General features: G+C 50.7%; 54 protein-coding genes, 4 tRNA genes, 1 pseudogene and 1 other annotated feature. Of the genes and pseudogenes, 53 read left to right on the top strand and 6 right to left on the bottom strand.

All coding sequences use genetic code 11. The annotated features are described in order from the left end of the window. Positions 1-1452, bottom strand: coding sequence for an ISLre2 family transposase (locus HPY81_05315; GenBank protein ID NPV26872.1), 1452 nt, complete (start codon positions 1450-1452; stop codon positions 1-3). Positions 1453-1637: 185 nt separating this feature from the next. Here HPY81_05315 and HPY81_05310 point away from each other — a divergent pair, with 185 nt between their 5' ends. The 47 genes and pseudogenes from HPY81_05310 to HPY81_05080 all read left to right on the top strand — a co-directional run bounded on the left by HPY81_05310 (position 1638) and on the right by HPY81_05080 (position 47884). Further along, a complete protein-coding gene (locus HPY81_05310) occupies positions 1638-1967 on the top strand; it encodes a phage holin family protein (protein ID NPV26871.1) in 330 nt (109 codons plus the stop codon). 130 nt (positions 1968-2097) lie between these two features. Beyond that, a complete protein-coding gene (locus tag HPY81_05305) occupies positions 2098-3255 on the top strand; it encodes a stage II sporulation protein P (protein ID NPV26870.1) in 1158 nt (385 codons plus the stop codon). A 66-nt stretch (positions 3256-3321) separates the two neighbouring features. Next, entirely contained in the window at positions 3322-3645 is a 324-nt protein-coding gene (locus HPY81_05300) for a hypothetical protein (GenBank protein NPV26869.1), read from the top strand. A gap of 179 nt (positions 3646-3824) precedes the next feature. Next, entirely contained in the window at positions 3825-5384 is a 1560-nt protein-coding gene (gene murJ, locus HPY81_05295) for a murein biosynthesis integral membrane protein MurJ (GenBank protein NPV26868.1), read from the top strand. 38 nt (positions 5385-5422) lie between these two features. Beyond that, positions 5423-7267, top strand: coding sequence for an elongation factor 4 (lepA, locus tag HPY81_05290; protein ID NPV26867.1), 1845 nt, complete (start codon positions 5423-5425; stop codon positions 7265-7267). A gap of 14 nt (positions 7268-7281) precedes the next feature. Next, positions 7282-8421 carry a radical SAM family heme chaperone HemW gene (hemW, locus tag HPY81_05285; GenBank protein ID NPV26866.1) on the top strand — a complete coding sequence of 380 codons (1140 nt, stop codon included), beginning with the start codon at positions 7282-7284 and terminating at the stop codon, positions 8419-8421. 136 nt (positions 8422-8557) lie between these two features. Then, complete coding sequence (hrcA, locus tag HPY81_05280) at positions 8558-9589, top strand: heat-inducible transcription repressor HrcA (protein NPV26865.1); 1032 nt, start codon at positions 8558-8560, stop codon at positions 9587-9589. A gap of 25 nt (positions 9590-9614) precedes the next feature. Beyond that, the gene (locus HPY81_05275; protein ID NPV26864.1) at positions 9615-11189 is read left to right on the top strand and encodes a chaperonin; all 1575 of its coding nucleotides are present in this window, start codon (positions 9615-9617) and stop codon (positions 11187-11189) included. 42 nt (positions 11190-11231) lie between these two features. Next, positions 11232-11822, top strand: coding sequence for a nucleotide exchange factor GrpE (grpE, locus tag HPY81_05270; protein ID NPV26863.1), 591 nt, complete (start codon positions 11232-11234; stop codon positions 11820-11822). Positions 11823-11845: 23 nt separating this feature from the next. Continuing rightward, positions 11846-13672 (top strand): molecular chaperone DnaK, encoded by a 1827-nt coding sequence (dnaK, locus tag HPY81_05265; protein ID NPV26862.1) that lies wholly within the window; start codon positions 11846-11848, stop codon positions 13670-13672. 100 nt (positions 13673-13772) lie between these two features. Next, the gene (dnaJ, locus tag HPY81_05260) at positions 13773-14921 is read left to right on the top strand and encodes a molecular chaperone DnaJ (GenBank protein ID NPV26861.1); all 1149 of its coding nucleotides are present in this window, start codon (positions 13773-13775) and stop codon (positions 14919-14921) included. Between the two features lie 69 nt (positions 14922-14990). After that, on the top strand, positions 14991-15923 hold the full coding sequence (prmA, locus tag HPY81_05255) for a 50S ribosomal protein L11 methyltransferase (protein NPV26860.1): 933 nt from the start codon (positions 14991-14993) through the stop codon (positions 15921-15923). A gap of 3 nt (positions 15924-15926) precedes the next feature. Beyond that, positions 15927-16682, top strand: a complete 756-nt coding sequence (locus HPY81_05250) for a 16S rRNA (uracil(1498)-N(3))-methyltransferase (protein ID NPV26859.1) — start codon at positions 15927-15929, stop codon at positions 16680-16682. Then, a complete protein-coding gene (mtaB, locus tag HPY81_05245) occupies positions 16679-18004 on the top strand; it encodes a tRNA (N(6)-L-threonylcarbamoyladenosine(37)-C(2))-methylthiotransferase MtaB (protein ID NPV26858.1) in 1326 nt (441 codons plus the stop codon). Before HPY81_05250 ends, mtaB begins: the two co-directional genes overlap by 4 nt. A 73-nt stretch (positions 18005-18077) precedes the next feature. Beyond that, positions 18078-18422 carry a histidine triad nucleotide-binding protein gene (locus HPY81_05240; GenBank protein ID NPV26857.1) on the top strand — a complete coding sequence of 115 codons (345 nt, stop codon included), beginning with the start codon at positions 18078-18080 and terminating at the stop codon, positions 18420-18422. A gap of 123 nt (positions 18423-18545) precedes the next feature. Continuing rightward, a complete protein-coding gene (locus tag HPY81_05235) occupies positions 18546-18722 on the top strand; it encodes a 30S ribosomal protein S21 (protein ID NPV26856.1) in 177 nt (58 codons plus the stop codon). Between the two features lie 16 nt (positions 18723-18738). After that, positions 18739-19191, top strand: coding sequence for a GatB/YqeY domain-containing protein (locus HPY81_05230; GenBank protein ID NPV26855.1), 453 nt, complete (start codon positions 18739-18741; stop codon positions 19189-19191). Between the two features lie 107 nt (positions 19192-19298). Next, on the top strand, positions 19299-20681 hold the full coding sequence (locus HPY81_05225) for a nodulation protein NfeD (GenBank protein NPV26854.1): 1383 nt from the start codon (positions 19299-19301) through the stop codon (positions 20679-20681). A gap of 33 nt (positions 20682-20714) precedes the next feature. After that, positions 20715-21707 (top strand): flotillin-like protein FloA, encoded by a 993-nt coding sequence (floA, locus tag HPY81_05220; protein ID NPV26853.1) that lies wholly within the window; start codon positions 20715-20717, stop codon positions 21705-21707. Positions 21708-21818: 111 nt separating this feature from the next. Next, positions 21819-22166 (top strand): hypothetical protein, encoded by a 348-nt coding sequence (locus HPY81_05215; protein NPV26852.1) that lies wholly within the window; start codon positions 21819-21821, stop codon positions 22164-22166. A gap of 194 nt (positions 22167-22360) precedes the next feature. Next, the gene (gene yqfC, locus HPY81_05210; GenBank protein NPV26851.1) at positions 22361-22645 is read left to right on the top strand and encodes a sporulation protein YqfC; all 285 of its coding nucleotides are present in this window, start codon (positions 22361-22363) and stop codon (positions 22643-22645) included. Positions 22646-22657: 12 nt separating this feature from the next. Then, on the top strand, positions 22658-23947 hold the full coding sequence (gene yqfD, locus HPY81_05205) for a sporulation protein YqfD (GenBank protein NPV26850.1): 1290 nt from the start codon (positions 22658-22660) through the stop codon (positions 23945-23947). Between the two features lie 77 nt (positions 23948-24024). Next, positions 24025-24999 carry a PhoH family protein gene (locus HPY81_05200; protein NPV26849.1) on the top strand — a complete coding sequence of 325 codons (975 nt, stop codon included), beginning with the start codon at positions 24025-24027 and terminating at the stop codon, positions 24997-24999. Between the two features lie 17 nt (positions 25000-25016). Next, positions 25017-27209, top strand: a pseudogene (locus HPY81_05195) (HDIG domain-containing protein). Further along, complete coding sequence (ybeY, locus tag HPY81_05190) at positions 27187-27669, top strand: rRNA maturation RNase YbeY (GenBank protein ID NPV26848.1); 483 nt, start codon at positions 27187-27189, stop codon at positions 27667-27669. Before HPY81_05195 ends, ybeY begins: the two are co-directional and overlap by 23 nt. A 38-nt stretch (positions 27670-27707) precedes the next feature. Beyond that, on the top strand, positions 27708-28073 hold the full coding sequence (locus HPY81_05185; protein ID NPV26847.1) for a diacylglycerol kinase family protein: 366 nt from the start codon (positions 27708-27710) through the stop codon (positions 28071-28073). An 11-nt stretch (positions 28074-28084) separates the two neighbouring features. Beyond that, positions 28085-28492 (top strand): cytidine deaminase, encoded by a 408-nt coding sequence (locus HPY81_05180; protein NPV26846.1) that lies wholly within the window; start codon positions 28085-28087, stop codon positions 28490-28492. Continuing rightward, positions 28489-29379: a GTPase Era gene (era, locus tag HPY81_05175; GenBank protein NPV26845.1), complete on the top strand. Its 891-nt coding sequence runs from the start codon at positions 28489-28491 to the stop codon at positions 29377-29379. The genes HPY81_05180 and era overlap by 4 nt, the downstream gene beginning before the upstream one ends. Before the next feature lie 13 nt (positions 29380-29392). Further along, positions 29393-30091, top strand: coding sequence for a deoxyribose-phosphate aldolase (gene deoC / locus HPY81_05170; GenBank protein NPV26844.1), 699 nt, complete (start codon positions 29393-29395; stop codon positions 30089-30091). Beyond that, entirely contained in the window at positions 30066-30827 is a 762-nt protein-coding gene (gene recO, locus HPY81_05165) for a DNA repair protein RecO (GenBank protein ID NPV26843.1), read from the top strand. The genes deoC and recO overlap by 26 nt, the downstream gene beginning before the upstream one ends. Positions 30828-30941: 114 nt before the next feature. Beyond that, positions 30942-31364: a DUF4342 domain-containing protein gene (locus HPY81_05160; protein ID NPV26842.1), complete on the top strand. Its 423-nt coding sequence runs from the start codon at positions 30942-30944 to the stop codon at positions 31362-31364. A gap of 35 nt (positions 31365-31399) precedes the next feature. Continuing rightward, positions 31400-31625: a binding site (T-box leader), on the top strand. Positions 31626-31691: 66 nt separating this feature from the next. Further along, positions 31692-32573 (top strand): glycine--tRNA ligase subunit alpha, encoded by an 882-nt coding sequence (gene glyQ / locus HPY81_05155; protein NPV26841.1) that lies wholly within the window; start codon positions 31692-31694, stop codon positions 32571-32573. 47 nt (positions 32574-32620) lie between these two features. Next, entirely contained in the window at positions 32621-34699 is a 2079-nt protein-coding gene (locus HPY81_05150) for a glycine--tRNA ligase subunit beta (protein ID NPV26840.1), read from the top strand. A 152-nt stretch (positions 34700-34851) separates the two neighbouring features. Next, entirely contained in the window at positions 34852-35490 is a 639-nt protein-coding gene (locus HPY81_05145) for a helix-turn-helix transcriptional regulator (GenBank protein NPV26839.1), read from the top strand. A 10-nt stretch (positions 35491-35500) separates the two neighbouring features. Then, positions 35501-36325, top strand: a complete 825-nt coding sequence (locus tag HPY81_05140) for a kinase/pyrophosphorylase (protein ID NPV26838.1) — start codon at positions 35501-35503, stop codon at positions 36323-36325. A gap of 37 nt (positions 36326-36362) precedes the next feature. After that, on the top strand, positions 36363-38966 hold the full coding sequence (locus HPY81_05135) for a pyruvate, phosphate dikinase (protein ID NPV26837.1): 2604 nt from the start codon (positions 36363-36365) through the stop codon (positions 38964-38966). Positions 38967-39144: 178 nt separating this feature from the next. Continuing rightward, entirely contained in the window at positions 39145-40152 is a 1008-nt protein-coding gene (locus tag HPY81_05130; GenBank protein NPV26836.1) for a deoxyguanosinetriphosphate triphosphohydrolase, read from the top strand. Between the two features lie 215 nt (positions 40153-40367). Next, positions 40368-42242 carry a DNA primase gene (locus HPY81_05125; GenBank protein NPV26835.1) on the top strand — a complete coding sequence of 625 codons (1875 nt, stop codon included), beginning with the start codon at positions 40368-40370 and terminating at the stop codon, positions 42240-42242. A gap of 44 nt (positions 42243-42286) precedes the next feature. Then, positions 42287-43381, top strand: a complete 1095-nt coding sequence (gene rpoD / locus HPY81_05120) for an RNA polymerase sigma factor RpoD (protein ID NPV26834.1) — start codon at positions 42287-42289, stop codon at positions 43379-43381. 142 nt (positions 43382-43523) lie between these two features. After that, a tRNA-Asn gene (locus tag HPY81_05115) sits at positions 43524-43598 on the top strand. Positions 43599-43628: 30 nt separating this feature from the next. Next, positions 43629-43703: transfer RNA gene (locus tag HPY81_05110), tRNA-Ile, on the top strand. Positions 43704-43723: 20 nt separating this feature from the next. Further along, a tRNA-Glu gene (locus HPY81_05105) sits at positions 43724-43798 on the top strand. Position 43799: 1 nt separating this feature from the next. Further along, positions 43800-43875 (top strand) — tRNA-Val (locus tag HPY81_05100). 109 nt (positions 43876-43984) lie between these two features. Then, positions 43985-44734, top strand: a complete 750-nt coding sequence (locus tag HPY81_05095) for an SAM-dependent methyltransferase (protein NPV26833.1) — start codon at positions 43985-43987, stop codon at positions 44732-44734. Then, complete coding sequence (locus tag HPY81_05090) at positions 44670-45788, top strand: Nif3-like dinuclear metal center hexameric protein (GenBank protein NPV26832.1); 1119 nt, start codon at positions 44670-44672, stop codon at positions 45786-45788. Before HPY81_05095 ends, HPY81_05090 begins: the two co-directional genes overlap by 65 nt. A gap of 97 nt (positions 45789-45885) precedes the next feature. Beyond that, complete coding sequence (locus HPY81_05085) at positions 45886-46374, top strand: NAD(P)H-dependent oxidoreductase subunit E (GenBank protein ID NPV26831.1); 489 nt, start codon at positions 45886-45888, stop codon at positions 46372-46374. A 169-nt stretch (positions 46375-46543) separates the two neighbouring features. Continuing rightward, positions 46544-47884, top strand: coding sequence for an MATE family efflux transporter (locus tag HPY81_05080; GenBank protein NPV26830.1), 1341 nt, complete (start codon positions 46544-46546; stop codon positions 47882-47884). 78 nt (positions 47885-47962) lie between these two features. Here HPY81_05080 and HPY81_05075 read toward each other — a convergent pair whose 3' ends face one another. Further along, a complete protein-coding gene (locus tag HPY81_05075) occupies positions 47963-48085 on the bottom strand; it encodes a rubredoxin (protein NPV26829.1) in 123 nt (40 codons plus the stop codon). A 103-nt stretch (positions 48086-48188) separates the two neighbouring features. On the opposite strand from HPY81_05075, the gene HPY81_05070 reads away from it, so the two are divergent. From HPY81_05070 to HPY81_05055, 4 genes are all read left to right on the top strand, one after another. After that, the gene (locus tag HPY81_05070) at positions 48189-49067 is read left to right on the top strand and encodes a deoxyribonuclease IV (protein NPV26828.1); all 879 of its coding nucleotides are present in this window, start codon (positions 48189-48191) and stop codon (positions 49065-49067) included. Positions 49068-49148: 81 nt separating this feature from the next. Continuing rightward, on the top strand, positions 49149-50081 hold the full coding sequence (locus HPY81_05065; GenBank protein ID NPV26827.1) for a metal-dependent hydrolase: 933 nt from the start codon (positions 49149-49151) through the stop codon (positions 50079-50081). 125 nt (positions 50082-50206) lie between these two features. Beyond that, positions 50207-51922: a hypothetical protein gene (locus HPY81_05060; protein ID NPV26826.1), complete on the top strand. Its 1716-nt coding sequence runs from the start codon at positions 50207-50209 to the stop codon at positions 51920-51922. Next, a complete protein-coding gene (locus HPY81_05055; GenBank protein ID NPV26825.1) occupies positions 51919-52137 on the top strand; it encodes a hypothetical protein in 219 nt (72 codons plus the stop codon). The genes HPY81_05060 and HPY81_05055 overlap by 4 nt, the downstream gene beginning before the upstream one ends. Before the next feature lie 68 nt (positions 52138-52205). On the opposite strand, the gene HPY81_05050 is transcribed toward HPY81_05055, so the two are convergent. From HPY81_05050 to HPY81_05035, 4 genes are read right to left on the bottom strand one after another with little or no spacing between them, the layout of a single operon-like run. Then, positions 52206-52733, bottom strand: coding sequence for a 2-oxoacid:ferredoxin oxidoreductase subunit gamma (locus tag HPY81_05050; protein NPV26824.1), 528 nt, complete (start codon positions 52731-52733; stop codon positions 52206-52208). Beyond that, the gene (locus tag HPY81_05045; GenBank protein NPV26823.1) at positions 52726-53553 is read right to left on the bottom strand and encodes a 2-oxoacid:ferredoxin oxidoreductase subunit beta; all 828 of its coding nucleotides are present in this window, start codon (positions 53551-53553) and stop codon (positions 52726-52728) included. Before HPY81_05045 ends, HPY81_05050 begins: the two co-directional genes overlap by 8 nt. Next, positions 53537-54691 (bottom strand): 2-oxoacid:acceptor oxidoreductase subunit alpha, encoded by a 1155-nt coding sequence (locus tag HPY81_05040; GenBank protein NPV26822.1) that lies wholly within the window; start codon positions 54689-54691, stop codon positions 53537-53539. Before HPY81_05040 ends, HPY81_05045 begins: the two co-directional genes overlap by 17 nt. Further along, positions 54688-54897: a 4Fe-4S binding protein gene (locus HPY81_05035; GenBank protein NPV26821.1), complete on the bottom strand. Its 210-nt coding sequence runs from the start codon at positions 54895-54897 to the stop codon at positions 54688-54690. The genes HPY81_05040 and HPY81_05035 overlap by 4 nt, the downstream gene beginning before the upstream one ends. 841 nt (positions 54898-55738) lie before the next feature. Between HPY81_05035 and HPY81_05030 the strand changes: the two genes are divergently transcribed. Both HPY81_05030 and HPY81_05025 read left to right on the top strand, forming a co-directional pair. Beyond that, positions 55739-57235 (top strand): acetyl-CoA hydrolase/transferase family protein, encoded by a 1497-nt coding sequence (locus HPY81_05030; GenBank protein ID NPV26820.1) that lies wholly within the window; start codon positions 55739-55741, stop codon positions 57233-57235. A gap of 165 nt (positions 57236-57400) precedes the next feature. Beyond that, the coding region (locus HPY81_05025) for a methylmalonyl-CoA mutase (protein NPV26819.1) at positions 57401-57671 on the top strand (271 nt) is incomplete at its 3' end.

The raw sequence follows: 57671 nt of genomic DNA, 5'->3' as shown, positions 1-57671 counted from the left end.
TTAGGCAACAATTGGTAACTTCTTTGTAAGTACACGTAGCACGTACTTGACCCATGGCTCATCTGCTGCTGGGCCATACAGCGCCGGTAAGCTGGCTCGCAGCCAAGCGGCCGGATCTTGACCGGGTAGCCGGCCTTCGGCACGGATGGGCTTGTCCCCAGCAACACGGCGGATCAGTTCGGGTTGTGCCTGCCAGACCTGTCGTGCCACTTCTGACAACTCGCCGTTAGCCCGTGCTGCCAGCAGGCGTGCGAGATGGTCAGCCCCTGTATTACTCCAACGGGCCCCGTGCCGCTTCATCCGACGGGCAACATGGTGGAACACCTGGCCTTCTATCGTGCCAAGACGCTCTGCTACTTTCTTCTGGCAGATCCCTTCCCAGTTCCCTTGCAAGTATCGACGCAGTTTTGTTATTCGCTGGCGTTTAGCTCCTTTGCTCGCTCGCTCAGCGGCCACCAGAGCTTTTTCTACCTCTGCCCAGTTCTCCTCCACAAGAGCAGCACTTACTGCCTTGTACGCCGCCTCATCATGGCCCAAACCCTCCAATAATGCCCGCCGCAAGTGGTAGGGGTCCAACTGGTACGTTGCCCCTGGGAAATACTCACAACCCAGCTTCACCCATGGTGCGCCGTCACCACCTACGCAGCAGTTCTCTACGGCAGAAAGGTCCCACTGCTGCCCAAATTGGGTTACTGCTTGCTCCCAGAATACCCGTGCTTCCGCTACTCCGGTGACTACCCGGCGTCCCTGCAAACTCTGCCTATGCGGCCCCATACTCACCTTCCGTTCATACCCTACGCCAATTTTTATCGCTAATTTCCTTCGTCCCTTACAATTGTTGCGGGCCGCCACCCATACCTCATCTGCTTCTACCCGCAGGCTCTGGCTCTTCCGTCGCGTTTTTGGCACTTCTCCCCGGTCAAAAACCGCCGAGCGTTCTTGCTCTACCTGCTCCGCAAGCCTTTTCCCAGCCTCTTGTGCCTCTTGCCACAGGCTCATCGCTTGTATATCTACTGCACCCAGCGTTACCTGTTTTAACCAGGCAGCTGCCCGGTGGTACGGCATCTCCGCCGCCGCTGTCACCGCTAACTCTGTCGTCCACGGCGACAAGCGTTGCCGTGGCGCCACGCCCAATGCTTCATCCAACAGATACCTGCCTTCTCCTGTCTCTTGATCCCGATAATACCTCCGCTCCAGCGCCACTTCTCCAAATGGCGTCACTATAACCCGGGGTTTTGTATGTACGAGCTTCAGCTGCTTCCTGTTCCTATCTCGCATTAGTTGTTCGTCCAGATAATTGCAAGCTGTCACTAACAACTTCAACGTTATCTTTTGCACCAACCGGTAGATACCTTTCTCTAGTTCTGCAAAATCCTGGTAAGTGGTTATTAATCGATACATTTCTCGTATGACTAGCAGGATAATCTCCACAATGTCGCGAATCATCCACATGAGACCTCACCCTCCTTGGCTATTGTGTTAGGGGTGGTTGCCTGAGGAGACAACCGGTGAGGTCTCTTTTCTATTTCCGCCTCACTTTCTCCTACTGAAATTTTACACGCTCCCCAGGTGTTTTTGCATAGTCTTTCCGCGTTAGGACCAAACTATGATTAATGTTGAGAAAGGGGGTGACGGACATGGTGGGTACGGTCGTCCGTTTTGTGGTGTCAGCTTTAGTCCTAATGTTAGTGGGATGGTTCCTCCCGGGAATCAGGGTCGCGGGATTCTTAGGCGCCTTGATCGCGGCGGTAGTTATTGCCGTTCTGGGTTATGTAGTTGAGCAACTGCTGGGTAAAAATGTCTCCCCGCGGAGCCGAGGCCTGGTTGGTTTTGTGACTGCAGCAGCGGTAATTTACCTAGCGCAGTTTCTTATTCCGAACTTGCTGTCGGTGAGTATTCTGGGCGCTTTGCTGTCTGCGTTTGTCATTGGCTTGATTGACGCTTTTGTTCCAACCGAAATTCGCTAATATGAAGTAATGAATTTATAATCAAGTTCCAACCTCGGTTGGAACTTTTGTTATGTTTCTACATTTCATTTGCATAATTTCCTTGTAATTGGAATATAGATTGGATAGTTATATTCAGGGGGCGACAGCGGTGTGGAAGGTTTGGTTCATCTCACTTCGTCCTTGGTCACGACGGGGTGGGCCTTTTCTAAAAAACTTGGTTTTGTTTCACGTATTCTTGCTCGCGCTGCTGGTTGGCTTAAACTTGGACAAGTTAAGCCTCGAAGATTTTGATCAGACTGTACCGGCTCTGGCCGGCACCTTACAGCCAGATCCTGAACCTGCCTGGTGGCGCCGGGCTTTTTTAGCTGTGAACCTGCCTGGTCACGTTTGGGAAGCAGTGTTAAACAACGGCCTGACCGTGCTAACGGTAGCATCGGAACAGAAGCAGGCTTGGGAAGTCAGTGAACCGGAAGGGTTACTTGGTTCGGCCGTATTCACCTTTACAAATATCAATGTCTTTGACCCCAAGACATACCTGACTGCCCAACTCAGTACTTTGAGTTCGACAGATGAGGAAATTGGTAGGGGGATGGATGTTCCCAGCGGTCCGGCAACCTTACCCAAAGATAACACCCCTCCCGCAACTTTACCACTGGAAAACATCCATGGGGGAACAGCTAAAGGTAACCCCCTGGTTGGCATCTATAACACGCATAATGCGGAAACGTATATCCCCACAGACGGCAAGTCCAAGCTGGAAGGAAAAAACGGGGGTGTGGCTCTCGTCGCTCAGGAACTAGCCAATACCCTGGAGAAAGCATACGGTGTGCCGACAGTTTATACTGATCGCATCCATGACTATCCTGATTTTACGAAGTCTTATGTAAATTCGGCTCAGACAATGAAGTACCTGCTTAAAACTTACCCATCGCTCGAAATTCTGATTGATGTCCACCGGGATGCTATGCCCTCGAATGATAATTCAGAAGCGGTGGAGATTGAGGGGGCAAAGGCGGCGCGGATTTTGTTCATTGTAGGCACCGATGCCCGCTCACCCCACCCAAACTGGCGGCAAAACGACCAGTTCGCTGAAGAACTAGCCAAAAAAACAGAGGAACTTTATCCGGGTCTGCTGAAAGGTGTTCGCCGCAAAGAAGGAACGTATAACCAGACGCTCCATCCCAGAGCGATTCTTGTGGAAATCGGCAATGACCGGAATTCGCTTGAAGAGGCGCTGATTTCCGCTCGCTGTCTAGCCCAGGTTATAAAAGAAGTGCTGAGTGACTTGCCAGCGAAATCGCCTTAAGAATAGGGACGGTAAAAATCGGGTATCCTAATAAGTAGCCCGATTTTTCCTTAAGGAGAAAAAGATATGTTTCAGAGAAGGAGAGAAGTAACACTAGCTACGGCCATAATCCTTGTCTTAGCGGTTATTGGATTAAATACAGCGGCTGGCGGTATTTATAGTCTAACTCTCAACCAGGGGAAAGTTTTTAGCCTGGATTGGTCAAAAGCGAATATTAACATTAGAGCCCTGGGGGCAGATTATGCCTTAGCCAGTCAGTACAGTTTAAGTGACTGGGGTCGAAGATTAAAAGCCTCTTTCTGGCAAGAGAAGGAGGCCGTATTATGTATGTTAAGACAAGTTTACCAGAAGATTTGGCCATTCATTGACCAGCTTGAGGAACGTCTTTGAGATAATTTGACAATATCCCTGTGCCGCCTTGACGACGAAGGAGGCTAACTATGCTTTTTTCGACTCCCTTTGGGGATGTCGATTTATTGTTTCTATGTGTCCAAAATCACCTTTTGCCATACAGTTAAAAATGTTATATTAGGGAGAGAAAACCAGGCCAGGTTGAGAGGAGTAAACGCATGTCGACTGGCAGAAGAGTAGCCAAGGCTGCTGGGTTAATGATGGTGGCCACGGTTCTGTCGAGGATTCTCGGTTACGTGAGGGACGTTGTTATCTATACCAAGTTTGGGCAGGACAGCGTAACTGATGCCTATAATGCCGCATTTTCCATTCCGGATTTTCTTTACATGCTGCTGGTTGGTGGAGCCTTGAGTTCGGCCTTCATCCCTGTATTCTCCAGCTACTTGGCAACTAATCAGGAAGAAGAAGGCTGGCGGGTCGCCAGCATTGTCTTTAATGTTGTCATGCTGCTCATGCTGATCGGTATCATTATAGGTTTGATCTTTACTCCAGCCTTGATGTACCTATTGGTACCTCACCTGCCGCCAGCGGCGCTGACTCTGTCAATCTATCTCACCCGGATCATGTTTTTTCAGGCTTTTTTTATGGGCCTGGGGGGGATCGCCATGGGGCTGCTCAATGCCTTTAACCATTTTACGGCTCCCGCCCTGGGTGGTGTCTTCTACAATCTGGTGATCATTGGGGTCGGTTTGCTTTTAACCCCGCAGTTAGGAATTGCTGCCTTTTCCCTGGGGGTTGTTCTGGGGGCGGTTGTTAATTTCGCGCTGCAACTTCCCCCGCTGCTGAAACTGGGTCTGCGTTATCATTTTAGCTTTGATCTCCATCACCCTGGTGTACAGAAAATGTTTATTCTGATGATACCAGTGTTGATCGGTCTATCAGTAACGCAAGTCAATCTGTTTGTCAACCAGAACCTGGCATCGGCCCTGCCTGAAGGAATGATTTCGGCTTTGCGCACGGCGCAGCGACTGATGCAACTGCCAATCGGGATCTTTGCCATCGCGGTGGCGGTTGCTGTTTTTCCGACCCTAACCGCTCAAGCGGCGCGGCAGGAAATCGCTGAATTCAGGCGGACCTTTTCTCTTGGAGTTAGAACGGTCATTTTTGTGACTTTCCCAGCGGCAGTCGGCTTGATTGTGTTGCGCGTGCCCATTGTTCAACTGCTTTTTGAACAGGGTAATTTCGACCGGTGGGATACCCTGGCCACGGCTGAGGCTTTGCTATATTACTCGCTGGGGATTTTTGCTTACTCGGCGATTCAGGTGTTAAACCGGGTGTTCTATGCCCTGCAGGATACTAGAACCCCAGTAACGGTTGGGGTACTGACGATTGTCCTGAACACCGTTTTAAGCGTGATTCTGGTCAGGTACATGGCTCACGGTGGATTGGCTTTGGCCTATTCTATCGCTGGTGTGTTCAATATGGTGCTTCTACTGGCTCTACTGCGGCCGAAAATCGGCCACATTGGTGGACGGTTGATGCTGCTCTCTTTTGGCCAGACTTTGCTGGCGTCAGCCGCCATGGCGATATTTACTCTGGGAACGGTCCAATACGTCTCCAACGTGGTCGCGTTTAATCCCAAGATCAACCAGCTCCTGATCGTGAGCACTGGGGTTACTGTTGGTGCGGTAGTCTTTGGGGTGGTCGCCCTACTGCTGAGAATGGAAGAGGCAGAAATGGTTTTGAATCTGGTTAAGGGTCGCTTCCGTCGCTCATAGAAAGGGTTGTTTCCCTCAGGGGGTATTGGTATAATAAAATGATCAAGCAGGACGTTAAGGAGGAAGTGGCAAACGTGGGGGTTAGACAACAAGACAGGATCCGCAATTTTTGTATCATTGCCCATATTGATCACGGAAAATCTACTCTGGCCGACCGGATTTTAGAATATACAGGCGCTCTTTCGGAACGTGAAATGGTCGAGCAGGTGCTTGACCAGATGGATATTGAGCGGGAACGCGGCATCACCATCAAACTGCAGGCGGTTCGGCTGCAGTATCGAGCCCAGAACGGCGAGACTTATATCTTGAATCTGATCGATACGCCGGGACACGTTGATTTTACCTACGAGGTTTCTCGAAGTTTGGCTGCCTGTGAGGGGGCTATTCTCGTCGTTGACGCTTCGCAGGGAATTGAGGCACAGACCCTGGCCAATGTCTATCTGGCCCTGGAGAACGACCTGGAGATTATTCCAGTAATTAACAAGATTGACTTGCCCAGCGCAGAACCAGGACGGGTCAAAAAAGAGATCGAAGAAGTAATTGGCCTGGATGCCAGTGAGGCCATTCTAGTCTCGGCGAAAGCTGGGATTGGGATCGAAGAGGTGTTGGAGGCAGTCGTCAAGCGGATCCCTCCGCCAAAAGGGGAGGAAAATCTGCCGTTACGCGCCCTGATTTTTGACTCTCACTTTGATTCTTACAAAGGAGCGATTTCCTACATCCGGGTAGTGGAGGGTGCCATTACTAAAGGAATGAAGATCAAGATGATGTCTACCAACCGTGTGTTTGAGGTGACCGAGGTAGGGGTATTTACCCCAGCTTTAAAGGTTGTCGATCGCCTGATCGCTGGCGAAGTGGGATATGTAGCGGCCAGTATCAAAAACGTCAAGGACACCAGGGTTGGTGACACGATTACGGATGCTGAGAAACCAGCCGGCGAGCCGTTGCCGGGTTATCGGCAGGTGACTTCAATGGTGTTTTGCGGCCTGTATCCAGTGGAGACCAATGATTACGCTGACCTGAGGGACGCGCTGGAAAAACTAAAGCTGAACGATGCCTCGCTGCGTTACGAACCCGAAACTTCAGCGGCTTTGGGATTTGGCTTCCGTTGTGGTTTCCTTGGCCTCTTACACATGGAGATTGTTCAAGAGCGCCTGGAGCGAGAGTATGGGCTGCAGCTTATCACCACCGCGCCCAGCGTGGTCTACCAGATCGTCAAAACATCGGGAGAGGTTTTAATGGTTGACAACCCGGCCGCTTGGCCGCAAGCGGGGGAAATTCAGGCTGTAAAAGAACCTTACGTCAAGGCGACGATCATGGTCCCGAGTGAATATGTCGGGGCAATCATGGAGCTTAGCCAGGAAAAGAGGGGGACTTTCCTGGATATGCAGTATGTTTCGGTCAATCGGGTAATATTGACCTATGAATTGCCCTTAAGTGAGATTATTTACGATTTTTTTGATCAATTAAAGTCGCGGACCAAGGGGTATGCTTCACTGGATTACGAGTTGACGGATTACAAGGAATCCGACCTGGTCAAGCTGGATATTTTGTTAAATGGCGAGCTTGTTGACGCTTTGTCTTTTATTGTTCACCGGGAACGGGCCTATTACCGGGGCCGGGCCCTGGTAGAAAAACTGCGGGGGTTAATCCCCCGGCAGTTATTTGAGGTGCCGATTCAGGCGGCGATTGGTAATAAGGTTATTGCCCGAGAGACTGTCAAGGCCAAGCGCAAAGATGTGCTGGCCAAGTGCTATGGTGGGGACATCACCCGCAAGCGAAAGCTGCTCGAAAAACAAAAAGAGGGTAAGAAGCGCATGAAGCAGGTAGGGAGCGTGGAAGTGCCTCAGGAGGCCTTTATGGCCGTGCTCAGGATTGACAAATAGGGAGATAGACAGGAATGTCCATTGCGCTTTATATTCACATTCCTTTTTGTTTAAGAAAATGCCAGTATTGCGACTTTTACTCAATTCCCGTGGAGAGCCAGGATATTGATGGTTTTATACAGGCTCTTCGGCGGGAACTAGGGCTTTATGCCGCTCAATTACCCGAGGAAAAACGTCGGCTTCAGTCAGTGTACCTTGGCGGAGGGACGCCGACCTGTCTGAGTACACGAAACCTGGCCTGCCTCTTGGATGACTGCCGCCAACGGTTTGATTGGCTGCCAGAAGCGGAGGTTACCATCGAAGCTAACCCGGGTACGCTTGATCAAGCTAAGCTCGAATATCTGCTTGCGGCCGGGGTTAACCGTTTGTCGCTGGGAGTTCAGACCTTTGACGACCGGTTGCTGCGCAACATTGGACGGATTCACTCGGCGGAGCAAGCTATTGAGGCCTATGAAATGGCCAGTCAGGCCGGTTTCGCCAATATTAATCTTGACTTGATGTACGGTCTACCTGGACAAACCCTAGCGGATTGGGAAAGTACTGTTAAACTGGCTCTGGAAATGGCGCCGGCCCATTTATCGGCTTACAGCTTAAAAATTGAGCCGGGTACTCCCTTTGGTGAACGATATGCGCGCGGCGAATTGTGCCTGCCCGATGAAGATGAGGAAGCAGCTATGTACAAAATCATCATCGACCAGGCGGTGAATCATGGTTATGTTCATTACGAAATCTCGAATTTTGCTCGACCAGGTCGAGAAGCCAGGCATAACCTGACCTACTGGTTGAACCAGGAGTATCTGGGAGTCGGCCCAGCAGCCCATTCCTATGTAGGCGGGGTGCGCTGGGCAAATCTTGCCGATCTTGACGCTTATCGGGCAACTCTGGCCAGCGGATTATTGCCTATCGCGGAAAGAGAAACAATCACTCCAGAACTGGAACGTGCCGAGACCATGTTTCTCGGCCTGCGTTTGCTCCGCGGGGTCAGCCGGTCCGAGTGGTGGCAGCGCTTTGGGCTGACGCTGGAAGAGGCTTATCCGACAGTTATTCCCCGCCTGCTTGCGCAGGGGCTTCTCTCTGATCATGGGGACCGTTTAGCCCTCACCCGGCGCGGGTTATTTATCGCGAACGATGTGTTCGCTGCCTTTTTACCTTAGTTAATCTTTCCAGAAAGCCATATCGCCAGCGCAAAGTATGTCATGCCTTGACAAACTCCCTGTTCAGGTGGTAATTTTTTAGGTAGGAAATATTAGCACTCGAGAACTTGGAGTGCTAACAAAAGGGTGGTTAGGGATGAGAATTGATGAAAGGAAGCAAAAGGTCCTGGCCGCCATCATCAAGGATTATGTGGCGACTGCTGAACCCGTAGGTTCTCGGACCATTGCCCGCAAATATAACCTGGGCGTTAGCCCGGCAACAATCCGCAATGAAATGGCTGATCTGGAAGAGATGGGCTTAATCGAACAGCCGCATACTTCAGCGGGACGGATTCCGTCGCACCGTGGTTACCGTTATTACGTGGATTGTCTCATGGAAAGACAGCAGTTGACCGAAGAGGAAGAGAATTATATCCGCCAGGCTTACATGCGGAAGATGCGTGAGATCGACTCGGTGATCCAGGAAACCAGCCGTCTCTTGTCAGAACTGACCAATTATACTTCCATGGTTCTGTCACCTCAAGCCAGTCAAAGTGAGTTTAAGCACATTGAATTGATTCCGTTCCAGCCGTTAAAGGCTCTGGCTGTCATTATTACGCAGGCGGGTTTCGTGCTGCACCGTATCATGGATATTAGTGAATCGATCACCGCCGAGGATCTCCGGCGGGTGGCCCAGGTTTTTAACAATAAGCTTAAGGGGGTTACCCTGGAAAACCTGAAGAAGAGCGTGTGGCAGGATCTCTATAATGAATTACTGCAACAGAAGCGGCTCTTACGTGAAGTCATGGAATTGTTGCAGGATGCGCTTCAGGAACCAGGCGAAGAGAAGGTGTACCTCGGGGGAACCCTGAACATGCTCAATCAACCCGAGTTTCGAAACGTTGATAAAATCAAGCATATGCTGGCTGTGCTGGAAGAAAATCAGGTTTTGAAATCGGTGTTGGATACGGCTTCGCGAGGAATTACGGTGAAGATTGGCGGGGAGAATAGTTACGAAGAGTTACAGGAATGCAGTGTGATTACTGCTACCTACGAAGTTGACGGAAAAATTATCGGCAAGATCGGGGTGCTTGGCCCGACCCGGATGGAATATTCCAAGGCGGTAAGTATTGTCGATTTTATGACGAAAACGCTGTCAGAAGTTTTGAGCAAGTTTTACGGTATGTGATGGTCAGGGTTAGGAGGTTCTTCTGGTGAGTGTCAAACAAGCAGTAAGCAATAACGCCGAAGTAGACGAGCGCTTAGCCGCTCTCATGACGAATTCCAACGCGATTCGCGCCATCGCCTCGGCGGTTGAGGGGACAATCGGACCCAAAGGGTTAGATACTATGTTGGTCGATAAGTTTGGCGAGGTGGTCATCACTAATGATGGTGTGACCATCTTAAATCTGATGGAGGTCAATCACCCCGCGGCCAAGATGTTGATCAATACCGCCCGGGCGCAGCAGGAAGAAATCGGTGATGGGACTACTACCGCGACCATTCTAGCCGGAGCTCTGGTCAGCGAAGGGGTGGCTCAAGTAGTCAAAGGGGTGCCAGTGGCCCGCGTGATCGAAGGATTACGGGTCGGGGTGCGCAAGGCCCTGACTCTTTTTAAAGAAAAGGCCCGCCCAATTCAAGGAGTGCATGATCCCTTATTGTATAAGATTGCCCTGGTGGCCGGTCGGGGCAACGACGATCTGGCTGAGCTTGTGGTGGAAGCCGTTCAATTGATCGGTGAGGAGAAGCTGAAAGAGCCGGGGTTCAAGCTGTCAGAAACCATAGTGGCTGAAGAAGGCGCGAACAATGAGGTGTTCCTTGGGGTGATCATCAATAAGGAACGCATGAATAAACAGATGCCGAGAGAGTTAAACGATGTCAAGGTTTTAGTGATTGATGATGCCCTGGAACCGGAGGAATTTGAAGATGAGGCCCTGAGTACCGAACTCGGTTTCACCCGGTACCTGGAGCTCCAGGAAGAGTTTAAGCAAAACGTCCACAAGATTGTTGAGTTGGGAGTTAAACTGGTGCTGGTCGACCGGGGAGTTGAGGACATTGCCGAGGAGATCCTCACCGATGCAGGGATCATGGTCATCCAACGAGTGGCCCATAAAGAATTGCGCAAAGCAGCAGAACACACCGGGGCGCGCATGATCAAGCGCACTGGCTTGAAAAAAGACACGGCTGAGATCAGCCGTTATTTAGGAACGGCTCAGCGTGTTTTTGAAGACGAGGAATTGGAGCACGTCCGGATTTTAGGCGGAAACGGTAAACCGATGGCCACCATCCTGGTCGGTGCAGCGACGAGCGAGGTCGTGGGCGAGCGGGAACGGATGGCTAAGGATGCGGCTTCCTCTGTTCAGGCTGCGCTCAAGGGCGGTATTGTTCCCGGCGGCGGGGCGATCGAATTGGCTGTGGCTAGAGAGGTGGCCAAAGCACGCCAAGACGTCCGCGGTATGGCGGCCTATGGAGTTGATTGTGTCACTGAAGCCTTGAAACGGCCGTTTTCGCAGATTGTGAACAATGCGGGATTTAACCCCCTGGAGAAACTGGGAGATGTTCTGGCCGCCCAGGCTGAACAAAACCGGGATTCTTTGGCCATCGATTGTGATACAGGTGAGGTTTGCGATATGGAACAACTGGGGGTGGTTGATCCTGCCCTGGTTAAGTGGTACGCGCTGAAGGCGGCCGGTGAGGTGGCAGAGGCTATTTTGCGGATCGATACAATTATTAAAAAGAAGGAAGAGCAGAACCAAGATCGATCCAACAGTAAAGACGTAGAAATTTAGAAAGCGGGTGAGCCCTTGAACGAGCATAACCATAATTCGGAAATGACGGGAGAAATCCAGCCGGTTGAGGAGACAGCAAGCCAAACTGAGACAACAAAGCAGACTGATGCAAATGAAGTGGCGGCTTCACCAGCCAATGATACGCCAGGGGAAGTGGATGTCGCGCAATTAAAACAGGAGCTGGAGGAGCAGAAGGCTCTGGTCCAGGAATATTATGATCGGTGGATAAGGACCTACGCCGATTTTGAGAACTTCCGGCGGCGATGGCGGACCGAGCGGGAAGAACTGATGAAATACGCGACAGAGCAGTTGGTGACCAGGCTGTTGTCGGTGTTGGATAACTTTGAACGAGCCCTGAAGGCGGCTGAGCAAAGCACTGATGTGCAGAGTTTGGCCATCGGTATCGCCATGGTCCATCGGCAGTTGACCGATATCCTGACCAGCGAAGGACTGAGTGTGGTGGAAGCCGTGGGAGAGGAATTCAATCCCCAAAAACACGAAGCCCTGATGCAGGTGCCAGCCGATGAAAAATATCCCGACAATACGGTGGTTGAAGAATTACAAAAAGGTTATGCCTTTAAAGGCAAAATTATCCGACCGGCCCGGGTAAAAGTGGCCAAAAGTAAAGAATAATATTGGTTGGAGGTTGAGTTAGGATGGGTAAGGTTGTAGGGATTGACCTGGGGACAACAAACTCCTGTGTAGCGTATATGGAAGGTGGCGAGGCGGTAGTAATCCCTAACCAGGAAGGGGCAAGGATTACTCCGTCCGTTGTAGGATTTTCGAAAACCGGTGAACGTCTGGTGGGTCAGATCGCCAAACGCCAGGCGATCACCAATCCCGAACGAACAGTCATGTCGATCAAACGACATATGGGAACCAACTATAAAGTAAGAATAGATGACAAAGAGTATACCCCGCAGGAAATTTCGGCGATGATCCTCCAAAAAATTAAGGCGGATGCTGAAGCTTATCTGGGCGAACCAGTGACCAAGGCGGTGATCACTGTCCCAGCCTACTTTACTGATGCGCAGCGGCAGGCGACTAAAGATGCCGGTAAGATCGCCGGTCTTGAGGTCTTACGAATTATCAACGAGCCGACTGCCGCGGCTTTAGCCTATGGTCTGGATAAGCAGGAAGACCAGACGATCCTGGTGTTTGATCTGGGTGGCGGGACTTTTGACGTCTCCATCCTAGAATTAGGTGACGGGGTTTTTGAGGTTAAGGCCACCAGTGGTAACAACCGTTTAGGCGGCGATGATTTTGACGACCGGATTATCGAGTACCTGGTGTCTGAATTTAAAAAATCCACCGGGGTTGACCTGACGAAAGACCGTATGGCCATGCAAAGGCTGAAAGAGGCGGCCGAGAAAGCCAAGCATGAGCTATCATCGGTGTTGACGACCAACATTAACCTCCCCTTCATCACCGCGACAGCGGAAGGACCGCAGCACCTGGATATCACTCTGACGCGGGCCAAGTTTGAAGAACTGACCCCTGACCTGGTGGAGAAAACGATGGGGCCAACTCGTCAGGCTTTGAAGGACGCAGGACTGGAGCCTAAGGACATTGACAAGGTGATCCTGGTCGGCGGTTCGACCCGGATTCCAGCGGTTCAGGAAGCAATCAAAAACTACCTGGGGAAAGAACCGTACAAAGGGATCAATCCCGACGAAGTTGTTGCTCTGGGTGCTGCCATTCAGGCCGGGGTGCTGGCGGGCGAAGTCAAGGACGTCTTGCTGCTGGATGTTACCCCGCTTTCTCTGGGGATCGAGACGCTGGGCGGTGTCTTTACCCGCTTGATCGAGCGTAACACCACCATCCCAACATCAAAGAGCCAAATTTTCTCAACAGCGGCAGATAACCAAACTAGTGTGAAAATCCATGTCCTGCAAGGGGAGCGGCCAATGGCGGCTGACAACAAGACCTTGGGTCGGTTCATCCTTGATGGTATTCCACCGGCGCCGCGCGGTGTGCCGCAGATCGAGGTCAAGTTTGATATTGATGTTAACGGGATCGTGCACGTCTCAGCCAAGGACCTGGGAACGGGCAAAGAACAGAAAGTCACGATTACTGCCTCGAGCGGTCTATCTGATGCCGAGATCGAAAAGATGGTGAAAGACGCCGAGCGTTACGCGGAAGAGGATAAGAAACGTAAGGAAGCGGTGGAAACTCGGAATCAGGCGGACAGCCTGATCTACCAGACCGAGAAGACGCTGAAAGAATTCCGGGAAAAAGCGGATAAGTCAGAAGTGGAAAAGATTGAGAAGGCTAAAGAAACCTTGAAAGAAGCGGTCAGCAAAAACAATACCGATGACATCAAGAAGAAGATGGAGGAACTGACAACCGTTCTTTATGAGTTTACCTCTAAGATGTATCAGCAGGCTGGCGCGGCTGGGGGAGCTAACCCGGGTGGTCAGCATACCCAAAAAGATGAGAAAGTGGTTGACGCTGACTACGAAGTAATGGATGATCAAAAGTAGGTGCACAGGGGGAGGGCTTTTCCCCCTGTCTAGCTATATCAGACCAAATTCGCGATAGACCGGTTAACATATCAAGAATTTGGTGGAAGGTGGTTTATCAATGAGCAAACGGGATTACTACGAGGTGTTAGGGGTCAGCCGGGATGCCAATGAGACAGAAATAAAGAAGGCCTATCGGAAGTTGGCCCGGCAGTACCACCCTGATGCCAATCCCAATGACAAACAGGCGGAAGAGAAATTTAAGGAGATCAACGAAGCTTATGAGGTATTGAGTGATCCCGAGAAACGGGCGCGGTATGATCAGATGGGCCACGCTGCTTTCGGCAACGGGGCCGAGGGCTTTGGGGGGTTTGGTGGCTTTAGCGGTTTTGGCCAGGACATGGGTGGTTTTGGTGACATTTTCGATATGTTCTTTGGCGGCGGATTTGGGAGTGCCAACCGCCGGACCGGGCCGCAGCAAGGGGCCGATCTGCGCCTGGACCTGGAGCTTACCTTCGAGGAAGCGGCCTTTGGCGTCGAAAAGGATGTGGAAATACCCCGTCTGGAGAAATGTCCAGCCTGTGGTGGTTCCGGGGCAGAACCTGGCACTCATCCGGCAACCTGCCCGGCTTGTAAGGGAACCGGTCAGATCAGGACGACCCAGCGGGCCGCTTTTGGCATGCAGTTTCAGAGTGTGCGCACCTGTCCCAAGTGTCATGGCGAAGGCAAGATCATTGAATCACCGTGCAAGGAGTGTCGTGGTCAGGGGCGGGTTCGGCGCGTCCGCAAGATCCATATTCGGGTTCCTGCTGGGGTGGATACGGGATCACAGTTACGGATGGCCGGAGAAGGTGAACCCGGACTACGGGGCGGACCGCCCGGCGATTTATACGTCTATATCCAGGTGAAATCTCACCCGTTCTTTGAACGTGACGGTGATGATATTTTGTGTGAGATTCCGATTTCTTTTGTGCAAGCTGCCCTGGGGGGTGAGATTGAAGTACCGACTCTGGAAGGAAAGGCCAAACTGCGGATCCCAGAAGGTACTCAGACGGGCACGTTTTTCCGGCTGCGCGGGAAAGGAATTCCCAACCTCCGTGGTTATGGCCGAGGTGATCAGCACGTTAAGGTGGTCGTGCAAACCCCGACCAGGTTGACCGAGAAGCAGCGGGAACTGTTACGGCAATTTGCTGAAGCCGGTGGTGATGAAGTGGCCGAGAACCAGAATAAGAAAAGCTTTTTCGGTAAGGTTAGGGATGCATTTATGTGATTTTAGTTTATTTATACTGTGTTTTGGTTATCCTGGTTTATACAATAAACTTAAGGAGTGACAACCCGCATGAAATGGCAAGAAGTCAAGGCAACCACGACCCACGCGGCGGCTGATGCAGTCGCTAACTTATTTTACGAGTTAGGTTGTCAGGGGGTGGTGGTTGAGGACCCCCTGCTAGTGGCTGAATACATCAAGCATGCGGGTTGGGATTATCACGCCCTGCCGCCCGAAATGCTGCAGGGTGAGAATGTGCTGATTATTGGTTACTTTCCAGTTGATGAATGTTTAGAGGAGCGATTACGTACCCTCCAGGAGGCAACGGAAAAATTTCCCCAGCTGGTCGAGGGTTACTGGTTTGAACTGTGTTTGAACGAGGTCGAAGAGGAGGACTGGGCCCATGCCTGGAAGGCTCACTACAAACCAACCCGGGTTGGCCGCCGTTTGGTCATTAAGCCTTCCTGGGAGGAGTACCATCCCCAGTTGGCGGAGGTGGTGATTGAACTTGATCCCGGCATGGCCTTTGGTACAGGGACGCATCCAACAACTGTGATGTGCTTGAGAGCGATTGAGTATTATCTGAAGGCCGGTGACCGGGTAATTGACGTGGGGACCGGGTCCGGCATCCTGGCCATTGCTGCGGCGAAGCTGGGAGCAAGTTGGGTTTTAGCCGTTGATGCTGATCCCGTGGCTGTTAGTGTCGCGGAAGAAAATGTAGCACGTAACGGTGTTGGAGAAATAATCAAAGTCCAGTCAGGGGATTTATTAAAAGGGATTACCGAATCAGTTGATGTTATTGTAGCCAATATCATTGCCGACGCGATTATCGCTCTGAGCGAGTCAGCCAATCAACTCTTGAACCACTCGGGAATATTCATCACCAGTGGTATAATTATTGACCGGTTGGAAGATGTGGTCACCCATTTGCAAGCAGGTAATTTTACCATTCGGGAGATCAACCAGGAAGGGGAATGGGTGACGGTGGTGGCTGAAAAGGAGTAGACCATGCACCGCTTCTTAGTTTTGCCGACTGATATTACACCAACCGAGGTCCGGATCAGTGGGGATGAACTCAACCACCTAACCCGTGTGCTGCGGCTGGGCCCCGGTGATGAGGTGGAGGTATTTGACGGAGTAGGCAATGCCTATCTGGTTAAACTTACTCATCTTTCTGCGCAGGAAGCGGCGGGACAAATCATCCGGCTGCTTGATCGGAAAACAGAACCACCTATTCAGGTCGTGTTGGTTCAGGGATTGCCCAAGGGTGACAAGATGGACCTGATCGTGCAGAAGTGCACTGAGCTTGGGGTTACCAGGATTTTGCCGGTCGAGACCGAGCGAGTAGTCGTCAGGTTGACGCCAGAGAAGGGTCGAGAACGGCAGCGGCGCTGGCAGAGGATTGCCCTGGAGGCGGCGAAACAGTGCCGCCGTGACCGGGTTCCGGTTATTGAACCAATCACTACTTGGGCGCAGGCCCTCCAAAATCTGCCTGACTCGGTTTGGGGGCTTTTGCCCTGGGAGGAGGAACGAAGGTGTGGCCTGAAGTCACTGCTCCGGCAAACGGGTCTAACCCCAAAATTAGTTTACGTCTTTATCGGGCCAGAGGGGGGCCTTTCCTCTTCTGAAATTGAGGCGGCCATAAGCGCTGGCGTAATTTGCGTTTCCCTGGGGCCAAGGATCTTGCGGACAGAGACGGCAGGGCTGGCCGCGTTAACCATGATCCTTTATGAACTGGGAGACCTGGGAGGTTGGCGGCCATGACAGACAAGCGGGTAGCCATTCACACCCTGGGCTGTAAGGTTAACCAAACTGAATCAGAGGCTATGCTGGGATTGTTCCAGAAGCGCGGCTATACCCCAGTTGACTGGCGGGAAGAAGCTGATGTTTATGTGATCAATACCTGTACGGTTACTCACCTGGGAGACCGAAAGTCCCGGCAAATGATCCGCCAGGCGATTAAACGAAATCCTGCGGCCAAGATTGTGGTCACTGGCTGTTATGCTCAAACTTCCCCGGGAGAGGTTCTGGCTATTCCCGGGGTTGACCTGGTGATCGGAACTCAAGATCGGGGCCGGCTTGTGGAATTAGTGGAACAGGCGCAAAAAGGACAAGCCCCGTTAAATTTGGTGGCGGATATTACCCAGCGGCGGGAGTTTGAAGAGCTTCCCCTGGAGAGTTTTGTCCACCGCACGCGGGCCTTCGTCAAAATTCAGGATGGCTGCAATCAATTTTGCAGTTACTGCATCGTACCATACGCCCGTGGCCGGGTCCGGAGCCGTCAGCCCGACCAGGTAATCGCTGAGCTTCAGCGCCTGGTGCAGATGGGTTTTGCCGAGATTGTTTTGACGGGTATCCATACCTCGGCTTATGGCCAGGACCTGGGGGAAGGAGTAAACCTGGGAAGTTTGCTTTGGCGAGTGCTGACTGAGGTTCCTGCTTTACCCCGTTTGCGCCTGAGTTCGCTTGAGCCGACGGAGATCACTGATGAATTGATTGAGCTGGTCGCGGACAATCCAGTACTTTGCCGCCATTTTCACATTCCGCTGCAAAGCGGGCATGATGAAATCCTCTTCAAGATGAATCGTCACTATACCACACGAGAGTACCAGCAGTTAGTAGATAGAATTCGGGCCGTCATCCCCGGGGTAGCTATCACCAGTGACGTGATCGTGGGTTTTCCCGGGGAAACTGAAGTCCATTTTTCGCAGAGTCTACAGTTTATCGATGAATTAAATTTCTCCGATTTGCATGTCTTCAAATACTCACCCCGGGCCGGGACCCGGGCGGCTAAGTTTCCCAACCAGGTGGCACCCCAGGTCAAGGAAGAGCGTAGCCAGCGTTTGATCGCGCTGGCCCGTGAAGAAGCCCACCGCTTCGCGCAGGCGTTCCTGGGACAAACGCTTACTGTGCTGCTTGAGGAGCAAACTGACCCGGCTGGGTGGGTAGGTTATACCGATAATTACTTGCGGGTGGTGCTGCCAGCGATTGATGAACGAGATTTGCGTGGCCAGTTGGTCAGCGCAACCCTGGAGAGGATCGAAGATGATAAGATTATTGGTCGATATAAAGATGTGGGCAAATAAATAATAAAGATTACTTTATTTGGAAGGAATTTAACCGCTTTTGCCGAATATTCTGAATAAGGAGGTTAAGTTCATGGCTGAATGTTTGTTCTGCCGCATTGTGGCCAAGGAAATACCCAGTAAGGTTGTATACGAAGATAAGCAGGTATTGGCTTTTCATGATATCAACCCGGCGGCTCCGGTGCATGTGTTGATCGTCCCAAAACAACACCGGACCTCACTATTAGATGTCACACCTGATGACCAGGCTGTATTGGGCCACTTACAACTGGTGGCCGGTCAGCTGGCCCGTGAGCTTGGCCTGGAGGAACGGGGATTCCGTTTGGTGAGCAATTGTGGAGAAGAGGGTGGCCAAACAATTGGACACCTACATTTTCACCTTCTGGGTGGACGGACGCTGCAATGGCCGCCTGGTTAGGGTTGACTGAAAAATTGATTTTATAGTATAATGAACTAGTATATCAAATTATCGCAGAATGATTGATTCTACCACACGCAGCACTTGGTGGCAATATGGTTCGTAGTGGAGGGAGGGAAAGAAGTGAGCGAAGTCAAGGTAGGCAAAAATGAATCCCTGGATAGTGCACTGCGCCGGTTCAAACGTTCTTGCCAAAAAGCAGGTGTTTTATCGGAAGTCAGAAAACGTGAGCACTACGAAAAACCGAGTGTCAGAAGAAAGAAAAAGTCCGAAGCAGCGAGAAAGCGTAAGTTCAACTAAGGGATGGTGACCGGTGTTGTCATTGAAGGAGCGTTTAATGGAAGACATGAAAACGGCGATGAAAAAAAGGGAAGCCGGGAAACTTGCTCTTTCAGTGATCCGGATGGCACGTGCTGCGATCAAAAACGCCGAGATTGATAAGGGTCACGAGCTTAATGATGAGGAAGTAATCGAGGTGCTGACCAGGGAAGTCAAGTTGCGGCGTGACGCGATTGCTGAGTTCGCTAAAGCTCAGCGTGAAGATCAGGTCGCTAACTTGCAGGCCGAAATCGAAGTCTTAATGACCTACCTCCCGACACAAATGACTGAAGAAGAGATCCGCCAAGTGATCCAGGAGACGATTACTCAGGTCGGTGCTCAAGGTCCTAAGGCTCTGGGGAAGGTGATGGGGGCTTTAATGCCAAAGGTCAAAGGAAGGGCGGATGGTAAACTGGTCAACCAAATTGTCCGAGATATTCTAGGTGCATAATCGTTAAGTCAAAATCATACACTAGTCTGGTGGTTAAACTGCCAGGCTTTAGTTTTAAATAAGGAAGTGAACTGTAATCTTGTTGGAACAAGGCGGAGGTGTATTCCGTGGCGTTCTTTACCCGACAACAGCGAAAAAAGTCACAAAAAGCCCTGCTATATGTTGTGATTGCTCTGGTAATAATATCGTTTCTATTAACTATGGTGCTGCCGCTGTGGAGCCGTCCCGGGGGGCTTGTTTATGTCATACCGGTTAACGATGAGATCAACCCGGGGATAGCCAGGTTTATTGCCCGCGGGTACCAGCAAGCCATCCAGAACAAGGCTAACTGGGTTATTCTGGAACTTAATACGCCCGGTGGCCGTATTGACTCGGCGCTGAAAATCCGGGATATCATTTTAGAATCGCCAGTGCCGACGGTGGTCTACGTTACACCTCACCGAGCCCTCTCCGCGGGTGCCCTGATTACGCTGGCTGGAAAAAAAGTGGCGATGACCCCGGGAACGACCATTGGCGCGGCTGAACCGATTATCTTGACTGCCGGTGGCTACCAACGGGCCGATGAAAAAATCATTTCGGCCTGGACGGCAGAGATGGTGGAAACGGCGCGGACTAACGGCCGCAACCCGCAAATAGCGGCCGCGATGGCTGATCCAAATGTCGAAATTCCAGGTCTTGTGGAAAAAGGGAAACTATTAACTCTGGGGGCGGAGCAGGCTCAGTCTCTGGGGATCGCCGACTGGCTTGTGTCTGACCGCGTCACTTTGCTTCGCCAGTTAGAGGCCAGCGAATTCGAGACTGTTACTCTGCAGCCAAGCGTAGCCGAAACCCTGGCGGGTTGGGTGACCGGACCGGTGGTTGGTCCCTTGTTGCTTACGGTAGGCCTGGCCGGTCTGGTTCTGGAGTTTTTCACCCTGGGCTGGGGAGTAGCCGGGACAATAGGGCTTCTGTCCCTGGGGCTTTATTTCGGTGGCCATTTATTAGCAGGATTGGCTGGCTGGGAGAGCGTTATTCTCTTTATCGGCGGGGTAATTCTCCTGCTCTTAGAAATTTTGGTTATACCCGGCGTGGGGATAACCGGCCTGGCTGGGGTAGTGGCAATCGTGGCCAGTATCTTCCTGGCTGCCGGGTCGGCGACAGAAGCGTTGTTTTCTCTCGGTGTAGCCCTGGTGGGGACACTTGTGGTGTTAATTGTCGGTTGGTGCGTAATGAAAAAACGCAACCTCTGGTCACGGCTAATTCTGGGCACCCGGCAGGAGAACGCCGCCGGGTATGTGGCCCCAAGACGAGAGTTAAGCCAATACCTGGGGAAAACGGGAGTTACGCTCAGCATTCTGCGGCCGGCCGGCGTGGCTGAAATTGAAGGGGTCCGCCTGGATGTTGTTACCGAGGGTGGTTTCATTCCGCCCAAGACCTCGGTGCGCGTGGTCCAGGTGGAAGGAACCCGCGTGGTGGTGAGACCAGTCGAGGGCGATCAGGTGAGTCGTTAGACCCCAAATTTTAATAAGGGAGGTTGAAGTAAATTGTTCGTCGGTAGTCTGCTCGTATTTGTTCTGATTATATTAGCGGTAGCTCTTTTGTTCACCTTTGTGCCAGTCGGGCTGTGGATTTCTGCCCTGGCCGCCGGGGTGTACGTGGGCTTATTTACCCTGGTGGGGATGCGCCTGCGGCGGGTGCCTCCGGCCAAGATTGTTAATCCACTGATCAAAGCCGACAAAGCGGGTTTGAAGGTAACAGTGAATCAACTTGAGGCTCATTATCTGGCTGGCGGCAATGTTGATCGGGTGGTCAATGCGCTGATTGCTGCTGAAAGAGCTAATATTCCCCTGCCTTTTGAGCGGGCGGCGGCTATTGACCTGGCCGGGCGCGACGTGCTCCAGGCGGTCCAGATGAGTGTTAATCCTCGGGTGATCGAAACCCCAATGGTTTCTGCCATGGCTAAGAATGGGATTGAGGTTAAAGTCGTGGCCCGGGTGACCGTGCGGGCGAACATTGACCGGCTGGTTGGTGGAGCCGGCGAAGAAACTGTCCTTGCCCGGGTTGGTGAGGGGATTGTAACCACCGTTGGTTCTTCGGAAAGTCACAAGGCAGTGTTAGAAAACCCTGATTTGATTTCACGCACTGTGCTGGAGAAAGGTCTCGATGCGGGGACGGCGTTTGAGATTCTTTCCATCGACATCGCAGATGTTGATGTGGGACGAAACATTGGGGCGCAACTGCAGACTGACCAGGCGGAGGCCGACAAACGCATTGCCCAAGCCAAAGCGGAGGAACGTCGGGCGATGGCCGTCGCCCGTGAGCAGGAAATGAAGGCGGCTACTCAGGAAATGCGGGCGAAGGTGGTTGAAGCCGAAGCTGAGGTACCCCGGGCTCTAGCAGCGGCTCTTCGTGAAGGTAAGCTCGGTGTGATGGACTACTACAATCTGCAAAACCTACTGGCCGATACCCAGATGCGGGAAGGATTTTCCCGGCTCGGCCAGAAATCTGACTCTTCAGAAGGCGGGAGCAAGAAATAGGGACAGGGGGTGTTTCCTCTGGGTGACATCTGGATTTGGATCTTTATTATCATTATCGCCAGTCGGTTTTTCAGCCGACGACAAACTGAACAGGCTCCTCGGAGAAAGGGGTTGCCCTTTCCATGGCCTGCTCCTGATCTCCCACCGATTGGCCGGCACCCGACCCCGGCTGCGGGTCCGATCTCCTTGCCGACAAGTCAGGAACTGCGGCCCCCAGCACAGCCAGTAGAAGCACCGGTAGTGGATCCAGTGGAGAAAGAAGGCCGATTTCCAGAACAGCCAATGGTAAACCGAGCAGCAGATGGGTCAATGCCAAGTGGGCTAAAAAGCGTGGTGAACGAGGTGACAGGCTGGCCGGCCGAGCTGGTAAATAACCCGGTGGTGGCGGGGATCGTTCTGGCCGAGGTCCTGGCCCTGCCCAGGAGTCGACGGCCGTTTCGCCCAAGCTACCGGCGATAACAGTTTACCAGTTATTTCAAATACTTTGCATTAATCAGGAAAGCTCCTGGTATAACAACACCAGGGGCTTTTATCTTCTACGGTTTGTACTGCTAAATCCATTACTAGCATAGACTTTAAGAAGGGGAAATAGAAATTAATACTGGAAAGGGACAGGACATTTTGATAAAAATGCGGTTATTGGAGGGGTTGGTGTGTCAATCAAGGACCACAAAGAACAAGTTCAGCAAACAGTGGCCGGACTTTTCGACTTGCCCCGTGACATCGCGCTCAATTTGCCCAAGGTGGTTATCATTGGCAACATCCAGGTTTTTGTGGAAAACCACCGCGGTATCATTGAATATGCGCCGGAAAAAGTCAGAATCAGTATCAACCGGGGAGAATTAGAGATTAGGGGTTCTCAGTTGGTGCTGCGGAACATTTTGGCAGATGAGATCGCTCTCGATGGAAAAATTGAAGCAGTGACCTTCCGGGAGTAGGGGGTGACAGCGTTGTCCTTAAGATCTTGGTGGACATACATTCTGGGTTACGTGTTGATCTCGATCCAGGGACCATTTCCCGAACGTTTTGTCAACATGGCGGTTGCCCGAGGGATTTTCTTATGGGATATTACTCGCATTACCGAAGATAAAACTGAAGCTAAAGTGAGGATCGATGCCTTTCGGGCGATGCGGCACCTGGCCCGCCGTACCCGCTGCCGAGTGCGCATCAAGAGTAAATACGGCTTACCTTTTCTGATTATACGTTTAAGACGCAGAAAAATGCTAGTCTTGGGCGGGGTCCTTTTTTGCGCTGCCCTTTATTTATTGTCCTCATTTATATGGTTCATCGAAATAACCGGTACCGAGAAGCTTGACCCCTGGCAGATCCAACACCTTGCCGCTGAAATAGGTCTTCAGGTTGGTACCCCTAAGTGGAAGCTTGATCTGCCTGCGATTGAAAAAACGATCAGTGACCACTTTCCCCAGCTCCACTATGTGCATCTCTATTTTCGTGGGACTAAGGCCATCGTGGAAGTCGCTGAGAAAGTAATAATACCGGAGGATGACCAGTGGACTCCGGCCCATCTGGTCGCGATTAAGGATGGGGTCATCCAGGAAATTCTGGTTATGGTTGGTCAGGCGCAAGTTAAAGAAGGGGATACGGTTAAAAAAGGCCAGGTGCTCATTTCTGGAAGGATTCAACCTGACCCGGCACCCGCCGGCAGTCCACCGGGTCAGGGGCCAACTCCTCTGCCTTCGCGCCCGGAGCCCCAGTTGGTACATGCCAAAGGGATCGTTAGGGCCAGGGTGTGGTATCAAGGCTATGCGGAAATGCCTCTGGTTCAGACTGATGAGCAATTGACGGGCCGGTCCCAGACGGGTTACTACCTCGAGATTGGTAACTACTGTATAACCCTCAAAGGCCCGGACATTTCACCTTACCCGGTATACCGAACTGAAGTCTGGCGGTGGGAGTACCAGATCGGTAAACCCAAACCGGTAACGCTGAGACTACTAAAAACCACCTTCCGGGAAGTGGTCATTTATCACCGGGAGCATAGTCCAACCCAGACGCAATTGTTAGCTGAAGAACAAGCCCTGACGCAAATCAAATCTGTTTTACCACCTGACAGCCTGATTCTGGCCCAGCGCAGTGAAGTTATTCCCACGAATGACGCTTATCTGGTGCGGGTAAAGGTCGTAGTCGAGGCACTGGAGGAAATCGCTGAACCCCAACCGATCCATCAAGAGACCAGAAGGACTCAAGGTAGCCAGATTCGACGCAAAACGGCCCGCTAGTGACGATGGAATGGTTTTGGTGTATAATTAAATACGGCAAACTGTATAGCCCATAATTATAAGGGGGTTATAATTAATTGACTGAAAACACGGAAGTGAAGATTACGGTAGATAATAATGGAGATGCGGCCAACGTGTTTGGTCAATACGACGAGAATCTACTGTATATCGAAAAGCATTGCTCAGCGCGGATCACTGCCCGGGGAGGAGAAGTTGTGATCAGCGGCAGTGAAAAGGAAGTTGCCGAAGCCGCTGCCCTGTTTCAACAGCTGTTAGCTCTGGCGAAAGCGGGTAATATTATCACTATTTCCGATGTCAACTATGCCCTGAGTCAGGTAAGAAAAGGCCGGACTAATAACCTGACCGAAGCCTTATCTGAGGTTATCTTAACGACTACCCGTGGTAAAGCAATTAAAGCCAAGACTTTAGGACAGCAACAGTACGTTCAGGCCATCCGGAATAACGATATCGTTTTTGCGATTGGGCCAGCGGGGACCGGCAAGACCTACCTGGCGGTGGTCATGGCGGTCGAGGCTTTACGGAACAAGACGGTCAGCCGAATTGTTCTGGTTCGTCCTGCGGTGGAAGCCGGGGAGAAGTTGGGTTTTCTACCAGGTGATATGCAGGAAAAAGTCGATCCGTATTTGCGTCCACTGTACGACGGAATTTATGACGTCCTGGGCCTGGAAATTGCCCAACGCTATATGCAGAAGAATATCATCGAAGTCGCCCCGCTTGCGTACATGCGCGGACGAACTTTAAATGATTCCTTTATCATTCTCGACGAAGCCCAGAACACGACACCTGAGCAAATGAAGATGTTTTTGACGCGCTTGGGGTTCGGCTCCAAGGCAGTAATTACGGGTGATATTACTCAGGTTGATTTACCGAAGGGGCAGTATTCAGGACTAGTAACAGTACAAAATATCCTTAAGGGGGTCGAAGGTATATCATTCCAGTACTTAACGGCTCTCGACACTGTACGGCATCCCCTGGTGCAGAAGATCATCCGGGCTTACGAGGTTCACGCCGAGGAGGAACAGAGGGCATAGTGTAAGGGGTGTAATTAATGCCGATACTTAAAACTCTCCAGAAGAGTTTTCAGATTCCCTGGTTAATGCTACTCCGCAATACAACCAGCCGGAAGATTTTATGGGCCGGGCTGGCTTTTCTTGTGGTTACTATTATTCTGTTACCAAATTATAGTTTGGATGAGTATGATCTAGTCCCCGGACAGATCAGTCCGCGGGATATTACGGCTCCTCGGACGATGGTGTTTACTGATGAGGCCAAGACGGCTGAACTCAAGCAACAGGCAGCTGCGGCCGTGCAAAAAGTCTATCAGCAGGACGACAGCGCTCTTCAGAATACCCAGAAGAATGTCAGTTCTATCTACGCAAAGGTCAAGGCAGTGAGGGCTGATCAGTCCTTGAATGAACAGGAAAAGGTGAAACGACTGCGCGAGGTTCTCCAGCCGGAACTGGGTAAAGAGCAACGTTGGTGGGATAAGCTATCTGACCGGGTCTTATTAAGTCTGCTCCGGGCCGACGACCGCGGTTTAGATCAACTTCAGGTAGAGACCGACCGTATTTTGGGACTGGCCATGAGTAAGACTATTACCGAGGAGACCCTGGACACGGCGAGACAGGAAATCAGTGCTGAGGTTCAACGCTTGAAGAACAGCTCGGAGCTCAGGACTTGGGTCGAGGTGGTCGCTCAGAGCGTTGTCCAGCCCAATATGATTCTCAACCGAGAAGACACCCGACGGAAAATTGAGGAAGCCCAGAACAAGGTTCTGCCAGTGCAGCGGACAGTGAAACAGGGCCAGATCATTGTTCGCAAGGGGAATCCGGTATCTCCGGAGGACATCCAAGTCTTGCGTCAACTTGGGTTGCAGCGCACGAAGTCACCCTGGCTGACGTTTATTGGTTTAGGCTTGCTGGTGCTTATCACTATGGGGGTGACAATGGCGTATTTGTATTTATTCTACCGGCCGATTTGGCAGTCGGAATCACGTTTGGTGTTGCTCAGTATTCTAGTGATCATCACTCTTCTGGCGGCCCGCGGTGTAACAGCGATTCAGATCGGTAGCCGCCCTGAAATCTCTTCTTTAGTTGGCTACATGGTGCCAGTCGCCGCGGGTTCAATGCTGATCGCTATTTTATTAGATACCAAAGTAGCCGTGTTTGTAACGATGATCCTCAGCATATTTGTTGGGATCTTGACTGAGGGCAATCAATTGTTTTTTGCTGTGGTAGCCCTGGTAGGAGGCATTGTCGGAATCTACAGTGTATCCAAACTCAATCAAAGCTCAGATCTGGCCAAAGCGGGTATATATATCGGTCTGGTCAATATTGGCGTTATTATTGCTTTGGGATTAATCAACCACGAGTCTTCCACGACCATGATTCTGGTGGGTTCTGTCATGGGCGTGGTTAACGGCATCCTGTCGTCTGTTCTGACGAACGGGTTTCTTCCTTATTTGGAAAGTGCGTTTGGGATCACGAGCGCGGTCAAGTTATTGGAACTGGCTAGTCCAAATCAACCACTGTTGAAACGGCTGTTGGTCGAAGCACCTGGTACGTACCACCACAGTATTATCGTGGGTAATCTGGCTGAAGCAGCGGCGTAAGCCGTTGGCGCCCAGCCGCTGCTGGTTCGAGTGGGCGCCTACTACCATGACGTAGGCAAATTAAAGCGGCCCTACTTTTTTATCGAAAACCAGATCTCAAGCGAAAATCCCCACGACAAGATTGCGCCTAGCCTCAGTACTCTGATCATTACTTCGCATATTAAGGACGGGGTTGAACTCGCCCGCGAACACCAACTGCCCAAACCGGTGGTTGACATTATCGAACAGCACCACGGAACAAGCCTAGTTGCTTATTTCTACCAGCGGGCACTTGATTGCGACAGGTGTGATTCCGTGGTAGAATCGAGTTTTCGTTACGAAGCCCCGAAACCGCAGACCAAGGAAGCGGCTCTGGTCATGCTGGCCGATGCCGTGGAGGCCGGAGTAAGGTCGCTCCAAAAGCCGACCCCGGGGCGAATTGAAGGTTTTGTACGCAAGATCGTGAAAGAGAAGTTGAACGATGGTCAACTGGATGAGTGTAACTTAACGTTTAGAGACCTGGACCTGATCGCGAGTGCTTTTATTCGGGTTTTGACTGGGATTTTTCACTCGCGGGTAGAGTATCCGGAAAACCTGGTCAAGGAAATGGAAAGGAGAAAGGTGAAAAATGTCGCTGCTGCTAACGAATGAGCAGGAGACAGTTACTTTGCCAGCCAGCTTGGAAGAGTTGCTCGTGCAAGTTGTGCAGCTGGTTCTGGAGCGAGAACAGGTTGACTCACAAGCCGAGGTAAGTTTGGTCCTGGTCGATGACCGACGAATCCAGCAGTTAAATCGCGATTACCGTGGACTGGACAAACCAACCGATGTTCTTTCTTTTGCTCTGGAAGAATCATCCCCGGATGAACCCGAGTTTGATGATCCAACAGCCGGCTTAGTTCTGGGCGATATTATTATCTCCCTGGAAACTGCTCAGCGGCAAAGCCTTGAGTATGGACATTCGCTGGAGCGAGAGGTAGCTTATCTTACGGTCCATGGTCTACTCCATTTATTGGGTTATGACCATCAGGATGAGGTTGCCCGGGCGGAGATGCGTCGCCGGGAGGAAGAAATATTAACGGAAGTTAGCTTGCCACGAACAGTTAGCGAATAGTGTTATAATAGAAATTGAGTGAGAGCGGGTGGTTTAGTGTGGAGGTGCGGCGGCTTCTCCAAAGTTTTCGCTACGCGATTGAGGGAGTGGGTTACGCTCTGCGAACCCAGCGCAATATGCGTATTCATTCTGCCGTGGCGGTGGTAGTAGTTGGCCTGGGTTATTGTCTCCGTCTCACGCGGACGGAGTGGGTGGCCATTATTTTTGCCGTCGCATTGGTGTTGGTGATGGAGATGGTCAATACCGCCATTGAGAAGACCATCGACCTGGTTACTTCAAAGCATCACCCTCTGGCAAAAATTGCCAAGAACGTGGCGGCGGGGGCCGTCCTGGTGGCGGCGGCCAACGCTGTCGTGATTGGTCTCCTGGTTTTTAGCCCTTATTTGAATGAGGTTAGACGATAGGGTGATTATAGATGGAATATAGCGAACTAGTAAATCTAGCCCGTCAGGCGCGTGACTTTGCCTATGCTCCTTACTCCAAATTCAGGGTTGGCGCAGCCCTTCTGGCCGTAGATGGCCGGGTCTTCCTGGGGTGCAACGTGGAAAACGTATCTTTCGGCCTCACTATTTGCGCCGAACGGACAGCTATTGTGAAGGCGGTGTCGGAGGGATCGAGACAATTTTGCAGTCTGGCGGTTATCGGGGATACTTCGTCTTACTGTCGTCCATGCGGGGCATGCCGGCAGTTTATCGCTGAGTTCGGTTCCGAGATTGTGGTGATCATGGCCAATGACCAGGGTGAATTTGAAGTAAGCCCGATTAGTGTATTGCTGCCAGCTAGCTTTTCATTATCAGTATCAGTCGGGGAGGGAAAAAGGTGAGCGGCCGCTCAGGATTTGTTTCCATCATCGGCCGGCCGAATGTGGGCAAGTCAACACTCCTCAACCACCTGGTCGGTCATAAAATCGCGATTATTTCGGATAAACCGCAGACTACACGCAACCGGATCCAGGGGGTGTACACCACCAGTCGAGGTCAGGCCATTTTTATCGATACCCCGGGTATCCATAAGCCGAAGCATAAACTGGGCGAATATATGGTTAAGGTGGCACAGCGCTGTCTCAAGGAGGTTGACCTTATTTTGTACGTGGTTGACGCCTCCTCTCGCTTTGGCCCCGGCGAGCAATACATACTGGACAATCTCCAGGGAATCAAAACACCGGTCTTCCTGGTGGTTAACAAGATTGATCTGATCAGCAAAAAGGACTTGATGGTTTACATCGCCGATTATCAGCAGCGCCGCGAGTTTGCCGAAGTTATTCCTGTCTCGGCGCTGACGGGAGAAAATCTAGGTCGTCTTGAAGAACTTGTTTTCCAGTACCTGCCTGAAGGGCCGCAGTTCTATCCGGCGGACGTGGTGACTGACCAACCCGAAAAATTTGTGATGGCGGAGCTAATCCGGGAAAAGGTTTTGCTGCTCACCCGGGAAGAAGTGCCGCATTCTATCGCCGTGGACATTGAGGAGATCAAACCGCGCAACGATAACCTGATTTATGTTCGGGCGATCATCTACACCGAAAGGGAGTCACAAAAGGGGATCTTGATCGGTCGTAATGGTAAGATGCTGAAAGATATCGGCCAACTTAGCCGGCAGGATATAGAAAATCTCTTGGGTACCCAGGTTTTCCTGGAGCTCTGGGTCAAGGTGAAAAAGGACTGGCGTAACCGGGAAGCCTACCTGCGGGCCTTTGGCTTTAACCGTGAATAAAATGGAGGTCATAATGGACCTGGCGAAATTGATTGATCATACCCTGCTCAAGCCGGATGCCACGGAAGCTGCTGTGACTTCCTTATGCTGGGAAGCCCAGGAGTACGGATTTGGCGCAGTGTGTGTTAATCCCACCTGGGTATCTTTAGCTGCTCGCTTGTTGCGTCCAACCTCGGTAAAGGTTTGTACCGTAATTGGTTTTCCCCTGGGAGCAACCACCACGCCAGCCAAAGTCGGAGAAGCGATCGAGGCGCTTGCTTGCGGGGCAACGGAACTGGATATGGTAATAAATTTGGGGAAATTGAAAAGCGGACACTACGATTTTGTTTGCCGGGATATTGAAGCGGTAGTTGGCGTGGCGCGAGAATGCTCGCCACCGATCGTGGTCAAGGTGATTTTGGAAACCGCGCTTTTGACCCGGGCGGAGAAGGTAACCGCTTGTCAGTTGGTTAAAGATGCGGGGGCAGATTTCGTTAAAACCTCAACGGGGTTTGGACCCGGTGGGGCGACGGTGGACGACGTCAAACTTTTGCGGAGCATTGTGGGGCCGGCCTTTGGGGTTAAAGCTTCGGGAGGAATTCGTACCCTCCAGCATGCCCTGGCCATGGTGGAGGCTGGAGCCAACCGCCTGGGGACCAGTGCTGGAGTGGCGATCATGGCGGAAGTTCGCCGGTGTGGGGTGGATGATGAACAGAGGGCTTTATCGGACTGAAGCCATTGTGTTGCGGGCCCGAGACTATGGTGAGGCTGACCTGTTATTAACGTTGTTTTCCCGCGGCCTAGGTCGGCTTCAGGCAATTGCCAAGGGAGTGCGGAAGCCGCAGAGTAAGCTGCGGGCCGGGGTACAGCCGCTGATGTATGCCCACTTTCAGCTGTATGCGGGCCGGAGTACCCTGTATACGGTAACCCAAAGCGAATCCCTGGAGGCTTTTCGGCTCTTGCGGGAAGACCTGGAACGTCTGACTCATGCCGTATATCTGTGTGAGCTTTTAGATAAGATGCTCCCCGAGCAAGAAGCGCATGCGGATGTGTTTGACCTGACCCTGACCATTATGTATCTTATGGAGCAAGCTGACCCGACAATTTTGACTCATTTTTTTGAATTACGCTTGGCCAGTTTATTAGGCTACCAACCCCGTTTGGAGTGCTGTGTTTCTTGTGAGGGACCTTTGCTTGCTCCTTTAAGATTTAGTGCGGCCCGGGGTGGAGTCCTTTGTCGCAATTGTCTAAGTTACGATGGTGAAGCCAAATCGGTGACGCCAGGAACGGTTGCCCTGATGAATCAGTGGTTGAAAGTGGACCCACGGATACTTGAACGAATTAAGGTTTTGGAGTACAGCCGCGGCGAAATCAGCGACCTGTTGCCCTATTATCTCGAATACTATCTGGAAAAAAGACTGCAGACCTTAACCGTAATTAACAACCTGAAACAAGAATTAAATACCTGAACGGTATGGCGAATAAAAACAGGGCTGGTTGGGTAAGACAATGTTAGTGGAGATTTGGAGTAAAGTCACTTGAAGTTAGTGGCCGAAGGAGTGGTTAAGGTGGATAAAAGCGAAATTACCCTGGAGAAAATAGACGTGCTCAGGCAGAGGTTCGACGTGGGTTATGCCGAAGCCAAAGAGGTTCTGGAAGCGGCTAATGGCGACCTGATCCAGGCGCTGGTAATGTTAGAGGAAAAAAAAGAAAATGAACCGGGCTGGGATGACCAGCTCCAGCAGAAAGGCGAAGAATTAGTTGCTCAATTGAAAACACTTTTACATAAGGGTAACACCACGAAGCTAAAATTGAAAAAAGACGACCAGACACTGGCGGAAATTCCGGTTAACGTTGGTGTCCTGGGTTTAGTTGGTGCAATGGCCAGTGCTCCCCTGGCGATCCTGGGAGCGATTGGGACAATTGCGGCCGTGGTCAATAAGTGTACCCTGGAAGTCGAACGGCCAGAGGAAACGGAAGAAAAGCGTGACCCTGATCAAGGTTGACAGGTCAGGTTAGATTTGCTAAAGTAGAGAAAAAATATGTTGCAATGAAGGAGATAAGTAGCTGTCCAGTGACTCGACAGAGAACCGGAGCAGGTGGAAACCCGGTGGGTCCAGACAGTGAAAGGCACTCCGGAGCCCAAGAGGAAAGCTCCAGAAACATTATTGGGGTGAGTAAAGCTTGATGTTCTAATTAAGGTGGGCCGTACAGAAATAACGGCCAATCAGGGTGGAACCGCGGGAAGAACACCTCCCGTCCCTGCAGTTTTAACGCTGCTCGGATGGGGGGTTTTACATTTTAAAGCACTTGAGGGGGAGGTAAGAATAATCATGACATTCCAGGAACTGATTATGCAACTTAATCAATTTTGGGGTGAACAAAAATGTATCATTCAACAACCCTATGACATTGAAAAAGGGGCCGGGACCATGAATCCCGCCACGTTTTTGCGGGCTCTGGGACCAGAACCGTGGAACGTTGCGTATGTTGAGCCGTCCCGTCGCCCGACCGACGGGCGATACGGCGAAAATCCCAACCGCCTGCAGCACTATTATCAGTACCAGGTTATCCTGAAGCCTTCACCTGACAATGTACTGGAAGTGTATCTCGACAGCTTGCGTCGGTTGGGAATCGATCCTTTAGAACACGATATCCGCTTCGTCGAAGACAACTGGGAGTCGCCAACCCTGGGGGCCTGGGGACTGGGCTGGGAGGTCTGGCTTGATGGGATGGAAATTACCCAGTTTACCTATTTCCAGCAGTGCGGCGGGATTGACTGCCGCCCGGTCTGTGCAGAGATTACCTATGGTCTGGAGCGCCTGGCCATGTACATCCAAAAAAAGGACAGCGTGTTTGATGTGGAGTGGGTAGAGGGAATCACCTACGGGGACGTTCACCATCAGAGTGAAGTTGATTACTCCCACTATAATTTTGAAGTCGCCGACACCGCCGCTTTGTTTACCCTTTTTGATATGTATGAAAAAGAGGCGTTGCGAGTGATCAATCACGGGCTGGTTCAACCAGCTTATGATTATGTGCTGAAGTGTTCGCATACCTTCAACCTTCTGGATGCCCGTGGCGCCATCAGTGTTACGGAGCGCACCAGTTATATTGGACGGGTGCGTAATTTGGCTCGTGTCTGCGCCCAGGCTTATATTGATCAGCGCGAACGCCTGGGTTACCCGCTGCTGAAGAAGACCAGCGGAAAATAAATCACGCGGAAGCTGTTGTATTAGACTGGGGAAAGGAGAATTACTAGATGAGCAAGGACTTGCTAATGGAAATCGGCACGGAAGAAATACCAGCCAAGTTTATGGAACCGGCGCTAGCCCAGCTCAAGAGCCTGGCTGAGCGAGCCTTGATAGAAGAAAGGTTGTCAGCCGGAGAAGTGATGACTTATGGGACGCCGCGCCGTTTAGCTCTGTATATAAAAGAACTGGCCGAACGCCAGGGTGATCTCGTCGAGGAAGTCAAAGGACCAGCTAAAAGAGTCGCGTTCGATGAGCAGGGACAGCCGACCAAGGCCGCCCAAGGATTTGCCCGCAGCCAGGGCGTGGCTGTCGAAGATTTGGTCGTCAAAGACACTGGCGCTGGGGAGTACGTATTTGCTACCAAACGAGCCACTGGCAGTCCAACGGAGGAAGTTTTACCGCGCCTGTTGCCAGCGCTTATCACCGGCTTGAGTTTCCCCAAACCAATGCGTTGGGGATATGGGGAACTGCGGTTTGCCCGGCCGATTCGCTGGCTGGTTGCCCTCTGGGGAACAGAAGTGATTCCCTTTGACCTGGAAGGGATAAAAACCGGTCGGGAAACGTATGGGCACCGTTTTTTAAGCCAGGGCCCTCTCACCCTGAAAGAACCGGTTGAATACCTGACCAAGCTAGAAAAAGCCTACGTTATTGTTGACCAGCGCCGGCGCAAAGAAATGATCTGGGCCCAGATCCAGCAACTGGCTGCCCAACATGGGGGGTGGGTCGAACCCGACGAGGAACTGCTGGAGGAGGTCACCCATCTCCTCGAATATCCCACGGCCCTGTGTGGCGGGTTTAGCGAAGACTATTTGGTCCTACCCCGGGAAGTTCTGATTACCACGATGCGGGAACACCAGCGCTATTTCCCCGTTTTAGACAGCCAGGGAAACCTGCTTCCCAAGTTTATTACCGTGCGTAACGGGACGGCCGACCACTTGAGTGTGGTCCAGACTGGAAACGAAAAAGTGCTGCGGGCGCGCCTGGCTGACGCCTGGTTCTTCTATGAGGAGGATTTAAAAACACCGCTGGCCACGAACGTGGAAAAATTGCAGAAGATCGTCTTTCAAGAAAGCCTGGGGACGGTCTACGAGAAGGTTGAGCGAATTCGCGTTCTGGTCCGCTATCTGGGACAAAAACTCGGGTTGTCGGATGAGCAGTTAGCAGACGCAGACCGGGCGGCTTACCTAACCAAGGCTGACTTGGTGACCAATATGGTTTATGAGTTCCCCGAACTCCAGGGAATCATGGGAGCCGACTACGCCAGACAGAATGGCGAAAAACCGAATGTAGCCCAGGCCATTTTTGAACACTATCTACCCCGACACGCGGGCGACATCTTGCCAGCGAGCGTAATTGGTTCACTGGTGAGTATTGCTGATAAAATTGACACGATCGTGGGCTGCTTTGCCGTTGGAATCCAGCCTACCGGTTCTCAGGACCCTTACGCTTTACGCCGGCAGGCCTTGGGCATATGTCACGTTATTCTCAACCAAAAGCTGAAGCTCTCGTTAAGTGATTTGATCAACACAGCCTACAGCCTGTATGAAAATAAGATTAAGGCTAAGCTAACGCGCGAAGATGTCTTGCGTGAAGTTCAGGAGTTCTTACGCCAGCGGATCCGCAATATCTTGATGGACCGCGGGGTGACATATGATGTAGCTGATGCCGTTCTGGCCGCCGGTTATGATGATGTGGTCTGGGCTGAATTAAGAAGTCAGGGCATCCAGGTCTTCCGCAGTCAGCCGAACTTTGCCGCACTTTTAACGGCCTTTACTCGGGCGAACAATCTGGCGAAAAATGCCGTGACTTCAGAAGTTAACGTTAATATCTTTGCGCACAAGGTGGAACAAGCCCTTTATGACGTCCTGGTGGCTATCCAGGAAAAGGTTCAGGCTGATCTGGAGCAAGAGCGGATTATACCCGCTCTGGAGAAGATTGCCAGCCTCCAACCAGTGATCGCGGAATTTTTCGAGGGAGTCATGGTCATGGTTGAGGATGAGCAGGTCAGAAACAACCGTCTGGCTCTGTTAAAAAGAATCTCAGACTTTATGGGACAAATCGCTGATTTTTCCAAAATTGTCACCTAGACTACCTATGCAGCCGGGGAGTATTTCCCGGCAATTTTTTCTGGTCAATTTAAGAGGACTTTTACCAGGAATGTGGTATATAATAATTATAAAGGCTTAATAGAGTATAGCACATTGGCCTGATTATGCTGAGATTATAGGGGGTGTGCTTCATCGAACTTACCGAACGACAGGAGAAGATCATCGAGATCGTCAAAAACAATGCGCCGATTACTGGGGAGCAAATTGCTGACCGTTTGCGAGTGACGCGGGCGGCTCTGCGCCCCGATTTGACCGTCCTGACCATGTCCGGGATTCTGGAGGCCCGGCCCCGAGTAGGCTATTTCTATAACGAGCGGACGATCAACTCCCTGGTAGGGGAGCGCCTGTCGCAGATTCGGGTGAAGGATGTCAAGTCTCGCCCGGTGGTGGTGCGCGAGGATGACACCATTTACGATGCCATCGTTACTCTCTTTTTGGAGGACGTTGGCAGCTTGTTTGTAGTGGGGGAAGAGGGCTTCTTAGAAGGGGTGGTTTCCCGTAAGGACCTGTTAAAAAACACCCTGGGTCAGGTGGATATTCACCGCATCCCAATTGGCGTAGTCATGACCCGCATGCCAAATATCATAACAGTTACGCCAGATGATACCGTCTTTACGGCGGCCAAGAAGCTGATCGACCACGAGATCGACAGCATGCCGGTAGTACGCACTTACATTGACAGCAACGGTAAGGAAAGACTAGAAATAGTTGGCCGGCTTACCAAAACCAATATTACCCGGCTATTCGTAGAATTGGTCGGACAGGGCTAGGAGGGACGAGATGGCCGCAGAGGTGCCAGTTATTTACATCATCTCCGATTCGATTGGAGATACCGCTGAGGTGGTGGCCCGCGCCGCTGCCAGTCAGTTTGATTCGGGTAAGTTTGAAATTCGACGGGTTCCTTACGTGAGTGATGAGAAACACTTAGAAGAAATCATTGCGGAGGTGCAAGGGTGTAACTGTGCGATCATTTATACGGTGGTGGTGCCGGAACTGAAACAAGCACTGGAAAAGCTAGTCAAAGAAAGGAATATTCCGGCAGTAGACATTTTGGGGCCAGCCATTGACGCGATCGGGAAAATCAGTCAGTTGCCGCCGAAGCTGAAACCGGGTTTATTACGCCAACTGGATGAAATGTATTTCCACCGGGTGGAAGCGATCGAATTTGCTGTTCGCTACGATGACGGTAAGGACCCCCGTGGTCTGGCGCTGGCAGACATAGTTTTAATTGGGGTTTCGCGGACATCCAAGACTCCGTTGTCGATGTATCTGGCGAATAAGCGCTTGAAAGTGGCCAATGTGCCCCTGGTGCCAGAGGTAGCTCCACCCGAAGAATTATTCAAATTACCCCCGAACAAGATCATTGGCCTGACCATAAAGCCCCAATTGCTTAATGAAATTCGCCAGGAGCGCTTGAAGACGCTGGGGCTGACTTCTAGTGCTAACTATGCCAGCTTAGAAAGGATTGAACAGGAGTTAGACTACGCGGCTAAATTAATGAAGCGGCTGGGCTGTCCAGTGATTGACGTAACTAATAAAGCCGTAGAAGAAACAGCGGCGAAGATATTAGAAATCTATTACAAGGGGGAAAGGTACGGTGGGTAAAAAATATGTTTATCTCTTCGAAGAGGGCCGGGCCGATATGCGCTTACTGCTCGGGGGTAAAGGAGCCAACCTGGCGGAGATGACGAATATCGGTCTTCCAGTACCCCCAGGTTTAACGATCACGACCGAGGCCTGTAACGAGTTTTACGCGGCTGGACAACAGTTCCCAGCTGGCTTGGTCGAGCAACTCAAAGAAAAAATGTGTGTTGTGGAGGCAAAGACTGGCAAGAAATTTGGTGACCCCGATAACCCGCTGCTCGTCTCGGTTCGTTCTGGAGCAGCGATTTCTATGCCTGGCATGATGGACACAATTTTAAATCTTGGCCTGAATGACCAAACGGTGCAGGGCCTGGCCCGGGCGGCGCAGGACGAACGGTTTGCCTACGACTGTTACCGCCGTTTCATTCAGATGTTCGCTGATGTAGTCATGGGAGTAGAACACTACAAGTTTGAGCAGATCTTAAGCCAATGCAAAGAGGCAAGTGGTTTGAAGTTTGATTATCAACTCCCAGCTATTCAGCTGCGGAAGATCGTGGAAGAATATAAGAAGCTGGTCAAAAAAGCTACCGGACAGGAGTTTCCGCAGGACCCGGAGGAACAACTCTTGATGGCCGTTCGGGCGGTTTTTAGTTCCTGGAATAATGACCGGGCCATCTATTACCGGAAGATTAACAAGATCTCCGACGACCTGGGTACGGCTGTTAATGTGCAAGCAATGGTTTTTGGGAATCTGGGTAATGACTGTGGCACAGGGGTAGCCTTTACCCGGAATCCTTCTACCGGTGAACCAATGATATATGGCGAGTTTTTAATCAATGCCCAGGGTGAGGATGTTGTGGCCGGGATCCGGACACCCCAACCGATCACCAGTCTGGCGGAAGAAATGCCCGCGGTTTACCAGCAACTGGTTGAGACGGCCCGCATTTTAGAGCAGCACTACCGGGACATGCAGGACATTGAATTTACGGTGGAAAAAAACCGGCTATACATGTTACAGACCCGCAACGGTATGCGCACGGCCAGTGCGGCCATTCGGATCGCGGTGGATATGGTGAAAGAGGGCCTGCTCTCCAAAGAAGAGGCAATCCTGCGGGTTGAACCCGGCCAGCTTAATCAACTGCTACACCGGCGGATTGATCCGACCGCCCGGTTAAATGTGATCGCGAAGGGGCTCCCTGCTTCACCAGGGGCTGCTTCTGGTCAGGTGGTTTTCGACGCTGATGAGGCGGAGAAACGGGGCCAAAGCGGGGAAAAGGTCATCCTGGTGCGAAATGAGACCACGCCTGATGATATCCACGGGATTGTGATGGCCCAGGGGGTGCTGACCAGTCGCGGGGGAATGACCAGTCATGCCGCGGTGGTGGCCCGGGGCATGGGTAAACCTTGTATCTGCGGCTGTGAGTCGATTCGCATCGATTATGCTGCTCAGTTGTTCAGGGTCAATGACCTGGATATCCGGGCGGGGGATGTGATCTCCATTGACGGTGGTACCGGTCAGGTGATTTTGGGCGAGGTACCGATGATCGATCCCGAGTTGAGTCCCGAGTTTCAGCAGATCTTGCAGTGGGCTGACGAATTGAGCGCTTTAAAGGTAAGGGCGAACGCGGATACGCCGGAGGATGCACGGAAAGCCAGAGAATTCGGGGCCCAGGGGATTGGTTTGTGTCGAACGGAGCACATGTTTATGGGTCAAGACCGCTTACCAATTGTTCAAGACATGATCCTGGCGGAAACCCAGGCTGAGCGGCAGGCAGCGCTGGATAAGTTGTTGCCTTTCCAACGGAGTGATTTCTACGGGATTCTGAAGGCTATGGAGGGCTTGCCGGTAACAATTCGACTTTTAGATCCTCCGCTGCACGAGTTTTTACCGAATAGTGAAGAACTGCTGATGGAGCTGACCAGGCTCAAAATGACGGGTGGTGATCCCCTGGAGATTGCCAGCAAGGAAAACCTCCTCCGTAAGGTCCGTGCTTTGTCAGAGTTTAACCCGATGCTGGGACATCGGGGGTGCCGTTTAGGGATCACCTTTCCCGAGATCTACGCCATGCAGGTGCGGGCCATTTTCCTGGCCGTGGCTGATCTGGTGGAAGAGGGCTATCATGTTATTCCCGAGGTAGAGATCCCGTTAGTGATGCACGCGAAAGAATTGGCCTTCCTGCGGCAGCAGACGATAAGAATTGCTGAGGAGATTAAGAAAGAACGGGGGGTTGAATTTACCTACTTCGTGGGCACGATGATTGAACTTCCGCGGGCCTGCGTGGTGGCTGATGAGATCGCCAAAGAGGCAGAATTTTTCTCCTTTGGCACGAATGATTTGACCCAGACCACCTTTGGCTTTAGCCGGGACGATGCCGAAGGGAAATTTATTCCCAAGTACATTGAAAGTAAAATCCTGCCGGAAAGTCCCTTCGTGGTCCTGGACCGCGAAGGAGTTGGCAAACTGATGAAAATTGCGGTAGAACTGGGCCGCCAGACTAAACCGGGCTTGAGCATTGGGATTTGTGGTGAACACGGCGGTGAACCTAATTCAATTGAGTTTTGCCATCAGATTGGTTTGGATTTCGTGAGTTGTTCACCATTCCGGGTGCCGATTGCCCGATTAGCGGCCGCCCAGGCAGCGATCCGCTTCCCGCGGAGTTGAGAGCCGTCTAATCAATTGAATCAGGATTCAATAATCTAGAGCGTGGGCGAGCGGTGGGCCCTGAATCCCCGAGATTATATCAGGTCTGGCCGTCCGCCCAGCTTATTCTTTATGGCAGGAAGATTATACCGATGCGTAGTATTTATTACAGAGTGTTTACGGGCAGGAGGTTTGGAGCATGCCGACAATTCGTGAAGTTCTGGAAGAACACGAAATGGCTCGACTTTCCCCCTGGGCGGCGCGCAGCCGGAACTCAAAAGGGAGGCAGCGGGAAGAACCCCAATGTCCGTTCCGCACTGTCTATCAACGTGATCGCGACCGTATTATTCACTCGAAGGCTTTTCGACGTTTAAAGCATAAGACCCAGGTGTTTATCGCTCCTTCCGGGGACCACTACCGGACTCGCCTGACGCATACTCTGGAAGTATCTCAAATTTCCCGCACGATTGGGAGAGCCCTCGGGCTCAATGAGGACTTGATCGAAGCCGTGGCGATGGCCCATGATGTCGGGCATACGCCCTTTGGTCATTCCGGGGAGTATGCCTTACAGGAAATCATCGGTCATTTTAAACATAACGAACAGAGCCTCCGGGTGGTTGACTGTATTGAAAAACAGGGTGAAGGGTTAAATCTGACGTGGGAAGTCCGCGATGGCATTCTTCATCACACGGGAGATACAGTGCCGGCGACCTTAGAAAGTCAGGTTTTAAAAATCTGTGACCGCATCGGCTATATCTGTCACGATATTGATGATAGTATCCGGGCGGGGTTGATTTCGATCAATGATCTTCCCCAGGAGCACGTTCAGATCCTGGGGAAAACCCACAGCCAAATGATCACCACGATGGTGGCTGATATCATTACTTCCAGTATGAATCAACCAGAAATCCGCATGAGCCAACCAGTACTGGAGGCGATGAACGGGCTGAGGGACTTTATGTTTGAACAGGTTTATCTATCGCCATTTCTGGAAGAAGAACGGAAAAAAGCCCAATTTATTATAGAAAAACTGTATGAATTTTTCACCCGTCGGCCAGAAAAGCTGCCCCCTGAGTATATTGAGCGGATTGAACGCTGGGGACTTCAGCAGACGGTGGTTGATTATGTCGCCAGCATGACTGACCGCTTTGCGATCAATACCTTTGAGTCTTTCTTTGTTCCCAGTCCATTTCATCCAGCGCCTTAAGGAATAATATTCTAAAATTGGTACAAACTACAAAAACGCCCCTCTCCCGACATAAATTGGGTAAAAGAATGTCGAATCGAGGGAGGAAATAATATCAGGGTAGCGAATATATTACTTTCAGGATAATTGCTGTTAATCCTTGGTGACCAGCAGGAATTTACAAAGATCTAGCGAAAATTATGGATACAAGATCAGAGGAAGACTAGGTGGTTAAGGTGAGTAAGTACAGCCAGAATGAGATTCTTGCCGAAATCTACACCAGAACCGACATAGTCGACCTGATCTCAGAATATGTTGTCTTAAGAAAAAAGGGAAAAGATTACTGGGGACGATGTCCTTTTCACCTTGAAGATACTCCCTCATTTACTGTATCGCCGGATAAACAGTTGTTTTATTGTTTTGGCTGTCAGACTGGCGGCAACGCGATTAATTTTATCCAGAAAAAAGATGGTTTAACTTTTTGGGAAGCTGCCGCTGTCCTGGCCGAGCGAGTGGGCGTCGAACTCAATTCCAAAGAGAACAGCCCAACCAGGCAGCGGGAATACAGCGAAAAGCAGAAGTTTTGGCGAATGCAGGCGGCAGCTGCAGCCTTTTATCACGAATTGTTGCTTGTATCACCTGAAGGGCAAGTAGCCCGAGACTATTTAACCCGGCGTGGGATCAATGAGGAAAGTATTAAGCGCTTTCAATTAGGTTTTTCGTTACCAGCATGGGATGCTTTGTTACGTCACCTGTTAAACCAGGGGTTTTCGGCTCAGGAGTTGGCGCAGGCTGGTTTGATTGTGGCCCGCGGTGGGGGCGGCGGTTATTACGACCGCTTCCGGGGCCGGCTGATGTTCCCGATTTATAATTACATGGGAAAAATCGTTGGCTTTGGTGGTCGAATTCTGGAAAGCGGTGAACCCAAATACCTAAATTCGGCGGAGTCCCGATTCTTTTCCAAAGGTGACCACCTGTACGGATTACACATGGCACGAACCAGTATTCAGCATAGCCAACAGGCGATCCTGGTTGAGGGTTACCTGGACGTGATCACGGCTCACCAGTTCGGTATAACCAATGTAGTTGGCTCGCTGGGAACGGCCCTAACGGAGACCCAGGCTCGGTTGCTGGTGCGGTACAGCCCTGAAGTTATTTTAGCCTATGATACCGATCAAGCGGGTGTAGCTGCGACCATGCGGGGGATTGAAATTTTACGCAGTCAGGGTGCCCGGGTTAAAGTCTTAACCTTACCTGATGGAAAAGACCCCGACGAATTCATTCAGAAGCACGGCCGGGAGGCCTTCCAAAACGCATTGCGGAAATGGACCCAGGGGTTCTTTGCATATAAACTCAGGCGGGCCTGTGAGCGATACGATTGGGGTAACGTCACCGGCAAAGTCGCGGTAGTGGAGGAATTACTACCCGACTTGGCCCAGGTTAATTCGGAGATCGAACAGCAGGAATATATTCGACTCCTGGCCAGAACAGTGGATATTAGCGAAGAGGCCATTGTAGCTGATTTTCGTAAATACTTAGGAAAAACGCGCAAAACTGGCACCAATTGGGATAGAAATGCACAATTTAGACATAATAAAATTGAAGTGCGCGCATTAACCAATCCGCTGCTGGGGAAAAGTAAGCTTGCCGAACGGATCAACCGGCCGGCTCATTTGATGGCCGAACGGAAGTTGTTACAAATGATTTTGGAGGACTGTTCAGTTTGGCCAAAGGCTGAAGCAGAATTAGGGCCAGATTTGTTTACTGATGAATATTTACAGAAGATTTGGGCTCATCTCAGAAACTACCTGGCTAACCGGGTGTATAATCGTGAGGGCCTCGCCCGGGTAATTGATGAACTGGATGACCCCGCCTGTCAATCCTTACTTACAGAAATCTGCTTTCATGATTGTCCAGCTGATGTAGAACAGCGGGAACGATTGCTTGATGATTATATCAAAACTATTAAGCGCTATCGGGGTCAACAACGAATTGAGCAGTTAAGGCAACAAATTATCACGCTAAGTGAGGCAGGTTTGGCGGAAACAACGGAAGCGAAAAACCTCATGAGTGAGTATCAGGCGCTCCTACGGGAGCATAAAGTCAAATAACTCGAATTGATATTCATTGTGTCTTCAGGAAGGGGGGAAGAGGTATGAAGGTTGAACAGTTGAAGATCGAAGCCGTTAAGAGCTTGATCCAGCGTGGGAAAAAGCGAGGTGTTTTAACCTACCGTGAAATTATGGATGCTCTGCAGGGCATTGAGCTAACGGCTGAACAAATCGATGAGATATACGAACATCTGAGCGGGATGGGGATCGAAGTCGTACCGGAAGCGGGGGAAATTGAAGCCCTGGAAAACACCGATGGTGAAGCCCACACTGAAGATGTTGAAGTTGACCTCTCCGTTCCTGAAGGAATAGGAATCGATGACCCGGTCAGGATGTACCTCAAGGAAATTGGCCGGGTACCACTGCTGACCGCGGAAGAAGAGATCGAGCTGGCTAAACGCATGGAAAAAGGTGATGAAGAAGCCAAACGGCGTCTGGCCGAAGCCAATTTGCGTTTAGTGGTGAGTATCGCTAAGCGTTACGTGGGACGGGGAATGCTTTTTCTCGATTTGATCCAGGAAGGCAACCTGGGACTGATCAAGGCCGTAGAAAAATTCGACTACCGTAAAGGTTATAAATTTAGCACCTACGCGACCTGGTGGATCCGTCAGGCCATAACACGGGCAATCGCGGACCAGGCCCGGACGATCCGAATTCCAGTGCATATGGTAGAGACGATAAATAAGCTGATTCGGGTCTCGCGTCAGCTCCTCCAGGAGTTGGGTCGGGAGCCAACTCCGGAAGAGATCGCGAAAGAAATGGATATTCCAGTTGAACGTGTCCGGGAGATTATGAAGATTGCCCAGGAACCCGTGTCCCTGGAAACTCCCATTGGTGAGGAAGAAGATAGTCACCTGGGTGATTTTATTGAGGATGAAGACGCACCGGCACCCGCTGAAGCTGCTTCGTTTATTCTCCTCAAGGAACAGTTAGAAGAAGTACTGGAAACCTTGACGCCGCGGGAGGAGAAAGTTCTGCGCCTCCGGTTTGGTCTTGACGACGGGCGGGCCCGCACCCTGGAAGAGGTAGGGCAAGAGTTTGGCGTGACCCGGGAGAGAATCCGACAAATCGAAGCCAAGGCATTGCGTAAACTGCGCCATCCTAGCCGCAGTAAAAAATTGAAAGACTATCTGGAGTAGTTAGCCGGCCGCGCATCCGAGTAAAAAACCGAAATATTCGGAGGTTTCATCGGCTAACTCCCCCCAGAACAAGTTAGCTCGCTTTTTCTTATATTGACTTACGCGACCAATCTATCGTATAATTGGCTTTGTCATTGGGCGTTCCTCGATAGCTCAACGGTAGAGCAACCGGCTGTTAACCGGTAGGTTGCAGGTTCGAATCCTGCTCGGGGAGCCACCCTTATCATTATCTTGCCCTGGTGTTTATGGGCCTATAGCTCAGCGGTAGAGCCACCGGCTCATAACCGGTTGGTCCCTGGTTCGATCCCAGGTGGGCCCACCATATTTTTTAATTAATAAATTGGCCCGTTGGTCAAGTGGTTAAGACACCGGCCTTTCACGCCGGCAACAGGGGTTCGAATCCCCTACGGGTCACCAGGGGCGATTAGCTCAGCTGGGAGAGCACCTGCCTTACAAGCAGGGGGTCGGCAGTTCGATCCTGTCATCGCCCACCACAAAATTGAAGCCTTGCCTGATACGGCAGGGCTTGATTGTTTTTATCCCTGGGCTTTGTGGTAAAATAGGGATAGAGGTTTTCTAAAACTACCATGCAGGGGGCGTACTATGGGTTTGTTGAGCGAAAGATTAGCCGCGGTGGCTCGCTATGTTGAGCCCGGCAGCATTGTAGCCGACATTGGGACCGATCACGCCTATTTGCCAGTTTACCTGGTTACGGCGGGGATTTGTCCCCGGATAGTGGCCAGTGAGGTGAACCAGCTGCCGTATCTGTCTGCCCTGAAGACTGTAGAAGAACACGGATTGAGCGGACGGATCAGTGTTCGGCAGGGGGACGGCTTAACGATCTTAAGGCCAGGCGAGGTGAATACCGTTGTGATCGCCGGGATGGGGGGCACAACCATCCAGCAGATCCTGGGTAAATCAGCACCGGCTTTGCAAGGAGTCAAGCGGCTGATCCTGCAACCAATGGTGGGGGCCAAAACCCTGCGCCAGTGGTTGTTGACTAACGGTTGGCAAATTATTGACGAGCAGTTGGTTGCGGAAGACGACTTTCTGTATGTAATTATTGTGGCCGAACGTGGGCAGCAATCCATTGATGACGAACTACTTTTAGAAATTGGCCCAGTGTTGTGGCGTAAAAAGGACCCCTTGCTCGCTAAATATTTGCAACGTCAGATTGAACATTTGGAAAAGGTGAAGATAGAGTTAACCCGTGGCCGCACTCACAGGGCAGTGAATAAACAAGACGAAATAAGTCAACACATTGAGCGAATGAGGAGGATGTTGCTGGATGTCACTTCGATGTCAGGCCATAATCAGCCTGCTGGAAGAACTGGCTCCCCCGACCTGGGCTGAAGAGTGGGACAACATTGGCCTGCAGTTGGGAAACCCCAATCAGGAGGTCAGTCGGGTGCTGGTGGCGCTTGATCTTAGCCCCCTGGTGGTTAAGGAGGCGGTGGAACTTGGCGCTCAACTGATTATTACCCATCATCCCCTGTTGTTTCGCCCGTTAAGAAATTTGCGCTATGATCAACCCCTGGGGCAGCTCGTGCAAACCTTAATCCAACACGGGGTAATGGTCTACACCAGTCACACCAATCTGGATGTGGTAGATGGCGGGGTAAACACCGTCCTGGCTGAACTGCTTGGCCTTACGGAAGCTGAGCCATTGCAGGTTTCCGGTAGTGAGGAGCTGTGCAAAATCGTGGTTTTTGTGCCGCGTGGACACGAAGACGTGGTGCGGGAGGCAATGGGCCGGGCCGGTGCTGGTTGGATTGGCAACTATTCAGACTGCACCTTTCAAACCTTAGGTGAAGGTACTTTTCGACCGCTGGCTGGGGCTAATCCGTTTATCGGACGGGTCGGGCATTTGGAAAAAGTCGAGGAATTTCGCTTGGAGACGATTGTCCCGGCAAAACGTTGTCACCGGGTGATTTCGGCCATGCTCAAGGCCCATCCTTATGAAGAGGTGGCTTACGACGTTTATCCCCTTCTTAATCAGGGGCGGAGATTTGGCTTGGGCCGGATCGGTAAGCTGATGGAACCGCTTTCTGTGGAGGGCTTGATTAACCTTGTTAAACAGCGGTTGGAAATAGAGCAGGTAGTAGTTATCGGCCCAACTGAGCGAAACATATCAAGGGTAGCGGTTTGTGGGGGTAGTGGCGGCTCTTTGATCCAGTCGGCTGTTGGGAAAGGAGCCGATGTTTTGATTACCGGGGACATTAAGTATCATGAAGCTCGAGAGGCTGTCAGTCTAGGTCTGACCGTAATCGACGCCGGCCACGCCAGGACAGAAAGTGTAATCATCCCTGCTCTGGTTCGCTATCTACGTGAACATCCGACTGTCATTAAGGCGGATGTCCAAGTCTTCCCTTCAACAGTTTGGGAATCTATTTGGCAGATCAGGTAATAGTAACTATACATATTTTTTACTTGAATTAACTATTCGGCTAATCGACAAGCTAATAAATGCTAAGATTAAATGGGGAAGAAAGGTGGTCGCATTAATGAGCGAGGATTTGCAATCCCAGCAAGAACTGTATCGAACACTGGATGAGATTATTGCCCGGTACGACAGTGATCCAGGTCTCTTGATCAGGATGCTGCAGAAGACCCAGGAGACTTTTGGCTACATTTCCGAAGATGTCCAATGCTATCTAGCCGAAAAACTGAATATTCCACTTAGTGAAATTTGCGGCGTAGTCAGTTTTTACTCATTGTTTACTACCTGGCCCAAAGGCAAGCATATGATCAGTGTTTGTCTGGGAACGGCCTGTTATGTTAAAGGAGCCCAAGAAATCCTGGAGGCATTTAAGCGGGAATTACAGGTGAATGTGAACCAAACCTCGGAGGACGGATTATTTATGCTCCGAGCCACGCGCTGTGTTGGGGCCTGTGGCTTGGCGCCAGTTGTAACTATTGACGATGATGTGCATGGTCAGTTGGCGGTGGATGCTCTGCCCAAGGTTCTGCAAAAATACCGAAAGCCTCACTAGTTAGTGGTTGTTACAAAAATTTGCCTTAAGGCTACCCGGGTGTTTAATCATCGTCCGGGTAGTTTTTGTTTGAGCTACATGCCTTTTTCGGCTTTTCAGGGGAAAACTTGCTCCATAACCCAAAGGTGATTATACTAGTGACGAATGAGTAGATGGTGAGGTGAACCAGGTGACTGAGATATGGGGATTATCAGTACGCCAGCGACGAATTCTCAGTTTGGCCTGGCCAGCAATTCTGGAAATGATTCTTTACACGATGGTGGGAATTGTTGATACGGCCATGGTTGGCCAGTTAGGGGCTGTTCCCTTAGCGGCGGTAGGTCTAAGTAGTCAACTGTATTTTTCCACAATCTTTATCCTGGAGGGCATTGGTATCGGGGCGACTGCCCTGGTCATTCGTCATGTGGGGGCAGGGGAGGCGGAAAAGGCTGGTCGGTTGGCCGGTCAAATCATTTTGTTGACCGCGCTAGTCGGCCTGGCTGTGACGCTGATCACTGTATTTGGCGCTGAGCTCATCATCAGGGCCTTCAGACTGGAAGCGGACGCAGCCCGAATAAGCGTGGCCTATCTCCGAACAGTCGGCCTCACTGCTGGTTTTATGTTGGTTCTTTTTACCGCCAATAACCTGCTCCGTGGTGCGGGAGATACCCGAACACCAATGTACATTGCGGCAATGACTAATTTAATTATTATTATTGGTGACTACGTCTTAATCTTTGGCAAGTTTGGGTTTCCCGCCTGGGGGGCGACCGGGGCGGCTGTGGCTACTGCGGGTGCTCAGTTAGTCGGCTGTGGTTTGGTCCTATGGGTATTGTTTTCGGGGCGGTTCTGCTTAATTTTGAAAAAAGAGTTCTTAACTCGCTTAAACCCGGGAGCAATCAGATGCATTATCAGGATTGGTTTACCTGCTGGGATGGAAGAAGCGGTTTACAGCTTTGGGGCAATGGTGAGTAGTTATCTTCTTGTGCAACTGGGCACAGTTGCCTTTGCCGCGCACCAGGTGACCACACGAATCGAATCCCTTTCTTTTATGCCGGGCTATGGTTTTGCCATTGCGGCTGGAACATTGGTCGGGCAGAACCTGGGGGCCGGCCGACCGGATGAGGCGGAAAAAAACGCCTGGGAAACGGCGAAACTCGCAACATTATTGATGAGTGGCTTTTCTTTACTATTTTTGTTAGTACCGGATTGGTTGGTGGCTGGTTTTACTAAGGAACCGGCGGTAACGGCTTTAAGCCGGGTATGTATCCAAATCGCTGCTTTCGAGCAGCCGTCTTTAGCCCTGGCGATGGTACTAGGTGGGGCGCTGCGGGGTGCGGGGGCGACTCGTACCGTCATGTTGGTTTCAGCCTTTGGCGTTTGGTTGTTTCGGTTACCGCTGTTTTACTTAATTGTCAAGGTGCTGAGGTTGGGGTTAGTTTTTGTTTGGCTGGTGACGGTGACTGACTGGCTGATCCGGGCAGGCTTACTCGGGTGGCTTATAAAAAGAGGGGGCTGGAGGCTGAGTTGAAGAAAAAACACCTGATTGCCGACAGGTGCGTGTTGTCAGGTTCTGCTTTGTGGTAAATAATAGCATATAGGGTTCTAATTATTTTTTTGGTTCAGTTTTAACAAATTGGTCCTTATCTTGAGCATTGCAGGTCGGGCACTTTTTGGGTTTGCAACGGGCCTCTTTTTCTTCACCGCAACTTTTGCATTTCCAAATGGCCATGAAAGTCCCTCCAAATAACCAATAATAAGAATTATTCTAAGTCAAATATAGTTTATCGGTTTATGGCTTGTCAAGGGAAGTAATAAACTGAAAGTGTGGTTTTATGAATAATCAGGATATTGATGTGAGTGGGGTGAAGATTTTGTCGCAGAACGTAAAGATTGGTGCCCACCTGCCGATGAGTGGTGGCCTGGAACAAATGGTTAATCTGGCTAACGCGCTTAGACTGGAAGCCGTCCAGTTTTTTTCCAGGAGTCCTCGCGGGGGACGGGTTCGGCAGTTCGGCCGAGCTGAGGCTCAACAATTCCAGCAAGCGGTCCAGGCTTCATCACTCCAGACCCTGGTGGTACATATCCCTTATATTGTCAATCCGGCCTCGCCAAGTGAACAACTGTATCATTTAGCTGAAGACCTGGTTTTAGAGGACCTGAATCGAGCAGACCAATTAGGGGCCCATTTTCTGGTTTTACATCCGGGGGCCTACACTACGAGCACCCGTGAAGAAGGGCAACAAAGGCTAATTAAGCTGATCAATACAGTGTTAACCAGATTTGCGGGAGAAACTCAACTCTTGCTCGAAAATATTTCCGGTAAAGGTACGGAAATTGGCGGTAGCTTAGAGGAACTGCAGGTCATTATGGAGCATGTTCCCGCCTCGGTCGGTTTATGTCTGGATACTTGCCACGCCTTTGCCTTTGGTTACGATCTCTCCTCGCCTGAAGGGTTTGATGAGTTTAGTGCACAGCTTGAGCAAACTGTTGGCTGGTCGCGTGTTCGCCTTGTGCATGCCAATGACAGTCAGGGACAGCTGGGTTCCCGCGTGGATCGCCATGCCCATATTGGGGAAGGGATGATCGGGGCCGAGGGGTTTACCCGTTTGCTTCACCATCCTTTACTTCGTAAATTGCCATTTATTCTGGAAACTCCTTTTGAAGGGGTCCCAGCTGACATCCAGCGGTTGCGCGAGCTGAGTGAGGGGTAAAATTTACCGGTGGATTTCCCGGACACTCCAGCTTACACTAAGAATGGACTCAAGGCTGGTGTGGGAAGGGGTTACAATGAAATGGATCCAGTTACTCACGTCCTGGTTGGGATCACCATCGCCAATTTTTCTGGCTCTTCTTCGTCTTGGCTCAACCCAGCGACGGTAGCCTCAATAGTGGGGTCTTTGCTGCCAGACGCCGATATTGTTTTTCAACTGGGTGGTGATGTGTTATACCTGAAACATCACCGCGGCTTTTCCCATTCACTGGTCGGATTGAGCTTATTGTCAGTCTCAGCCGGCCTGTTTTTGCATCAAGCCTATAATTTTACCCCAATTCACGTCTTACTTCTTTGGACATTTCTTGGGTGTTTGTCTCATCTGGTAATTGATGTGCTGAATTCATACGGGGCGCAAATCCTCTGGCCATTTAAACGCCGAAAGTTTTCCTGTGGACTATTGACATTGTTTGATCCGGTAATTACTGGACTGCTTTTAGGCGGACTTTGGGGTTCCTGGTTATCGGTCAGGTCAGTAAGTGGCCTGGTGCTGGGTTATGTCGGGTTCCGGGTGGTGATGCGGGAGATGGTTCGGACAGCCCTGAAGCAAGCATATGCTCCGGGGGCGAAGATTGCCGTCTTTCCTTCACAACTTGGGCTACTGTGTTGGGATTTTATTATAGAGACGGCCGAAGAACAAATTGTCGGCTATTGTCGCTGGCTGCCGCGGCACTGGGAGACCCGCCGCCGGTTAAAACGGCAAAACGAAAACCAGGTTATTAATCTGGCGAAACAAACTAAGCTGGGGCAAATGTTTTGTTCTTTTTCTCCATTTGTGCATGTTTTTTATACGCAAAGTGAGGACAAGCACATTGTCAATTTTTTGGACCTGCGTTATTTTCTCAAGAATGATTTTATGCACAGCGCGACCGTGGTTTTTGATGCCAGCTTAGAACTGCTGGATTCTATCTTGCATCCATACCATAAAAATCGTCAGGTTAGAATCACAGATTAGCTGGAAATATTTGCTGCCTTTGCTACAAATCATATTGGTTACAAAGATATTTCTTTTCTGTCAGGAGCAGGAAATTGTCGTATGAAGATAGAATATGCAAATATAAGTCAAACAGTTCTTTGTGGATGCAGTCAGATTTTCGAAGGATAGCGGTTCCAGCTTCGGATTGCTTGCTGATTGAGGTGACGGTAGTGTTTGGTAAAAAACATGCTTTAACCCAGATTGTCAGCATCGCGCTAATCATTTGCTTGGTTAGCGCTTTAGGTTTTTATCTGATCCAGGGAGCCGTGGAACTGGAAAAAGAGCGGATTCGACAAACCAATTTTGAGATGGCTGATGCCATTTCTGTCTATCTGGAGAACTTTATTTCACGCTCCCATTTGCTTTTTTCTTCTCTGGCTGCCCTGGATCCGATCATGCGGAATGATGCTGAGGCCACCAAGGAAATATTGAAAACTTTTTATCGAACATATCCCGGCTACCATGACATCTTTATCACCAACCGTGAGGGGGATGTGGTTATCAGCCAGCGGTTGGCTAAGGACAGGCGGGTCAATATGGCTGACCGGGATTACTTTATTGAAGTGATGCAAACTGGTCGACCAGCGGTTTCTAAAAAGGTACTTGGACGGATCAGCGGTGAGTTGGTTATCGTCGTAGCTGTACCGATCTTTAACCAACCTGAAGGAAGCCCGAACCGGCAGATCATTGGAGCGCTCAATGCCAGTATTGCCCTCCAGGATTTAACCCGACAACTGTCCAGCGTTAAAGTAGGCAGCCAGGGATATATTACGATCCTGGATAAGACCGGGCACGTGATTGTAACCACAGGCCCAACTGATTGGCCGGAGGATTTGTCTGGTTACCCACATGTGCAGGCGCTTTTAGCGGGTGAAGCAGGGACCGTGGAATATGAAAATCAGAGCGATCACAAAGTTTACCTGTGTTCTTATAAACCAGTGCCGAATACCACTTTGGGGGTGCTGGTTTCTCAGCCGGCTTCCGAGGTTTATTACAGTGCCCACCGCAGGTTTACTATTAACTCATTTATCCTGTTTTTGCTGGTGCTGGTGATCATCGCTTTTATCGAAAAGATTCGACGCAATGATGAACGCCGCCGAGAGGATCAGGTTCGGCAGGCAGAGAAGCTGGCGGCAGTTGGGGAGTTAGCTGCCGGCATGGCGCATGAGATTCGCAACCCGTTGACGGCTGCCCGGGGTTTTATTCAACTCCTGGAGAAACGCTTTAGTGATGATTTGATGGAAAAAGAGTATCTTCAGATAATCATCGCGGAGATTGACCGGGTCAATAAAATTATTACCGATTTTTTATTACTGGCCAAGCCGCAAGCTCCCCATCTGCAGAAGGTGAATGTTAATAAACTTCTTTGGGAAGTTTCCCTTTTGTTAGAAAATGAGGCCCTCATGAGGGGATGTACGGTAGAGCAGGTTTTAGACGAGAACATGCCGGAGATTACTGTTGATCCCAGTCACATCCGACAGGTTTTTTTCAATATCATTAAGAACGCCTTTGAAGCGATGGGTGAAGATGGGCGCCTCACAATTAAGACCAAACACCACTTTCTGTCGAATTTAATTGAAATTAGTTTTACCGATACTGGAGCAGGAATTCCCAAAGTTTTGCTGAAAAAGATCTTTGATCCGTTCTTTACTACCAAAGAAACTGGAACGGGTCTTGGGCTCACGATCTCATCACGGATCATCGATAATTACGGGGGATGGATTGATATCAACTCTGAAATGGGGCGGGGGTCAACGGTAACCGTCTGGTTGCCGGTTGACCGTGAACGGAGAAATTTATTCAAGGAGGAAAAACTGTGATTGAACGGATTATTGATGTGTTTACTGACCCCGAGGTGGTACCCCGGCTGAGAACATTTATCATGATGATGATTCTGTTTAAGGTCTTAACAGTAGCGGTATTGCGTATTCAGGTTACGGCTCTGACCAGGGGCCTTGATGTTTTGGGTTCAATCGGGTTGCTTTTGTCTCTGGTCTTGCTTACGTTGTTGATTGTCTGTAAGCGGTTCCGCTAGCACGCGGAATTATATTTCAAGGCGGCCAAGTATTTCTGGCCGCCTTTGTTAGTGCCGTTAAATTGTATTTACCTGCTTACCAGTTGTTTCCCGCAGGCAAGCGCTTGACGGTTAAGAGCCTCTGTTCCTTGGGGGACGCGCTGAAGCACCGCCTGTTCAATCGATTCTGGGGAAGCGATCTCGGTTAAAGCGGTGATCACTCCCAGCGCGACGATATTGGCTACCCCCTGGCGGCCAACTTTTTTTTCTGCGGTCTCAATAATGGGCAAGGAATAGACCCTGGCGGATGTGACCGGGGTGGGAATGGATGAATCAATAATCAGGATGCCGTCCGTTTTAAGGGACGGTAAAAATTTTTGACAGGCCTGATTAGTTAAAGCCAGCAGCAAATCGGGAGAGATTACCTTTGGATAATCGATTTCATCGTTGCTGATGATTACCTCAGCCCGACTGGCGCCCCCGCGAGCTTCCGGCCCATACGATTGCGTTTGAACGGCGTTTTTCCCATCCAGGATAGCCGCTTCCGCCAGGATAATACCGGCCAGAATTAACCCCTGGCCGCCTGAACCACTTAAACGGATTTCTGTTCTACTCATAGCTCTGCTTTACTCCTTGTGCTTTTTCGATAATCTTGGTATACTCCTGGGTGAACTCAGGGGCTGGGGTAGCAAAGAGTTCACCAATTACGAATTTGTCCGGGAAATTTTCTTTCCCTTTTTGTTTGACTAACTGCAGTGGTACCGCATGCTCTTTTTGCCAGCGCAGCATATCGACGGCTGAACCCTGTTTGTTTTTTCGTCCATAATAGGTAGGGCACTGGCTAACCGCTTCAATCAAAGAAAATCCCTTGTTTTGAATGCCTTTTTTAATTAAATCGATCAATAGCTTGGTATGGTAAGCAGTGCCCCGAGCAACGTAGGTGGCGCCGGCAGCAATGGCTAATTCACACAGGTCAAAGTTTCGTTCCACGTTCCCATATGGAGCAGTGGTGGCAAAACTGGATTGGGGTGTCAGTGGTGACGACTGACCACTGGTCATGCCGTAAATACTGTTGTTAAAAACGATGGTAGTCAGGTTAATGTTCCGCCGGGCGGCGTGAATAAGGTGGTTTCCGCCAATTGCAGCACTGTCCCCGTCACCAGTGAGGACGATTACCTCTAACTCAGGTTTGGCCAACTTGACTCCAGTGGCGAAAGCTAGGGCGCGTCCGTGGGTGGTGTGCAGAGTGTCAAAATTAAGGTAACCGGTCGCCCGGGATGAGCAGCCGATCCCGGAGACAAACACCACTCGGTCGCGGTCGAGGTCGAGTGCATCAACTGCTCGAATTACTGCTCCGAGAATAATACCGTGCCCGCAACCAGGACACCAGATGTGCGGCATCTTATCCAGGCGAAAGTAACTAAGCATTTCGGGCATCCTGACTCACCTCCTGAATGCGGGTTAGAATGTCTTCTGGTTTAAACAGCTCGCCCGACACGTCGGAAAGGCCGATGACCCTGGTCTGTCCAGCAACCACCCGCTCTACTTCTAAGACCAGCTGACCGAGGTTCATTTCCGGTACCAGGATCGCCTTAACCCGGGAAGCCAGCTGCCGCACGGCTTCCACCGGGAATGGCCAGATGGTTAATGGCCGGAAGAGTCCAACCCTGATTCCTTGCTCCCGTGCCTGCCGCATCGCCCGCATCGCGGAACGGGCAGTTGCCCCGTAAGCAATAATCGCCAGTTCGGCGTCTTCCAGTGAATCCGTGACGTATTGGACAATGTCAGCACGATTGAGCTCAATTTTTTTGGCCAGCCGGTTTAACAGGGCGCTGGACACTTTGGGGTCGGAAGTAGGAAAGCCCGAACGGTCGTGGAGCAACCCGGTGACATGGAAATGAAAACCTTCACCGTAAACGGCCATCGGCGGTACGCCACCTTCCGGATCGGCATCATACGGCAGGTATTTACCCTTTTCCGCTTGTTGCGGCTTAGTTCGGTTGATGATCTCGATTTCGTCTGCTGATGGTAAGGCTACTCTTTCCCGCATATGGCCAATTACTTCGTCCATTAACAAAATAACTGGGGTGCGGTATTTTTCGCTGAGGTTAAAGGCCCGAATCGTTAAATCGTACGTTTCCTTCACCGAAGCGGGGGAAAGAGCGATGATCGGGTGGTCACCATGTGTTCCCCAGCGTGCCTGCATCACATCTCCTTGTGATGGCGATGTTGGTAAACCGGTACTGGGACCGCCCCGCATAACATTAACCACAACACACGGTACTTCAGCTACGGCGGCGAAACCCAGGTTTTCTTGCTTGAGGGAGAACCCCGGCCCGCTGGTGGCGGTCATTGCCTTGAGGCCGGCCAGCGAAGCTCCGATCACCGCAGCCATACTGCCAATCTCATCTTCCATCTGAATGAATTTCCCCCCCACGCGCGGTAGTTCTTTCGCACAAGCCTCGGCAATTTCCGTGGAGGGAGTAATCGGATAGCCAGCGTAGAAACGCATGCCAGCGGCTAGAGCGCCTAGCACGCAGGCCTCATTCCCTTGTAATAATTTGGCGCTGTTCACTTGTTGTTCCTCCTCAACGTGATCGCAAAGTCGGGGCAACGTAATTCGCAAAGACCGCAGAAGGTGCACGCCTCAGGCTGTGCTGGATAGGCTTTGTCCTGCCGCAGCACCAGCACGTCTTTGGGGCAAAAATCTATACAGATGCGGCAGCCTTTGCACCATTTTTCGTTAATTATAATGTTTTCACTGGGATTTCCAACATTCAAAATATTCACTCCTTCTTGGTTTTGTTATTGGTTATTTTACTTGGTTGCCGCAAAATTCTGGGCCTCAAAAGCACTATAATTTTGATTTAGATTCGACGCGACTGATATAATTCCTTCAATTTTTATAACTAATAATGAAAAAATTTACATGAATGTAGGCTAAATTAATTAGGATATGTCTGCCATCTGTGTTAAATATTTATACAGAGCAGCCATTTTGGGTTTTCGTAAGGAGCAAAACATTTCGCTTTGAAAATGCTTTTCCAGAAAAAATATCTATGAAAAAATAAGATTATCTTAGCAGGAAGTTGAAAATGGATGTAGAAATGCTATAATATAAATATAAGATAAGATAATGATATAGAGTTATGCCATTCTACTTATGGCAGAGGACTGTCTCTCGTGTAAAAGTAAGTAGAACCCGGCGAGGGCTTAATATACCGAAGGTATATCAGGCTGAAGCCGGGTTTTTTGTATCTTGGACGGGAGCATCATCCTTTTGTAAAAGTAGGTAGAACCCGGCTAGGGATAAATCATTAGTACTTTTGACGTACTTGATTTACCCAGGCCGGGATTTTTTTTCAATCAGAAAATATAAATTTTGATTGACATAAGTGCCACTTGACTTTTGCCTGCGCTGAAGCTTGGCGCAAGCTAAGTTTTTGTTATCTCAGGACGAATAGTTTTCAGAAGGTAGGGGGTGATCCAATAAAGTAAGGACAAGGGATGAACTCAGTGCGGCAAGATGGGAAATTCAGTTAGAACTCAGGAGTTACGGCTGGTTGTTGTTAGAGTTATGTAATGTCAAATGTTATTGTGAGTGTTTGGGGGGAGATATGATATGAGCAATGAAAGAATTCACAACCAATCCCTACGCAGTAAGATCATTTCTGCTGAGGAAGCAGCTAGGCTGATTAAAGACGGGATGAATGTGGCGACGAGTGGCTTTACTCCTTCAGGTTATCCGAAGGCGGTTCCTTTGGCTCTGGCGAAGCGAGCGGAGGGTGGCGAGAGGATTAAGATTAACCTTTTGACTGGTGCCTCGGTCGGCGACGAGTTAGATGGGGCTTTGACCAGAGCTGGCGTGATCAACCGTCGTTTACCGTACCAAACCAATGAATCTTTACGTAAAGCCATCAATGCTGGTGAGGTTATGTATACGGATCTGCACTTGAGCCATGTGGCCCAACAGACCCGGTATGGTTTCTTTGGTAAGATTGATGTGGCTATTGTTGAGGCAGCGTTAATTACACAGGAAGGGTATCTTATCCCCACTACCTCGGTAGGTAATACTCCTTCCTACGTTCAACAGGCAGAAATGGTCATCGTGGAAGTGAACATCAGCCAACCGTTAGAATTAGAGGGAATGCACGATATTTATATTCCAGCCGATCCTCCGCACCGTCTTCCTATTCCGCTAAAAAAAGCAGCGGACCGCATCGGAACTCCGTACATTCCGTGTTCCCCAGAGAAGATCGCTGCGATTGTGATTACCGATATTAAGGACCGGGTCAGACCCTTAGCCCCAGTTGATGAGATTAGCAAACGTATGGCTAACAACTTGATCGAATTCTTCCAATTCGAAGTCCGTAAGGGACGTTTACCGAAAAATTTATTGCCATTGCAATCGGGTGTTGGCAGCGTGGCTAATGCCATTCTAGCTGGCTTGGTTGATTCCTCATTTGAAAATCTTGATTTTTATTCAGAAGTCATTCAGGACTCTGTTTTTGACCTGATCGATGCAGGTAAGATTAGAATTGCTTCGGGCACTTCCTTGACACCATCGGCAGAAGGATTGGTCCGGTTTTATAACAACATTAATCACTATCGAGAGAAAATCATTCTCCGGCCGCAGGAAATTAGTAATAACCCGGAAATTGCCCGCCGTATTGGCTCGATCAGTATGAATACTGCGATTGAGGTGGATATTTACGGGAACGTCAATTCAACCCACATCATGGGAAGCCGGATGATGAATGGGATCGGCGGGTCCGGTGATTTTACCCGTAATGCCTACCTGTCCATTTTTGCTACTGAATCTATTGCTAAAGATGGGGCAATTTCTTCGATTGTCCCGATGGTCTCCCATGTCGACCACACGGAACATGATGTACACGTGATCATTACTGAGCAGGGAGTGGCAGATTTACGCAACCTCAGTCCGCGGGAAAGAGCACGGGTAATTATTAACAACTGCGCCCATCCTGATTACCGGCCAATGTTGCTGGATTACCTGGATCGGGCTGAACGGGAGGTTGGTGCCCACACGCCGCATCTGCTCAACGAGGCTCTGTCCTGGCATATTCGTTTCATGCAGCATGGCAGCATGAAACCATGAAATATTGGGGATGATTACTACTAATCAAAATCAGAACTGCCAAAAAGTGGTTGCATCTCCATAATGTCGGAGTTAAGATAAAAGACAGTAGTAATTCTTATTAGGAGCAATTAATAGTACCAGGTAATAAGTATGCCATTTTATAAGTTAAGGGAGGCAAGCTTAATGTTTGACCGAGAAAAAATCAAACAAATTGAACAAAAGCTCGCGGACTGGGCGACCGGCCCATTGAGTAAAGTTCTGGCCAAAAACAAAGAACGGCAAGAAGAGTTTGTCACTGGTTCTGGCCTGCCGGTGAAACGGCTGTATACCCCAGCCGATGTAGCGGACCTGGACTATGACCGGGACCTGGGACTACCTGGCCAATACCCGTTCACCCGCGGGGTCCAGCCTACCATGTACCGCGGCCGTTTCTGGACAATGCGCCAGTACGCGG

Source organism: Bacillota bacterium (genome assembly GCA_013178045.1).
Classification (GTDB): Bacteria; Bacillota; Ch66; order Ch66; family Ch66; genus Ch66.
The sequence above is the reverse complement of the archived record's forward strand: the minus strand, read 5'-3'. Positions and strand labels throughout refer to the sequence as shown.

Excerpts from the sequence above, each read along its gene's own strand:
- HPY81_05300 (NPV26869.1), top strand. The coding sequence starts at position 3,322 with ATGTTTCAGAGAAGGAGAGAAGTAACACTAGCTACGGCCATAATCCTT.
- HPY81_05085 (NPV26831.1), top strand. The coding sequence starts at position 45,886 with ATGAGCGAGGATTTGCAATCCCAGCAAGAACTGTATCGAACACTGGAT.
- lepA (NPV26867.1), top strand. The coding sequence starts at position 5,423 with ATGATCAAGCAGGACGTTAAGGAGGAAGTGGCAAACGTGGGGGTTAGA.
- HPY81_05065 (NPV26827.1), top strand. The coding sequence starts at position 49,149 with ATGGATCCAGTTACTCACGTCCTGGTTGGGATCACCATCGCCAATTTT.
- HPY81_05250 (NPV26859.1), top strand. The coding sequence starts at position 15,927 with ATGCACCGCTTCTTAGTTTTGCCGACTGATATTACACCAACCGAGGTC.
- HPY81_05075 (NPV26829.1), bottom strand. The coding sequence starts at position 48,085 with ATGGCCATTTGGAAATGCAAAAGTTGCGGTGAAGAAAAAGAGGCCCGT.
- HPY81_05095 (NPV26833.1), top strand. The coding sequence starts at position 43,985 with ATGGGTTTGTTGAGCGAAAGATTAGCCGCGGTGGCTCGCTATGTTGAG.
- HPY81_05150 (NPV26840.1), top strand. The coding sequence starts at position 32,621 with ATGAGCAAGGACTTGCTAATGGAAATCGGCACGGAAGAAATACCAGCC.
- mtaB (NPV26858.1), top strand. The coding sequence starts at position 16,679 with ATGACAGACAAGCGGGTAGCCATTCACACCCTGGGCTGTAAGGTTAAC.
- HPY81_05180 (NPV26846.1), top strand. The coding sequence starts at position 28,085 with ATGGAATATAGCGAACTAGTAAATCTAGCCCGTCAGGCGCGTGACTTT.
- prmA (NPV26860.1), top strand. The coding sequence starts at position 14,991 with ATGAAATGGCAAGAAGTCAAGGCAACCACGACCCACGCGGCGGCTGAT.
- recO (NPV26843.1), top strand. The coding sequence starts at position 30,066 with ATGAACAGAGGGCTTTATCGGACTGAAGCCATTGTGTTGCGGGCCCGA.
- murJ (NPV26868.1), top strand. The coding sequence starts at position 3,825 with ATGTCGACTGGCAGAAGAGTAGCCAAGGCTGCTGGGTTAATGATGGTG.
- hemW (NPV26866.1), top strand. The coding sequence starts at position 7,282 with ATGTCCATTGCGCTTTATATTCACATTCCTTTTTGTTTAAGAAAATGC.
- dnaK (NPV26862.1), top strand. The coding sequence starts at position 11,846 with ATGGGTAAGGTTGTAGGGATTGACCTGGGGACAACAAACTCCTGTGTA.
- HPY81_05060 (NPV26826.1), top strand. The coding sequence starts at position 50,207 with ATGCAGTCAGATTTTCGAAGGATAGCGGTTCCAGCTTCGGATTGCTTG.
- HPY81_05240 (NPV26857.1), top strand. The coding sequence starts at position 18,078 with ATGGCTGAATGTTTGTTCTGCCGCATTGTGGCCAAGGAAATACCCAGT.
- rpoD (NPV26834.1), top strand. The coding sequence starts at position 42,287 with ATGAAGGTTGAACAGTTGAAGATCGAAGCCGTTAAGAGCTTGATCCAG.
- HPY81_05315 (NPV26872.1), bottom strand. The coding sequence starts at position 1,452 with ATGTGGATGATTCGCGACATTGTGGAGATTATCCTGCTAGTCATACGA.
- glyQ (NPV26841.1), top strand. The coding sequence starts at position 31,692 with ATGACATTCCAGGAACTGATTATGCAACTTAATCAATTTTGGGGTGAA.
- ybeY (NPV26848.1), top strand. The coding sequence starts at position 27,187 with ATGTCGCTGCTGCTAACGAATGAGCAGGAGACAGTTACTTTGCCAGCC.
- HPY81_05135 (NPV26837.1), top strand. The coding sequence starts at position 36,363 with ATGCGCTTACTGCTCGGGGGTAAAGGAGCCAACCTGGCGGAGATGACG.
- dnaJ (NPV26861.1), top strand. The coding sequence starts at position 13,773 with ATGAGCAAACGGGATTACTACGAGGTGTTAGGGGTCAGCCGGGATGCC.
- HPY81_05130 (NPV26836.1), top strand. The coding sequence starts at position 39,145 with ATGCCGACAATTCGTGAAGTTCTGGAAGAACACGAAATGGCTCGACTT.
- HPY81_05050 (NPV26824.1), bottom strand. The coding sequence starts at position 52,733 with ATGAGTAGAACAGAAATCCGTTTAAGTGGTTCAGGCGGCCAGGGGTTA.
- HPY81_05030 (NPV26820.1), top strand. The coding sequence starts at position 55,739 with ATGAGCAATGAAAGAATTCACAACCAATCCCTACGCAGTAAGATCATT.
- grpE (NPV26863.1), top strand. The coding sequence starts at position 11,232 with ATGACGGGAGAAATCCAGCCGGTTGAGGAGACAGCAAGCCAAACTGAG.
- HPY81_05140 (NPV26838.1), top strand. The coding sequence starts at position 35,501 with ATGGCCGCAGAGGTGCCAGTTATTTACATCATCTCCGATTCGATTGGA.
- HPY81_05090 (NPV26832.1), top strand. The coding sequence starts at position 44,670 with ATGTCACTTCGATGTCAGGCCATAATCAGCCTGCTGGAAGAACTGGCT.
- hrcA (NPV26865.1), top strand. The coding sequence starts at position 8,558 with ATGAGAATTGATGAAAGGAAGCAAAAGGTCCTGGCCGCCATCATCAAG.
- HPY81_05070 (NPV26828.1), top strand. The coding sequence starts at position 48,189 with ATGAATAATCAGGATATTGATGTGAGTGGGGTGAAGATTTTGTCGCAG.
- HPY81_05310 (NPV26871.1), top strand. The coding sequence starts at position 1,638 with ATGGTGGGTACGGTCGTCCGTTTTGTGGTGTCAGCTTTAGTCCTAATG.
- deoC (NPV26844.1), top strand. The coding sequence starts at position 29,393 with ATGGACCTGGCGAAATTGATTGATCATACCCTGCTCAAGCCGGATGCC.
- HPY81_05045 (NPV26823.1), bottom strand. The coding sequence starts at position 53,553 with ATGCCCGAAATGCTTAGTTACTTTCGCCTGGATAAGATGCCGCACATC.